Origin of the sequence: Corallococcus sp. CA053C (assembly GCF_003611675.1) — a bacterium.
GTDB lineage: Bacteria > Myxococcota > Myxococcia > Myxococcales > Myxococcaceae > Corallococcus.
Genome location: NZ_RAWA01000016.1, coordinates 1 through 57,671, shown reverse-complemented (window position 1 = coordinate 57,671; position 57,671 = coordinate 1). Strand labels below are relative to the sequence as shown.

The 57,671-nt window shown below is 69.6% G+C and carries 36 protein-coding genes and 1 tRNA gene (1 of these 37 running past the window's edge); 18 read left to right on the top strand and 19 right to left on the bottom strand.

What is annotated here, in order from left to right; genetic code table 11:
- Positions 1 to 940, bottom strand: partial view of a di-heme oxidoredictase family protein gene (locus tag D7V97_RS03840; RefSeq protein WP_120609212.1) — the 5' portion only. The gene continues 443 nt to the left of window position 1, outside the view; only the first 940 of its 1,383 coding nucleotides appear in the window; its start codon is at positions 938 to 940; its stop codon lies off the left edge, out of view.
- Between the two features lie 297 nt (positions 941 to 1,237).
- On the opposite strand from D7V97_RS03840, the gene D7V97_RS03835 reads away from it, so the two are divergent.
- The 3 genes from D7V97_RS03835 (at position 1,238) to D7V97_RS03825 (ending at position 5,842) form a co-directional block, all read left to right on the top strand.
- Positions 1,238 to 4,258 (top strand): DEAD/DEAH box helicase, encoded by a 3,021-nt coding sequence (locus D7V97_RS03835; RefSeq protein WP_120609211.1) that lies wholly within the window; start codon positions 1,238 to 1,240, stop codon positions 4,256 to 4,258.
- Positions 4,259 to 4,387: 129 nt separating this feature from the next.
- Positions 4,388 to 5,362 (top strand): NADP-dependent oxidoreductase, encoded by a 975-nt coding sequence (locus D7V97_RS03830; protein ID WP_199728692.1) that lies wholly within the window; start codon positions 4,388 to 4,390, stop codon positions 5,360 to 5,362.
- A 93-nt stretch (positions 5,363 to 5,455) separates the two neighbouring features.
- Positions 5,456 to 5,842: a hypothetical protein gene (locus tag D7V97_RS03825; RefSeq protein ID WP_147444676.1), complete on the top strand. Its 387-nt coding sequence runs from the start codon at positions 5,456 to 5,458 to the stop codon at positions 5,840 to 5,842.
- Positions 5,843 to 5,851: 9 nt separating this feature from the next.
- Here D7V97_RS03825 and D7V97_RS03820 read toward each other — a convergent pair whose 3' ends face one another.
- Complete coding sequence (locus D7V97_RS03820) at positions 5,852 to 6,157, bottom strand: hypothetical protein (RefSeq protein WP_120609209.1); 306 nt, start codon at positions 6,155 to 6,157, stop codon at positions 5,852 to 5,854.
- Positions 6,158 to 6,346: 189 nt separating this feature from the next.
- Here D7V97_RS03820 and D7V97_RS03815 point away from each other — a divergent pair, with 189 nt between their 5' ends.
- Positions 6,347 to 6,634, top strand: a complete 288-nt coding sequence (locus tag D7V97_RS03815; protein WP_120609208.1) for a hypothetical protein — start codon at positions 6,347 to 6,349, stop codon at positions 6,632 to 6,634.
- Positions 6,635 to 6,663: 29 nt separating this feature from the next.
- Here D7V97_RS03815 and D7V97_RS03810 read toward each other — a convergent pair.
- Positions 6,664 to 6,749, bottom strand: a tRNA-Leu gene (locus D7V97_RS03810).
- 335 nt (positions 6,750 to 7,084) lie between these two features.
- Between D7V97_RS03810 and ffh the strand changes: the two genes are divergently transcribed.
- Both ffh and D7V97_RS03800 read left to right on the top strand, forming a co-directional pair.
- The gene (ffh, locus tag D7V97_RS03805; RefSeq protein ID WP_120609207.1) at positions 7,085 to 8,719 is read left to right on the top strand and encodes a signal recognition particle protein; all 1,635 of its coding nucleotides are present in this window, start codon (positions 7,085 to 7,087) and stop codon (positions 8,717 to 8,719) included.
- A gap of 171 nt (positions 8,720 to 8,890) precedes the next feature.
- Positions 8,891 to 11,017 (top strand): Ig-like domain-containing protein, encoded by a 2,127-nt coding sequence (locus tag D7V97_RS03800; RefSeq protein ID WP_120609206.1) that lies wholly within the window; start codon positions 8,891 to 8,893, stop codon positions 11,015 to 11,017.
- Between the two features lie 74 nt (positions 11,018 to 11,091).
- Here D7V97_RS03800 and D7V97_RS03795 read toward each other — a convergent pair whose 3' ends face one another.
- The 12 genes from D7V97_RS03795 to D7V97_RS03740 form a co-directional block, all read right to left on the bottom strand.
- Positions 11,092 to 12,192: a TIGR04552 family protein gene (locus D7V97_RS03795; protein WP_199728691.1), complete on the bottom strand. Its 1,101-nt coding sequence runs from the start codon at positions 12,190 to 12,192 to the stop codon at positions 11,092 to 11,094.
- Between the two features lie 102 nt (positions 12,193 to 12,294).
- Positions 12,295 to 12,777 carry a toxin-antitoxin system YwqK family antitoxin gene (locus tag D7V97_RS03790; RefSeq protein WP_120609205.1) on the bottom strand — a complete coding sequence of 161 codons (483 nt, stop codon included), beginning with the start codon at positions 12,775 to 12,777 and terminating at the stop codon, positions 12,295 to 12,297.
- A 230-nt stretch (positions 12,778 to 13,007) separates the two neighbouring features.
- Entirely contained in the window at positions 13,008 to 13,898 is an 891-nt protein-coding gene (locus tag D7V97_RS03785) for a hypothetical protein (RefSeq protein ID WP_120609204.1), read from the bottom strand.
- A gap of 234 nt (positions 13,899 to 14,132) precedes the next feature.
- On the bottom strand, positions 14,133 to 16,238 hold the full coding sequence (gltJ, locus tag D7V97_RS03780; RefSeq protein ID WP_120609203.1) for an adventurous gliding motility protein GltJ: 2,106 nt from the start codon (positions 16,236 to 16,238) through the stop codon (positions 14,133 to 14,135).
- Positions 16,239 to 16,374: 136 nt separating this feature from the next.
- Positions 16,375 to 28,650: a tetratricopeptide repeat protein gene (locus D7V97_RS03775; RefSeq protein WP_120609202.1), complete on the bottom strand. Its 12,276-nt coding sequence runs from the start codon at positions 28,648 to 28,650 to the stop codon at positions 16,375 to 16,377.
- Between the two features lie 107 nt (positions 28,651 to 28,757).
- Positions 28,758 to 30,473 carry a lipopolysaccharide assembly protein LapB gene (locus D7V97_RS03770; RefSeq protein ID WP_120609217.1) on the bottom strand — a complete coding sequence of 572 codons (1,716 nt, stop codon included), beginning with the start codon at positions 30,471 to 30,473 and terminating at the stop codon, positions 28,758 to 28,760.
- Positions 30,440 to 30,655: a hypothetical protein gene (locus D7V97_RS46595; protein WP_158623260.1), complete on the bottom strand. Its 216-nt coding sequence runs from the start codon at positions 30,653 to 30,655 to the stop codon at positions 30,440 to 30,442. Before D7V97_RS46595 ends, D7V97_RS03770 begins: the two co-directional genes overlap by 34 nt.
- 34 nt (positions 30,656 to 30,689) lie before the next feature.
- Positions 30,690 to 31,331 (bottom strand): adventurous gliding motility protein CglE, encoded by a 642-nt coding sequence (gene cglE / locus D7V97_RS03760; RefSeq protein WP_120609201.1) that lies wholly within the window; start codon positions 31,329 to 31,331, stop codon positions 30,690 to 30,692.
- Between the two features lie 119 nt (positions 31,332 to 31,450).
- Positions 31,451 to 33,421: an adventurous gliding motility protein GltG gene (gene gltG / locus D7V97_RS03755; protein WP_120609200.1), complete on the bottom strand. Its 1,971-nt coding sequence runs from the start codon at positions 33,419 to 33,421 to the stop codon at positions 31,451 to 31,453.
- Between the two features lie 79 nt (positions 33,422 to 33,500).
- Positions 33,501 to 33,773, bottom strand: coding sequence for an adventurous gliding motility protein CglF (gene cglF / locus D7V97_RS03750; RefSeq protein WP_120609199.1), 273 nt, complete (start codon positions 33,771 to 33,773; stop codon positions 33,501 to 33,503).
- 137 nt (positions 33,774 to 33,910) lie between these two features.
- On the bottom strand, positions 33,911 to 35,365 hold the full coding sequence (gltE, locus tag D7V97_RS03745) for an adventurous gliding motility TPR repeat lipoprotein GltE (protein ID WP_120609198.1): 1,455 nt from the start codon (positions 35,363 to 35,365) through the stop codon (positions 33,911 to 33,913).
- The gene (locus D7V97_RS03740; protein ID WP_199728690.1) at positions 35,365 to 38,955 is read right to left on the bottom strand and encodes a tetratricopeptide repeat protein; all 3,591 of its coding nucleotides are present in this window, start codon (positions 38,953 to 38,955) and stop codon (positions 35,365 to 35,367) included. Before D7V97_RS03740 ends, gltE begins: the two co-directional genes overlap by 1 nt.
- Positions 38,956 to 39,259: 304 nt before the next feature.
- On the opposite strand from D7V97_RS03740, the gene D7V97_RS03735 reads away from it, so the two are divergent.
- Complete coding sequence (locus tag D7V97_RS03735) at positions 39,260 to 39,910, top strand: hypothetical protein (protein ID WP_120609196.1); 651 nt, start codon at positions 39,260 to 39,262, stop codon at positions 39,908 to 39,910.
- Positions 39,911 to 39,977: 67 nt separating this feature from the next.
- Positions 39,978 to 40,934, top strand: a complete 957-nt coding sequence (locus tag D7V97_RS03730) for an ATP-binding protein (protein WP_120609195.1) — start codon at positions 39,978 to 39,980, stop codon at positions 40,932 to 40,934.
- A gap of 18 nt (positions 40,935 to 40,952) precedes the next feature.
- Here the strand turns inward: D7V97_RS03730 and D7V97_RS03725 are convergent, their stop codons facing one another.
- Both D7V97_RS03725 and D7V97_RS03720 read right to left on the bottom strand, forming a co-directional pair.
- Positions 40,953 to 43,535, bottom strand: coding sequence for a N,N-dimethylformamidase beta subunit family domain-containing protein (locus D7V97_RS03725; RefSeq protein WP_120609194.1), 2,583 nt, complete (start codon positions 43,533 to 43,535; stop codon positions 40,953 to 40,955).
- Between the two features lie 166 nt (positions 43,536 to 43,701).
- Positions 43,702 to 44,895, bottom strand: coding sequence for an aspartate kinase (locus D7V97_RS03720; protein WP_120609193.1), 1,194 nt, complete (start codon positions 44,893 to 44,895; stop codon positions 43,702 to 43,704).
- A 42-nt stretch (positions 44,896 to 44,937) separates the two neighbouring features.
- Here D7V97_RS03720 and D7V97_RS03715 point away from each other — a divergent pair, with 42 nt between their 5' ends.
- The 4 genes from D7V97_RS03715 to D7V97_RS03700 are packed head-to-tail and all read left to right on the top strand — an operon-like array spanning position 44,938 to position 49,569.
- Positions 44,938 to 45,681 carry an ABC transporter ATP-binding protein gene (locus tag D7V97_RS03715; RefSeq protein ID WP_199728689.1) on the top strand — a complete coding sequence of 248 codons (744 nt, stop codon included), beginning with the start codon at positions 44,938 to 44,940 and terminating at the stop codon, positions 45,679 to 45,681.
- A 35-nt stretch (positions 45,682 to 45,716) separates the two neighbouring features.
- On the top strand, positions 45,717 to 46,520 hold the full coding sequence (locus tag D7V97_RS03710; protein ID WP_120609192.1) for an ABC transporter permease: 804 nt from the start codon (positions 45,717 to 45,719) through the stop codon (positions 46,518 to 46,520).
- 2 nt (positions 46,521 to 46,522) lie between these two features.
- Positions 46,523 to 48,091 (top strand): GldG family protein, encoded by a 1,569-nt coding sequence (locus tag D7V97_RS03705; protein ID WP_120609191.1) that lies wholly within the window; start codon positions 46,523 to 46,525, stop codon positions 48,089 to 48,091.
- On the top strand, positions 48,088 to 49,569 hold the full coding sequence (locus D7V97_RS03700) for a DUF4340 domain-containing protein (RefSeq protein ID WP_120609190.1): 1,482 nt from the start codon (positions 48,088 to 48,090) through the stop codon (positions 49,567 to 49,569). Before D7V97_RS03705 ends, D7V97_RS03700 begins: the two co-directional genes overlap by 4 nt.
- Before the next feature lie 7 nt (positions 49,570 to 49,576).
- Here D7V97_RS03700 and D7V97_RS03695 read toward each other — a convergent pair whose 3' ends face one another.
- Together D7V97_RS03695 and D7V97_RS03690 are read right to left on the bottom strand one after the other, a co-directional pair.
- Entirely contained in the window at positions 49,577 to 50,281 is a 705-nt protein-coding gene (locus D7V97_RS03695) for a metallophosphoesterase (protein ID WP_120609215.1), read from the bottom strand.
- Positions 50,265 to 51,122: a nucleotidyltransferase gene (locus D7V97_RS03690; protein ID WP_233582499.1), complete on the bottom strand. Its 858-nt coding sequence runs from the start codon at positions 51,120 to 51,122 to the stop codon at positions 50,265 to 50,267. The genes D7V97_RS03695 and D7V97_RS03690 overlap by 17 nt, the downstream gene beginning before the upstream one ends.
- Before the next feature lie 206 nt (positions 51,123 to 51,328).
- On the opposite strand from D7V97_RS03690, the gene D7V97_RS03685 reads away from it, so the two are divergent.
- From D7V97_RS03685 to D7V97_RS03660, 6 genes are all read left to right on the top strand, one after another.
- Positions 51,329 to 52,330 (top strand): hypothetical protein, encoded by a 1,002-nt coding sequence (locus D7V97_RS03685; protein WP_120609188.1) that lies wholly within the window; start codon positions 51,329 to 51,331, stop codon positions 52,328 to 52,330.
- Positions 52,331 to 52,357: 27 nt separating this feature from the next.
- Positions 52,358 to 52,900, top strand: coding sequence for an RNA polymerase sigma factor (locus D7V97_RS03680; RefSeq protein ID WP_233582498.1), 543 nt, complete (start codon positions 52,358 to 52,360; stop codon positions 52,898 to 52,900).
- Positions 52,897 to 53,688, top strand: a complete 792-nt coding sequence (locus tag D7V97_RS03675; protein ID WP_120609187.1) for a DUF4384 domain-containing protein — start codon at positions 52,897 to 52,899, stop codon at positions 53,686 to 53,688. The genes D7V97_RS03680 and D7V97_RS03675 overlap by 4 nt, the downstream gene beginning before the upstream one ends.
- 122 nt (positions 53,689 to 53,810) lie before the next feature.
- A complete protein-coding gene (locus D7V97_RS03670) occupies positions 53,811 to 55,355 on the top strand; it encodes a caspase family protein (RefSeq protein WP_120609213.1) in 1,545 nt (514 codons plus the stop codon).
- A gap of 11 nt (positions 55,356 to 55,366) precedes the next feature.
- Positions 55,367 to 56,326, top strand: coding sequence for a hypothetical protein (locus tag D7V97_RS03665; RefSeq protein WP_233582497.1), 960 nt, complete (start codon positions 55,367 to 55,369; stop codon positions 56,324 to 56,326).
- A 100-nt stretch (positions 56,327 to 56,426) separates the two neighbouring features.
- Positions 56,427 to 57,671, top strand: a 1,245-nt coding sequence (locus D7V97_RS03660; protein WP_233582496.1) for an MFS transporter, incomplete at its 3' end; no start/stop codon positions are given.

Below are 57,671 nucleotides of genomic sequence, written 5' to 3'. Positions count from 1 at the left end.
GCATGTAGATCATCAACTGTTCCAGGTCGTCCGGAGTCACCTCCGGCGCACCGGGAGCGTCCCGCCCCTGCTCAAGGGGATACAGGGTCGTGGTGAGCCCCATGTCCGCGAGGAGCGCATGCGCCACCTGCTGTCGCAGCGTGGGCTGGTTGGCCTTCCATCCGAAGCGGCCCAGCCGGGTGGCGCCGGTCTCCACGTCCAGCACCTGGTTGGCGCGGCCGGAGATGCCGTCGTGGTCGCGGTCCTCGGGGTCGGCCCGGGCGAGGATGGCCGCTTCGGGAAGGGCCTCCAGCAAGCCCAATCCAAAGTTCACGGGCGACACGCGAGCGGACACGGGGGCCCCGTCGCCCAGCGGGCCATGAACGAGCCCCTGGAACTGGTAGCGCGGACGCACGAGCGAGTACGGCTCGCCGGTGGCGAACGTGCCGCGCGTCTCCTCGAACTCAACGCGGACATGGCCCTCGGGCACGTGGCCCTCCAGGGCGTGCGCGTCGAGCTGGCCGCCGTACAACGGATGGGGACCCGCACCCTCGGGCGCGCTCAACTGGAACACCAGCGAGACGGGCGCTTCGGAAGGCGAGGCCGGCGGCTGACCCCGGCCGTCCTTCACGTGGCAGGTCATGCAGGAGGAGGCGCTGAAGAGCGGGCCCACGAGGACGGGGCCCCTGCCGGCCTCGCTCCAGTCGCGGTCGAAGACGCCCTTGCCGGCGTAGAAGTCCGGCCAGCGCGAGCGCGGCATGTTCATGGGCGCGCGCCCGAAGGCGTTGCGGCCCGGATCCGTCACGGTGGTGGCGCCGCCGGAGCGCTCCACGCCGGGAAGGACGACGGGAGGCAGTGCGCCCAGAAGGAGGGGCTCGGGACGGCGGATGACGGTGGCCCACGCGGCGCCGACGAGCAGCGCTCCGGCGGAGATGCCAGCGATGGACCAGGGCACGCGCATCCGGAAGCCTCCACGAAACCCGACCCAAGGACGGCGTGCTTCGTTCGCAACGGGGGAGCAGGAGCGCCTTGCACCTGCCACGCCACGCACCGCGCCAGCCCGGCTCCGCTCGGAGGCGCAGCGCCGGGTGACACGGCGATCCCGGCGGCTGTAGCGCGGTGGGTTACAGGGGAGCGCGGGGGTGTATCGGCCCGCGTTACAGCGGAGGGCTCCACGGACACTCCGGGTGCGGATGTCCTCCACTCCCGCCGTGATGTTGCGTGGAGTGCGACGGGGGACTAGGGAACCGGTCCTCGTATGTCGGCGCTCGCGGAACTGCTCGATGCCCTCCGGGAAGAGACCCGCCCGGAGACCTGGTCTGCCGGCATGGCGCTCGCTCGCGCGGGGGCCGTCTCGGTGCTCTCCGTGGGTGAGGAGGAGACCGTGGTGCGCGTGCGCGTGCCAGGTCGTCCCGCGCCCGTGAAGTCCGTGCTCTACCCGGAGGACGAAATCTGGGAGTGCGACTGTCGCGGCAAGCACGACCCCTGTGAGCACGTGATCGCGGCCGCCTTCTTCCTCCACCAGGCCGAAGGCCGCCGCGTGCCGCCGTCCCCGGCCCGCCCCGGCACCGCGCCCACGGCCGCACGCCCTGGCACCGCCCCCAATGCCGTGCGACCCGGCACCGCGCCGAAGCCGGAGCGCATGGTGTACCGCTTCAAGCGCGTGGACGGAGGCCTCCAGCTGGAGCGCCTGGTGGTGCGTCCGGACAACACCGCGCGCCTCCTGGCCCGCAGCCTGACGTCCCTCCTGAACAACCCCGTGGAAGCAGCGCGCATCCAGGTGGAGCCCTGCGACCTGCTCGCGGACAAGCTGCTGGCGCAGCCCACGAAGGGCGCGCTCCCCACGAGCCGGCTGGACGCCCTGCTGCACGTGCTGGAGAAGGCGCGCACGGTGCTCTTCGACGGAGTGTTGGTGTCCGTCTCGAACGAGCCCCTCCTCCCGCGCGTCACCGTGGAGGACCGGGGCGAGCAGACGGTGCTCAAGGTGGAGAAGGATCCGCGCATCACCGAGCTGGTCAGCCCCGGCGTCGCGCTGTGCGCGGGCACGCTCTGCCGGCTGGGCGAACAGACCCTCACCGGCGCGCGGCTGGAGAACCTGCCGCAGGAGCGGGTCTTCTCCGCGGATCAGCTGGCGGATCTGACGGGCAAGGTGTTGCCGGACTTCGCGCGGCGGATGCCGGTGGACGTGAAGAGCCGGCGGCTGCCACCCATCGACCGGACGCTCAAGCCGCGCATCTCGCTGGAGCTCGACAAGCTCGACGCGGGGCTCTCCGTGCTGCCCACGCTGGTGTACGGCTCACCGCCCACCGCGCGCATCGACAACGGGCGCATGGTGTACCTCCAGGGCGCCGCCCCCGTGCGCGACGAGGCCACCGAGACGAAGCTGATCCACCAGCTGCGGGACGAGCTGAACATGGCGCCGGGCCGGCGCGTGACGGTCCACGGCAAGGACGCGGTGCAGCTCGCGGACAAGCTGCGGCGCTGGAGGGGCGGCCTCACGGGCGACGCGGCGGGCGTGGTCAGCCCCGACGTGAAGCTGCGGCCCACGCTCACGCTGGACACGACCACCACCGAGGCCGGCGTGCCCCGCGTGGGCTTCTCGCTCGACTTCCAGGTCGAAGGCCTGGGGCCCGGCGTGACGCGCTCGGTGGACGCTGGCGCGGTGATGCGAGCCTGGGAAGAGGGCTTGGGGCTGGTGCCGCTGGAGGGCGGCGGATGGGCGCCGTTGCCCACGGGCTGGCTGAAGGCCCATGGGCAGCGCGTGACGGACCTGCTCGCCGCGCGCGAGACGGACGGGCGCATCGCCAACCACGCCATCCCCCAGCTCACCGGGCTGTGCGACGCGCTGGAGCACCCTGCCCCGCCCGGCCTGGAGCGACTCGCTCCGCTGGTGCAGGGCTTCGAGAAGCTCCCCGAGCCGCGCCTCCCCAAGGACCTCACCGCGACGCTGCGCCCCTACCAGCTGCAGGGCGTGAGCTGGCTCACCTTCCTGCGACAGGCGGGGCTGGGAGGCGTGCTCGCGGACGACATGGGCCTGGGCAAGACCCTGCAGACCCTCTGCACGGTGGGCCCTGGGACGCTCATCGTGGCGCCCACGAGCGTGCTCCCCAACTGGGAGGCGGAGGTGAAGCGCTTCCGCCCGTCGCTGAAGGTGGCCGTCTACCACGGCGTGGGCCGGACCCTGGACGAGACGGCCGACGTGACGCTCACCACGTACGCGCTCCTGCGCCTGGATGCGGCCATCCTGGGCGCGAAGACGTGGGACACGGTGGTGTTGGACGAAGCGCAGGCCATCAAGAACCCGGACAGCCAGGTCGCGCGAGCGGCCTACGAGCTGGACGCGGGCTTCCGGCTGGCGCTCAGCGGCACGCCCATCGAGAACCGGCTCGAGGAGCTGTGGAGCCTGATGCACTTCACCAACCGGGGGCTCCTGGGCGGACGCAAGGCCTTCGAGGAGCGCTGGTCGCGGCCGGTGTCGGAGAACCAGAAGGGAGCCGCCGAGCAGCTGCGCGCGAGGATTCGTCCCTTCGTGCTGCGCAGGCTCAAGCGCGACGTGGCGCCCGACCTGCCGCCGCGCACCGAGGCCGTGCGGCACGTCACGCTCACGGAGCAGGAGCGCGCCGTCTACGACGCGGTCCACGCCGCGACGCGCGAGGAGGTCGTGTCGCAGCTCGAGGAGGGCGGCAGCGTGCTGAAGGCGCTGGAGGCGCTGCTCAGGCTGCGGCAGGCGGCCTGCCATCCCGCGCTGGTGCCGGGGCAGCAGGCGAAGACGTCCTCGAAGGTGCAGGCGCTGGTGGAGGCGCTCGGCACGGCGGCGGACGACGGGCACAAGGCGCTCGTGTTCTCGCAGTGGACGTCGATGTTGGACCTCATCGAGCCCGCGCTGAAAGAAGCAGGCATCGGGTTCATCCGGTTGGATGGCGGCACGGCGAACCGGGGCGCGGTGGCCGCGTCCTTCCAGGACGAGAAGGGCCCGCCGGTGATGCTCATCTCGCTGAAGGCGGGAGCCACGGGGCTCAACCTCACGGCAGCGGATCACGTCTTCCTGGTGGACCCCTGGTGGAACCCGTCCGTGGAGGCGCAGGCCGCGGACCGCGCGCACCGCATCGGGCAGCAGCGACCGGTGATGGTGTACCGGATGGTGTCCCAGGGCACGGTGGAGGAGAAGATCCTCCTCCTCCAGGACAAGAAGCGCGCCCTCTTCGAAGCCGCGCTCGGAGGAGCCTCGGGAGGAGGCGCCGCGCTCACGCGCGCGGATCTCATGCAGCTGCTGAACTGAAGGCGAGCGGGGGCACGACCGCTCGGGCACGAGCGTGCGTTCAAGGTGCGAAGGAAGCAGCCCCTGACGCTCACGCGGGGAGTGCGCACCGTTTCGGGGAGTCTGGCTTTACCCGAAAGGAGTCACAGCATGCCCCCGTCCATTCCCGACACGATGAAGGCCGCGGCGCTCGACCATTTTGGCGGCCCCGAGGTCCTCGGCATCAAGACCGTGTCCGTTCCCACCTGCGGTGACGACGAGCTCCTCATCCGCGTCGCGGTCGCCGGAGTCGGCGCCTGGGATTTCATGGAGCGCGAAGGACAGATGGCCGAATTTGTCCCAGGAGGCCCGCGCTTCCCCTACATCCCCGGCACCGACGGCGCGGGAGAGGTGGTCGCGGTGGGCAAGGCCGTGCAGGGCTTCAAGGAGGGCGACCGCGTCTACGGCACCGCGTTCAACAGCAACAAGGGAGGCTTCTACGCGCAGTTCACCGTGGTGAAGGCGCGGCAGGCGGCACGGATTCCCAAGGGCCTGAAGATCGAGCAGGCAGCGGCCCTCGCGGCGGATGGCATCACCGCGCTGCAAGGCGTTGAAGAGCACCTCCAGCTCAAGGCAGGCCAACGCCTGCTCATCTTCGGCGCCAGCGGCGGCGTGGGACACCTCGCCCTACAGTTCGCCAAGAGACTGGGAGCCCAGGTGTTGGCGATCGCTTCGGGCGAGGACGGGGTGGAGCTGGCCCGTCGGCTCGGCGCGGACGCGGTCGTCGAGGGCCGCCAGGGAGACGTGGACAAGGCCTGCCGTGAGTTCGCGCCGGACGGCTTCGACGGCGCGTTGGTGCTGGCGAGCGGGGACACCTGCGAGGTCGCGCTCAAGCACGTCCGCCAGGGAGGGCGCATCGCGCACCCGAACGGCGTGGTGCCTCCTCCGAAGGGCTCCGGGAGCGTCAAGGTCATCGCCTACGATGGCATCGCCCATCCGCAAGCCCTGCAGCGGATCAACGAGCTCATCGAAGCGGGCCCCTTCCATCTGGAGATCGGTCACCTCTACGCGATGGAAGAGGCCGCCAAGGCGCAGCAGGAGGTGCGCAAGCACCACCTGGGCAAGTTCGCGATGCGGATCCACTGACGCCGCGAAGGCCCTCCCGGCCACAGCGGGCCGCTGAAGGTGACCTGGAAGGAAGAGAGGGGCTACTGGAGCCGGGAGGAGGTCGAGGCCGCCATGCGCCAGGGCAATCCAGACGTCAGGGCCGCCCTCGACCGGCTGCTGTTCTGCCGCAACAGCACCGGGCAGAACGAGATGTCGCTGCTGGGATACCTGGGGACGAAGGAGGCGGCGGAGACCGCGTATGCGATTGCGCAGCGTTGCCCTCACGCGCAGGCGACCGCCACCGCGGCGCTGGTGCGCTTGAAGGACCCGAGGGCTGCGAAGTTCCTACCCCAGGCGCTGGAACAATGGGGCCAGGACCAGGAGGCGCTGAAGCGAGCACTGCTGGACGCGTACACCCCGAAGCTGGGCCAGCAACTGCTCGCACTGGAGGCCAAGGGCCACGAGCAGGCCGGGAGCATGGTGAAGTTGCTGAAGGCCGCCGGGGTGATGAAGGAATAGCTCCGGCCGTCAGTGCGGTCCGGCGTCCTTCGCGGCGGGGGTCAGCATCCGGACCGCCACGGAGCGGCACTCGGCGCACGCCACCCCGGTGCGCTCCCAGTGCACCTGCGCCTCCAGCTCGCTGGAGTCCTCCGACCCGGCCTCCAGCCGCTGGACGAGCTCCGCGAGCGCATCGCCGCGTCCGCCCTCCGCCTCGCCAGCAGGGTCGAGCAGGTCCTGCTCCCCTTCGAGCACCAGGCTGAAGCGGTAGTACACCTCGTGGGCCGCCAGGACGCGCTGACACGCCGCACAGGTTCTTGGTTGCGGACCCGTCATACCGCCAAGCGTAGCCAGGAACGCCCACGCCCGCCCCCACAACCTTTGAGCGAGGCCCGGGAGGATTCGATGTGCAGTGCACTTGACACTCCTCACGTCGTCCCTAGCTTCCGGCACACGAAAACGAAGCGCCCTGACACCCCGAGTGCGCGGTCCTTTTCGCCTTCCCTCAAATCCTCTGGAGCAAGCATGACCAGGCATCTGAAGATGCTGTTCGTCGCGGCAATGGCAGTGACGGGAATGGTGGGCTGCGGCGTGGACGCCGCGATCGACTGTCACTCCATCTGCGACCGCTATGCCTCCTGCTACGACAGCAACTACGACACCTCCGCGTGCGAGAGCCGCTGCCGGGACAACGCGAACGACGATGACGACTACAAGCGAAAGGCAGACATGTGTGACGCCTGCCTCACGGACCGGGCCTGCACTTCGGCGACCTTCGCCTGCGGAACCGACTGCGCCGCCGTCGTCCCCTGAGTGACGCGGAGGGCAGGCGGGGGCGTGAATGCACGAGCCGGGGATCGAACCCGGACGACCCTTGCGAGTCAGCGGATTTTAAGTCCGCTGCGTCTGCCAGTTCCGCCACTCGTGCTCTCACCGCATCGACAAGCTACATCATCCCGCCTCATGGCGCGCACGGTGGGACGGCCGGTCCTCGTGACCCCACCCGCATGCGCATGAAGAGCGCGGGTTCGGACGTCCTCCCAGGGCGCAGGCCCCTGGCGAGGAACGGGCCCCAGCCCCCCGAACGGAGTGCCAGCCCCGCCGGACGGCCCGGAAACGGGGCGCTGGCGGGCCCTCCCGAGGGGCCTGGGGGCTTCCGAAGCCCTTGAATGGTGGGGGAAGTCCCTTGATTCCTCCACTGCTGGACGGCCGGGGCTTCCGAGAGCGTCGCATCCGGCGGGCCCCTGTTATAAAGCGCCCCCCATGCTTGAGACCGTCACCAAGGGCTTCCGGGCCGCCAAGAACCGCCTCGCCGGCAAGAGCGAACTCACCCCCGACCTGGTGGACGAGTCGCTGCGAGACATCCGGGTTTCGTTGTTGGAGGCGGACGTCGCCTTCGACGTGGTGAAGAAGTTCGTCGCCCGCGTCCGCGAGAAGGCCGTGGGCGAGGTGGTGCAGACCACCGTCACGGACGCAGGGGGCCAGAAGCGCCGCGTGAGCGCGATGGACCACTTCATCAAGATCTGCCACGACGAGCTGGAAGCCCTGATGGGCCCGGTGGACACGAGCCTCCACCTGAAGCCGAAGGGCCAGCTGTCCGGCATCATGATGGTGGGCCTCCAGGGCTCCGGTAAGACGACGACGACGGGCAAGCTCGCCAGCCGGCTCCTTCAGGAAGGGCGCAAGCCGTTGCTGGTCGCCGCGGACATCTACCGTCCGGCCGCCGTGGACCAGCTCAAGGTGCTGGGAGAGCGGCTGAAGGTCCCCGTGTACTTCGAGCCCGGCATCCAGCCGCCGGAGCTGGCGAAGCGGGGCTACGCGGCCGCGCGCGAGCAGAAGTGCGACGTGGTGCTCATCGACACCGCCGGTCGGCTCGCCATCGACGAGACGCTGATGACGGAGCTGGAGGCCATCAAGTCCAACGTGCAGCCGGACACCATCCTGTTGGTGTGCGACGCGATGATTGGCCAGGACTCGGTGCGCACGGCGGCCGAGTTCGACCGGCGCCTGACGCTGGACGGCTTCATCCTGACGAAGCTGGACGGTGACGCGCGTGGTGGCGCGGCGTTGTCCATCAAGGAAGTGACGGGCAAGCCCATCAAGTTCCTCGGCATGGGCGAGTCGATGGACAAGCTGGAGGAGTTCCGTCCGGAGGGCCTCGCGGGCCGCATCCTGGGCTTCGGCGACATCGTCGGCCTGATGAAGGACTTCGAGAAGGTCGTCGACGAGAAGAAGGCCGAGGACGACGCGCGCAAGCTGTTGTCCGGCCAGTTCTCGATGAAGGACTTCGTCGAGCAGATCCGCATGGTCCGCCGCATGGGGCCGCTGAAGGACCTGCTGGAGAAGTTCCCCCTCTTCGGAGACCTCACCGAGCACCTGAACCCGGACGAGAAAGAGCTCACGAAGATCGAGGCGATGTACGACTCGATGACGGCGAAGGAGCGCCTGCGTCCGGACCTCATCAACGCCAGCCGCATCAACCGCATCTCGAAGGGCAGCGGTCGCAAGCCGGAAGAGGTGCGCGAGCTCCTGCAGAAGTTCGGGATGATGCAGCAGGTGATGGGCACCATCGGGCAGAACCCGGGCCTGCTGGGCCGCATCCCCGGCTTCAAGCAGCTGGGGCAGCTGGGCCAGATGAAGAACATGGACCTGGGCAGCATGTTCGGGAAGGACCCGAAGATGCTGGAGAAGGCCATGGCGGGGATGGGAGGCATGCCCATGCAGCTGCCGCAGATCGCCCCGGGCTACACGCCCCCCATGGGCCAGGCCGCGATGGCCAAGGCCCGCCTGATGGGCTACGCGCCTCCGCCCGTGGGCAAGCCGGACGATCGCGACGCCATCAAGGAGCGGCGCAAGAAGGAGAAGGAGAACAAGAAGAAGAACCGCAAGAAGAAGTAGCCCGCGTCCAGCGGCACCCGAAGTCCCCCTGCCCGCGCGTCCCCACCTGGAAACCCTGGGGGCGGCGGGCAGCTGTGTATCCGAGGCCGGACGCCCATCCCGTCCGCCGGACGCCCATGGCAGTGTTCCCCGTCGGGACCGACCGGAACACCCCTTGCAGAAAGCCCCCCCATGCCCCACCTGAGACTCTTGTTGCTGTTGAGCTGCGTAGGTTTGAGCCACGCATGCATCGAAGTTCCGCCCATCGAAGACCCCGTGGGCGATTCTCAACCGGATCCCAATGCCGACTTCACGTTCACCGCGGTTCCCTCGAAGGAACAGGTGCTTCCCGGTGATGCACTCGATTGCGAGGTCCAGCTGATGTGGGCGGGGGCAACGGGTGGAGACGTGGCGATGAGCCTCGTCGGTCCGCCAGAAGGCATCCATCTCCAGCCGTTCACCCTCTCCTCGGGGAAGACACGTGCGACGCTGAGCATCAGCATCGGAGCGGCCACGACACCAGGGGCCTATTCCCTGACGCTCCAGGGCCAGAGTGGCGCGGTCACGAAGCAGGCCACGCTGGCGGTTACAGTTGGGAAGGCCGGCGATCTGGTCGTGAACTGGGTCGTCCCGACGCCCGGCAAGGCCTATACGAACGGACCGCTGCTCCTCCAATTCACCGTGGGAGGAGGTTCCGCCGAAGCAGTGGAGATTCTGAAAGACGCCAGTGTACTGGCGAAGCCAAGCGGGGCGCCCTACTCGTTCACCTGGGACACGACCCAGGAGGCGGAGGGCACCTATCAGGTGTCGATCCGAGCAACCCGAGGTGGAGCCACCTTCCTCAGCACGCCCCGGACGATCATCGTCGACCGCACGGCCCCCACCGTGAGTTCCTTCCTGCCCGCCAGGAACGCGGCAGCGGTCGGAGTGCACGAGCCCATCCAGGTCACGTTCAGTGAGCCCATGAACTCGCTTTCGGTGACTGACGAAATCGTGCGCCTCACGACGAGCGCAGGTGCCCCCATCTCGAAGGCCGTCAGCCTGTCCGTGGATGGAAAGACGCTGACGGTTGCGCCTCTCAATCCACTGGCGGCTCCCGATACGGTGTCCGTTGATCTCACGACTGCCGTGGGCATCATTACGGACCTGGCAGGCAACAGCGTGGGCGCCGCGCCGACGTGGACGTTCGCGGTGCCGACCTGGATTCCCCTGGGTGGAGCGCTTAGCGCACTCGACGGAAGGACCTCTGCAGAGAACGTCGTGCTCAAGATGGACCGAAATAACCAGCCTGTCGTTGCCTGGACTGAGTCGGATGGAACGACCAAGAATGTCTACGTCGCGCGCTGGACGGGAACCGCATGGAGCACGCTGGGGGGAGCCCTGAGTGGCATGAGCCCGGTGGGCACGGATGCAACCCGCCCGACGTTGCTCATTGACAATGCAAATCGGCCAGTCGTTGCATGGCAAGAACTCTCCGGGGATGGCGAGGTCCGAGATATTTTCTCCCGTAGATGGATTGGGCCATCCTGGGAAGCTCTTCCGGCCATTTCCGTCCCTCAGTCCGGTGGCTATGAATATCTGGGCAAGCCTGTCCTCACCCTTGATGAAACCGGCGCATTGCGTTTGTACGCAAACTTTCAAGACGAAGGCTTCGGGGAGATCAGGGCGTACCAATTGGCAGCCGGGAACCAGTCATGGACGGCTTCGGCATTGCCCATACCAAGCCAGTACGTTCGAGCCCAAGACCCATCCGCGGCCACTGCTGGGCCCAACGCATTCGTTGCCTACAGCATTTTTGACCTTTCTGGAACTGGTGATGGCACACGTGGCATTGCCATTGCCAAGAATGGCGCCCTTCCCTTGGGCAACCAACTTCTTGGAGCGGATGCCTCCAGCCCATCCGTTGCCATCGACAGCAATGGGAATCCCTGGGTCACCTGGATCGAGGTTCCTCAGGGCAATCCGCCGACAGAGGGTTCGGTCTATTGGGCCAGATGGGAGGGTAGCGCATGGAGCACTCCAGCAGCCGTCAGCTCAACAGCGACCGGCAACATGTTTCCCATGTTGAGCATGAGCACTGGTGCCCCGTATGTCCTCGCATGGAGCGGAATCATCAACTCAGAGAGGAGCATTTTTGTCAGTCGCTGGACATCTAACCAGTGGCAGACATTTGGCCAGCCTCTCCAGGCACTGACAGGCACAGGCACCCCCGCCTTCGCGCCATCAACCACACTGGATGCAGACGGCCAGCCGCTGATTGCATGGACGGAAGAGAACTCATTGGCCGCAAGTGTCTACGTTTTCCGCCTCAACCACTAGCGGCAACGATCATTTTACTGGACAGGACTGGCGACAGTAACAACGCCTGCGTTTTCAAGTCCTGTCCATGCGCATCAGCCCTGGCGCTTTGGTACGACGAGTCCTCGACTCAACCGGTTGAGGACCCTTCGCTTCTGTCGGCGCTTGTAGCTCTCATGAGCATTGTCCCCGAGCTCATTGCGGCGGGCCGTTTCCTCATCCGCGATCTGGAACTCTACCAATGCAAAGGTGACCCGTCCTCTTCGAGGGCGGGTGTCACTATCAGGAGGAGGAAGATACGGGTCCATTCGGAGGGGAAGGTCCACGACGAAATTGAGGACCTGATAGGAACTTCCCGAGAAGGCGTTCCCCGTACGGTCTTCACGATCCTCGAAGTCCCGGTCCAGGTGGAGTTGCGGGATGAACTGCTCGAAGTGGGGGTTCTCTGCGAGGAGCCCCTTGAACGGCAGAAGCGTGTTCTCCGTCTGGCCCGGAACGACGAAGTTGAAGGGAAACAGCCGCTGGGTCAGGAAGTAGAGGACCGGGAGCAAGTCGGCGCGGGTGCGGGTAATGACCCGGAACCGTGTGCGGTCATAAACCTGGGCTGCCACCGTCTCCTTCTTCGCGATCAGCTTCGTGATCAGGGAGTCACGCGTCTTGATGGAATGCGCGAACTCCACGACGGGAAGCCCCTGCTCCTGCATCTCCCTGGCAACGCCCAGCACCTTCTCCGTGACCATTTCCGCCAACTCGGCTTCGGAGGCAGCCAGACGGAAGAGTAGATCGCGTCCCTCGATGTGCTGGATGACGTGCATCACCTTCAGAACGATGCAGGCAATCCGCCGGTAGCGCGCCAGCCCCTTCGCCCCTGACGCGAAGAGGAAGAGATCATGGAGTTCGGCTGGCTGTGCCACGGCATCCGCGACCCTGTAGTCGAAGGTCTTCCGAAGGTACTCCACCGCATCCGCGAGCACCGTCCGGGCCCAGGCATCGTCATAGGGCCGCGACACGTCGAGTTGGCAAAGGCGCAGGAACTGGTCCACCTCATCCCGCGACTGGAAGTGCATGCGCCGCCAGTCGATGACGGACCCTCCTCGCAGGATGAGCCGGATGCGCTCAAGTTCACGCAACCCCATCTGCGGCACGGTGCAGACAGGGATGGCCGAGAGGACTGGAACGAGGGAGGGGGCCTTCACGCGACTGTTCCTAGCTGGCTGGAGCGCCAAGGGAAAGCCCCGCAATGCGAAGGGCCCCAGCCTGGAAGCAGGCAAGGGCCCTCGTTGCCGCATACACCTTGACTACTTGACCGCGACTTCCTTGCCGTTCTCGAAGCGGGCCTGATGGACGACCTTGCCATCCTCGCTCAGCTCCTGCACCAGGCCGTTCTTCAGCCCGTTCTGGTACTCCTCGATGAACTGGGGCTTCCCGCTGGCGAAGTAGAGAAACCGCTTGCCGTGGTAGTTGTTCTCACGGAACTCCGTCTTGCCGTACTCGTTGCCGGCCTCGTCGTAGAAGGACCAGGTTCCCGTCTTGAAGCCGTTCGAGTACTGCCCCACTGCCGCCTTCTTCCCATTGGCGTGGAACGAGCGGTAGGGACCGTGCGCGACGAAGCTGCTCCCAGCGAGTTCCTGCTTGCGGCAGAATAGACCATCCGCCTTTGAGCCAGCCTGCTTGGTTCCTTCGGGGCAGGTCAACTGGGCGGTTGCATCGCCACCGAAAGCGACAGGAGCTGCGAGAGCCAACCCCAGGGTGAACATCCGCATCAGCTTCTTTGACTGCATGAAGTCTCCTTTTTGAAGTCGCCGGTATGCCCGTGCGCGCACCCAATCAGACGAGGGTGCGCGAAATGAAATTCATCGTCCCGGCCAGCACCTGAGAAAACGGCACCGGCGCTGACAAGGTCCCCGCTCCAAGAAAAACGAAGAGCCCCGCCCCGGGATTCCTGGGCGGGGCTCCGAACGATTGCGTCTGACCTGGGCGAACCCGGGCCTAGCCGCTCATCATCCAATCGTTAGTAGCTGGACTGGAAGCAGTAGAAGTTGCCGCCCGTGAAGTAGTAGCCCAGGGAGGTGGTGGTGCTCGTCGAGGCCACGCAGAGGTTCGCGACGATGTCCGCGCGCTCACGGTTGGTTCCCGTGACCGTGTAGTTGCCCGCAGAAGAGCTGATTGAAGGAGCCTGCGCGGTGCCATTCACCAGGACGTAGAACAGCCCGTTCAGCTCGGCGGACGTGGCCGGGAAGGGGGAGCTCGAGTAGGCAGAGATCGTGATCTTCACGCGCTTCGGAGTGGAAGCACCGCAGAAGGCCGTGTCCGTGGTGGTGCTCGTGGTCGCAACCTTGAAGATGATCGGACCCGTGGTGCCCAGGGCCGCCTTGTTGGAGAAGTTGTTGTAGTTCTCGCAGGTCGGGGCCGGGGGAGCCGCACAGGTGCTGTTGTAGCAGGCCGAGCCGTACGCGCACGTCGCCTTGCCCTCGCCGGTGCAGGTCGTCGCGGCAGGCTTGCACTGACCGGAGGCCGTGTCGCAGGTGTTGCCGGAGCTGCAGTCGGCGTCCTTGGTGCAGCCCGTGGCGGTTCCGGGCTCCTCGCAGCGCTTGGACACCGTGCCGCAGACGAGGGACGTGGAGTCATCCTCGTTGCACAGCTGGTTGGTCTTGCACTGGCAGACCTTCGCCGTGTTGGTCGCACCCGCGAGCGGGGCGCACTCCTTCTCGGTGTCGGGGCAGTCCGACGCGCTCTCGCAGGTCTCCATGCACACGCTCGCCGCCGTGTTGCAGAAACCGGACGCGCAGTCGGTGTCGGACGAACACGTCTCCGCCGTCGTCGCGTCATCGCCACATGCCGTCAGGGCCAGGCTCATCGTGCTCACCGCGGCGAGCATCATCATCATCTTGCGAAGCTGCATTCGGAACTTCCTCCTGGAATGGATACGTCGACCGGAGCCTCCGGCCACAACTCCAGGCCCCGGGTTTGAAGTCGAGCGGGCTTTAGTCCCCTCGCTCCAGACGTGTCAACGAGTGTTGACCGACCTCTCAACGCAGCAGGCCGGAGGAAATTCACTGTTCACAAAAGCGCACAATCCTGGCGCACTTCGCAGCGACATCGCCGTCAGCCCTGACGGCAATGTCGCTGTTTGACTTCAGAACGTGAACGGGAAGTCGATGGGGTCACCCTGCTTCTGGTGCTTCGGGAAGGACCACCCCTTGATGATGCCGGTGATGCACGTCGCCATGTAGCTCGAGCGGAACTCGTCCGTGCGGCACGACACGCTGGTCGTCTTGCCACTCGTCTGGACCGTCCAGCGCATCACCAGCTTGCCGCTGAGCGACGGGTCCTTCTGTCGCTGCTCGTTCACGCACTTCATGATGGCCGGCTTGTTGTTCAGCACCACCTGCATGATGTCCGACTGCTGCAGGCGCTCCAGCGTGCCGCCTCCCGGCTCGGGCGGGACGTACACCGTCGACGTCTTGGTCGCGGGCTTCGTGGCGGCGGCGGGCTTCTTCGTGCCGAACAGCTCATCGAAGTCGTCGTCCCCTCCCCCGGAGTTCGACGAGGACGCCGCTGCGGTGGGCTTCGAGACCGTGATGGCTTCGTCGTCCTCGTGCGAGGAACCCCGGCTGCCACTGCTGCCAGAGCCCCCCGTACGACGCTGGGTGCGCGGCTCCAGCTTCGCCACCGCCGTCCCCATGTTGGGCGTCGTCGCCGGGGGCTGCACCACCGCGGGCGGAGGCGGCGTGACCACGGCCGGAGCCGCTGCCACGGCAGGCGCGGTCGCGGGAGGCGTTCCCGCAGCCACGGGCGTACCCGCCGCGGGGGCTCCCGCCACGGCGGCGGCCGGAGTTCCCGCCGCGACCGGCGCGGTCGCCGTCGGCGTGGCCGCGGGCTGCACCGCCGCGGGGGGCGGAGGCATGGGCGGCAGTTCGGGCTGGCGCGTCGGCGCGACAGCGACCTGGGTCGGAGGGTCCACGGGGCGCTCGGACGAATTGCCTCGCGCGACGTAGACGACCGCGGCCCCGGCGATCACGAGCACGCCCGCGGTCACCGCGACCAGCATCCCCGTGCGACCCTTGCCACCTCCCGTGGGCGCTGCCGCCGGCGGCGGATAGGCCGCGGGATAGCCCGGAGGCGGATAGCCCTGGGGCTGCTGCCCGTAGGGCATCTGCGCCTGCTGCTGCGGATAGGCCGGCTGCTGCGGCGCATACTGCTGCACGGGCTGCTGCGGATAGGCCGGCTGCTGCGGAGCGTAGGCCGCGGGCGCGGCCATCCCCGAAGCCGCGCCCATCATGGCCACGGGCATCGCCGGGGACGACTTCGGCTCCGGCGGAGGCATGGGCACGTCCAGGAGACGTGACTGCGACAACGGCTCGCGCTCCAGCGAAGGCGCGGGACGCGGAGGCGGCTTGGTGAGGGCGTCGTTCTCCTCCTTCACCAGCGAGGCCAGCACGCTCGCGGCCGAGGGCTTCCAGCCCACCGGCTCCTCGGGCGCGGCAGACGCGCCGCCCAGGCCCGGACGGGAGTTGCCCGCGCTGAAGGCGGACTCCACGGGGCCCGCGGGAATCGTCGGCGACGACGCAGTGACGGGCGCGGGGGCGACGATGACCGGCTTCGCGGGGCGCGGCGCCAGCACCGACGCCAGCTCCGCCGTCTCCGAGAGGGGAATCCAGTCGCCGAACCCCGAACGCCAGCAGAGGTTGTCCGGGCCCACCTCGCCCCGGTCCCAGGCGTCCTTCACCTTCTCCACGGACCAGGGACCCACCTGCTTCTCGTCGATGGCGACGTACCACTCGTGCGACGCGGCCTTCGCGTCGTCCATCGTGGACTCGGCGGCCTCGGCCTCGGCGAGCTTGCGCACCGTCTCGGCCTTCGCGGCCTTCACGGCCTCGGCTTCCGCGTCACGGGCCTGGATCTTCTGCGAGCCCGTGCTCAGGACCTGGTCGAAGACGGCGCCAATCTCGTCCTCTTCGACGTCGGTGAAGAGGCCGCCTTCAGGCGGTGTGCCCAGCGTGGCGGGCAGCCCCGTCCCGGACGACTCCACGATGCGCGGCGCATTGGAGTCCGGCGTGGCGCTCTTGGCTTCCGTGGACGCGGGGGTGTCCGCCCCTCCCTCCTTCGCCGCCGACGCTCCGGCGGGCCTCACCAGGATGGTGTGACCACACTTCTTGCAACGAAGCTTGACCCCCTTCGGGCCAACCTTGTCGTCGCTGATCATGTACTGGGCGCGGCAGCTGTCGCAGACGAAACGCATCGTTCCCGTAAGCCTCAGAAATGACGGGCGAAATCCCGTCCGAATCGTAGAAGTGGCAACAGGCGGAGATCAAGGACGCCTGCCTTGAACGCCCGCCTGCTTTCAACGCGTGAACCCTCGCGTCGGTCTGAGGGCCCTACTTTCGAGCCTGCACTTCCACGTGTGTGCCAACGGCCACACGCAGCTCGTGGAGGTCCTCGGAGGTCGCGAACACCAGCAACTCCCGCAGCTTGGTGCGGGACGCGACGCGGAACGACGACCCCGTCTCGCCCTGGACCATGCGGCGCACCGGCTCCAGCTCGCCCGCGGCGAAGAGGCCCGCTCGCGACGCGGTGAGCTCCGCCCCCTCCAGCCAGGTGCGCACATCCTGCGGCGTCGCGTTGGGCAGGTAGGCCCGCGCGACCTTCGCCAGGGCGGCCCGGTCGGGCTCGCTCAGGCTCTTCTGGAGCAGCTGCCGCTCGGCGTCCACCAGCCGCGGATCCACCGTGAAGCGCACGTTGCCCACCACCAGGCTGAGCGCCGCCTGCACCACGGCCTCCAGCCGCTCGGGCGCGACGCGCTGGCTGAACGCCAGCTCCGGACGGGCCAGGGCCAGCGTCCTGCCCAGGAGGTAGTACACCTCCTTCTGTCCCTGCTCCGCGAAGTACTTCCCACCCACACGCACGCACGCGGGATGCGTCTGGAGCAGGTCCACGTTCACGAGCGGCTCGGGGGCCGGTTCGTTGGAGCGCTTCGCCAGCCGCTCGCGCGTCGCCACGAGGAACGGCGAGTACAGCTCCACCGCCTCCATGCCGAAGAGCCGCGCGACGTAGCGGTAGTGGTTGACGTGGTACTCCTGCGCCGTCGCCACGTCGATGCGGTGGCGCTTGGGGACGAGCTGGTACTGCGGGAAGGGCACCGCGTACAGGTGTCCCGCCTTCTCGAAGAGCAGCCCCAGCAGCTCCGACAGCGGCCCGCGCACCTTCGGGTGGAAGAGCGCCGTCTGCCACAGCCGGTCCGTCAGCGGACGCTGGGCCAGCTCCTTCTTCTTCGCGTAGGGCCCCAGCTTGGTGAGGATCTCCTGCTCGTCCTCCCCGGCTTCGCCCAGGAGCCCGGACACCGCCTGGGCCGCGAGCCACGCGGCGTCGTAGTCCTTGCGCACCGCGGACAGCCGCACCAGGTGACCCACCACCTTGCGCGGGTTCTCTGTGTTCGGCAGCGCGCGGCGCAGCGCCACGATGGCCTCTTCCTCGCGGCCCGGCATCTGGCCCGCGACCTCCGCGAACGTCTCCTGGATGACCGGATCATCCGGCATGCCCTTCGCCGCGACGCCGTAGGCGGCCACCGCGCCCTCCGGGTGCTTGAGCACCTGGAGGTACAGGTCCCCCAACGCGCGCCACAGCGTCATGCGGGCCGGGTGCGTGTCCGGCGTCTTGGGCAGACGCGAGAGCATGCGCGTGTAGTTCTCCTCCAGCACCTTCCACTGGCGCGCGCCGCCGAGCAGCGCCTCCAGCGCGCTGAAGGCCTCCACGAAGCGGTGATCCAGGTCGAGCGCGGCGTTGAAGGCCTGCGTCGCGCCCTCCACGTCCTTCAGCTCGTCGCGGCGGATCTCGCCGAGCGCGAACCACACGCGCTTGGCCTTGTGCGGCTCCGACGTGAGCGCGGGCAGCGCCAGCATGCGGCCCAGCACGTCCGCGGCCTTCTGGCCCTGACGCGTCTCGCGCAGCAGCCGGTAGAGCGCGTCCATCACCTCCGGCGCCTCCGGCTGCGTCTTGAGGGCGCCGCTGAACGCGTCGATGGCCATGTACGGGTCGTGCAGCTCGTCGCGCGCGATGCGCCCCAGCTCCAGGTAGACCTTGACCTTCGCCTCGCCCTCCAGGCTGTTGACGAGTTCCTGGCGCAGCTCCGCGGACTTCTCGTAGCGGCCCGCCTTGTCCATCAGCGTCACCAGCGCGCGCAGCGTCGGCTCGTGCTGCGGGTCGATGGCGAGCGCCTTCTCGAAGTGGTTCTGCGCGCGGTCCGCCTGGCCGAGCGCGGCGTGCACGTCACCCAGCTGCCAGTAGACCTCCACGACCTCCAGGTCCGTCAGCTCCTCGCGGTGGTGGATGAGGATGGTCTGGAAGACCTTGAGCGCGTCCTCGTACCGCTTCGCCTGCACGAGCAGGTTGCCGTAGCCCTCGAGCGCCGGAAGGTACGTGGCATCCAGGCCGTAGGCCTTCTCGTACGAGCTGAGTGCCTTGTCGCGCCGGCCCAGCTTCTCCGTCACGTAGCCCAGCCGGTAGAGCTGGCGGCAGAGGTCCTGGGCGATGGCGGCGTCCTTCTCCGCCATGGCCTTCTCCGCCATCTTGCGCGTGACGATGTCGAGCATCCGCTCCGCCGACGACCAGTCCTCCCGCGCGATGTAGACGTCCGCCAGCGGGCGCGCCGCCTCCAGGCTGTCCGGGATGTGCTTGAGGGCCTCTTCCCAATAGTGGGTGGCCGTCTCGCGGTCCTCGCGCGTCTCCGCGTGGTAGCGCGCGACGTCTAGCAGGGCGCGGCCCTTGGCGGCCGGGTCCTCCGTCTGCTGCGCCTCCTGCAGCAGCGTCTGCTCGTAGCCGCCCCAGTCCTTCTCCTGCTCCTGGATGCCCTTGAGGGCGCGGATGGTGGGCAGGTGGCCCGGATCAATGGCGAGCGCCTGCTGGTACGCGGTGCGCGCGCTGGCCATGTCCGACAGCATGTCCTCGTTGATCTTCCCCAGCCGGTGCCACAGCTCCACCGCCACCGGGTCCGTGCCGACGACCTGCGCTTCCTTCTGCAGCATCTCCAGCGCGAAGGGCCAGTTGCCGCTGCGCTCGTAGAGGTTGCCCAGGGCGTGCAATGCCTGACGGGACTCGGGGTCCGTGGCGAGCGCCGCGTGGTAGCTGTTCACAGCGCGGTCCACCACCTTGAGCTGCTGGTACTGGACGTTGCCGATCTCCACGTACAGCTCCGCCTGCTCCTGCGGACTCGTGGCGAGCGCGAGCTGGCGCTCGTACGCGGAGATGAGGTCCTCCCACCGGCCCTGCGTGCGGCGCAGCCGGATGAGGGACTTGATGGCCGGCACGTTCTGCGGGTCGATGGAGAGCACGCCCTCCACGCACGCGTCGGCGTTGGCCGGGTTCTGGTACGTGTCCTCCCAGATGGTCGCGCTGCGGAAGAGGACGCGGACCTTCTCGCGGTAGTCCTGGCTCAGCTCCAGCATCCGCTCGTAGATGGCGAGCAGATCCGCCGGATGATCCAACCGGATGTGAAGCCGCTCCAACGACTCCAGCGCCTCGCGGTTGACCGGGTCGAACTCCAGCGCCATCCGGAACGCGGATACCGCGGACTCGTCGTCCTTGAGGTCGCGCTCGTAGACGGTCGCGACTTCCACCTGGATGCGCGCACGCTCCTCGGCGGAGGACGCGAGGTCTCGCGCCCGCAGCAGCGTCATGGCCACGTCGCGGTGGGCCCCGCCTCGCCGGTAGAGCTGCGTGAGGACGCCGAGCGTCTCCTGATCCGGCTCCAGCTCCAGCGCGCGCAGCAGGGCGCTGGCCGCCTCGGTGGGGTCCTCCAGCGTCTCGTCCCAGACGCGGGCGATCTCCTTGAGGATGCCCTTGCGCGCCTCGATGGAGCCCGCCGCCTCCAGCTTCTGCTCCAGCGCGACGACGTACTCGCGGTCCCGGCCGCGCCGCTGGAACACCGCCGCCAGCCCGTCCAGCGCGGTGGCGTTGGTGGGGTCGAACTCGAGGATCTTCCGGAACGCGGCCTCGGCCGCCTGCGGATCATCCAGGCGCGTGTCGTGGATGCGCGCGAGCGTGGCGTACAGCCGCTCGGCGAGCGGTCCGCGCGGCAGCTCGTCCGCGACCTCTTCGTAGACGGCCGCCAGCTCCTCGTGGCTGCCCGTCTCGTCCGCGAGGCGCTCCACCTCCTCGCGCAGCCCGTCCTCCGTCGCGTCCAGCTGCAGCGCGCGGCACAGGGCCAGGAACGCCACGTCCTTCTGGCCCAGGCGCTCTTCCTGCACGCGGGCGATCTCGCGAAGGGCCGCAAGCTTCTCCTCGTCGGTGACGAGGTTTGGCATGTAGCGGTCCATCACCGTCGCGTACGCACGCCAGTCGTTGTGCGTCCGGTACAGCGTGCACACGCGCTCGTAGGCGGTGCGGTTCGCCGGATCCAGCTCCAGCACCTTCTCCAGCGCGCCCGCGGAGAGCTCGGGCTTGCCGCCCTGCCCTTCCCACAGCTCCGCGACCGTGAAGTACGCGGCGATGGCCGGGTCGCGCTCATCGGTCTGCAGGTGCACCTGGACCTTGAGCTCCAGGGCTCGCACCGCGTCGTTCCACGCGCGCAGCGACACGGACAGCGCGTAGACGCGCTCCAGGTCGGAGACGATGTGCGGTTCGACTTCCAGCGCGCGGCGGGCCGCGTCCAGCGACTCCTCGCGCCGGCCCATGCCCGCGAGCACCTCGGCCAGCCGCAGGCGCAGCGCCTTCACACCCTCGCTGTTCTCCTGCAGCGGGACCAGGCGGCGCAGCACGCCCACCAGCTCCTCGCGCTGGCCCGTCTCGTCGTACAGCTCACGCAGCGTGTCCAGCACGCCGCGGTGGCGCGCGTCGCGGTCCAGCGCGGCCTTGAAGTACGGCACCGCCGCGTCCGGCTGCTTGAGCAACCGGTACACCACGCGGCCCAGCCGCTCGTTGAGGCGCACCACCTCGCGCGGGTCGAGCGTGAGGGCGAGCCGGCCTTCCAGCAGCTCGCGCAGGTCCTGCGGACGGTTGGCGCGCTCGTACAGCGACTCGAGCGCGGAGAAGACCTGCTCGTTGCGCGGGTTCTTCGTCAGCAGCTCGCGGTACAGGTCGATGGAGCGGCCCAGGTCCGACAGCCCTTCGGCCGACACCTGCGCCATCTTGCCGAGCACGCGGTCGCGCTCGCTGCCGACGACCTTGTCCGCCTGGAGCTTCAGGATGGCGTAGAGCTTCTCGGACGCACCCGCGCCCTCGTAGATGCCCTCCAGCAGTCGCGCCGAGGCGAGGTGTCCGGGCTCCAGCGCGAGGATGGCCTCGTAGGCGCTCGCCGCGCGGTCCGGGCTGTCCAGCCGCTCCTGGTAGAGCTGCCCCAGGCGGAAGAGGAAGCCCAGCTTGTCCGCGGTCGTGGTCGCGCCGGTCGCCAGCGCCTCCAGCACACCGGCCAGCTCCGGCCACGCCTCCAGGTGCAGGTAGAGGCGGTCCAGCGCGACGAGCGAGCGCTCCTGCACCGAGGCGTGCAACGTGCGCGCACGCTCGAAGTAGGACACCGCGCGGTCGGGATCGCGCAGCCGCGTCTCCAGCAACTGGCCCAGCTTGAGGCACACCTGGGCCGCGTCGGCGGCTTCGGCGATGCGCGGCAGGGCTTCTTCGTAGAGCACCACCAGCTCGTCGTAGCTGCCCGCGACGTCGGTGGCGTTCTCCAGGCGGCTGCGGACCTCCGCGTCGTTCGGGTCCTCCTTGAAGCCACGGTAGAGCGCGAGGAAGGCCAGCTCGCCTTCGCCCTGCGTCTCGCGCAGCGTGGCCAGCTCGCCGAGCAGCTGCTTGCGCTCGACCGAGTCCGGGGACACGCCCACGCGCGTTTCAATCAGCTGCGCCAGCCGCGCGACGTCACCACTCGCGCGGAAGGCGCGCAGCAGCGTCTCCACCGCGAGCAGGTTCTGGGGCTCACGCGCCACCAGCGCTTCCATGCGGGCCACCGCGCCCGGGTGGTTGGGCTGCACCGCCAGCACTTCGCTGTACAGCGCCAGCGCGCCCACCTTGTCGAGCAGCTTGGACTCGCGCACCGTCGCGAGGCGGAACTTCAGCTCCAGTCCCTCCTCCGTCGGCATCAGCGCGATGCGGCGCGCGAGGACGTCCGCGAGCTCCGGCCAGCGCTCCTGCTTCTGGCAGAGCGCTTCCATCCGCGCGAGCGCGGCGGCGTCATCCGGCTTGAGCTCCAGCAGGCGCCGGAACGTGGCCAGTGCGCCCAGCGTGTCCTTGAGCTGCTCCTCCTGCAACGCGCCAATCTGGAAGAGCACCGTGGCGCGACGCGCCGGCTCCTCCGACAGCGCGAGCTGACGGCGCAGCACTTCCAACAGCTCCGACGGACGGCCCTGCGACGCCACCAGGCGCGCCGTGCCATCCAGCGCCTCGTGGTCCGTGGGCTTGAGCTCCAGGACGCGCTTCCAGGACGCCAGCGCCTCGGCCGGCTCGCCCAGGTCCACCTGCAGCCTCGCGAGCGTGCGGTACAGCTCCGCGCGCGCGGCGTCACCGGCCTTGGGCGCGACCTCCATCAGCACCGCGCACAGCTCCTCCGGGGCCTCCGCCTTGTCCACCAGCGAGACGCACAGCTCCAGCGAGCGCGGATCCTCCGGCAGCTCGCGCAGCGCACGCGTGGCGGAGAGGAACGCCATCTCCGCGTTCTCCAGCGCGGTGGAGTAGATCTCCGAGATGCGGCGCAGGAGCGCGGCCCGCTCCTGTGGCACGGCCTCCGCGGAGGCGCGCGACTCCAGCATCTCCACCTGCTTCAGGTGGTTGCCCACCGACGCGAAGACAGGCTCCAGCGCGCTCGCCGCCGCGCCTCGCAGCGGGCTCTCCGAGCGCGCCAGCTCCTCCAGCGCGCCCACCGCACCCGGATGGCCGGCGCGCCGCGCGAGGACGGCCTGGTACAGCTCCAGCGCGCCGCGCGGATCATCCAGGCGCGAGACCTTCAGCCGGCCCAGGCGCACCCGCAGGTCGGACGCCTCTTCCTGCGCGTCGCGCGCATCCGCCATCTGGATCTCGCGCTCGACGTGCTGCGCGAGTTCCGCCCAACGCTCCATGTCCGCGAGCACGCGGCCCAGCAGCTTCAGCGCGTTGGCGTTCTCCGGACGGCGCTCCAGCACCTCACGGTACGCCTGCGCGGCGAGCGACTTGTCCGCCAGCGTCTCCTCGGCCAGGTGCGCCAGTTCGAAGAGCAGGTTCACCTGCGAGGCGGGGGTCGGCTCCGCGGCCACCTGCCGGCGCATGACGAGCGCCAGCTCCCGGTGCGCGCCCGTGCGGCGATGCACGCGGGCGATGGCCTCCAGCACCGTCTTGTTCATCGGGTCGCGCCGGCTCACCTGCTCCAGCGCGCGCACCGCCAGGTCGTAGCGCTTCAGGCGGTTGTCGTAGATGGCCGCGAGCCGCCGCCACAGGTCGCCCGCCAGGGGCTCCGCGGGGTCGCGCTCCAGCTGATCCTCGTAGGCCGCCGCCACCTCCTCGAAGGAGCCCGAGTCCGCCGCGAGCCGCTCCAGCTCGTCGCGCACGCTGGCTTCCGCCGGCAGCTCGTTGAAGGCGCGCAGGCGCGCGACGAAGGCGAGCGACGTCTGGCCCAGGCCCTCGCGCAGGATGGCGATCTCCTGCAGCCGCTCCAGGCGCTTCTCCGGCGGCACTCCGGGCAGGAGCACCTCCAGCACGTCCACCAGCTTCCGCGTGTCGTTGAGGCCGCGGTAGACGGGCTCCAGCAGGCGCGCCGCCTCCAGCCGGGGGCCGTCGTGCGCGAGCAGCCGCTCCAGACCCGCCACCACCTGACCGTCGCCGGGCGACAGCTCCAGCAGCCGGCGGTACACCGGCAGCGCCTCGGAGGGACCGACTTCCTTCTCCAGCAGCTGCGCGCGCCGCAGCAGGTACGCGCGACGCCCGGGTTCATCCGGCGCCAGCTCGGCGAGCTGATCCAACACGTCCGCCTGCTCCACGAAGCGGCGCGTCTTGGCGTACAGCTTGTCGAGCGCCAGCAGCCCTTCGGGCACCTTGCTCAGCGCGAGCGCGGAGCGCAGGGCCTCGATGGCCTTCGTGTCCTCGCCCGCGCTCGCGTAGGCCTCACCGGCCTTGAGCAGCAGGCCCAGCCGCGTCTCCGGGTCGGTGGCGAGCTGCGCCTGGCGGGCGTAGACCTCCGACAGGCTCTTCGCGTTCTGGCCCTTCTCGTACAGCCGCGACAGCGCCTCCAGCGCCTGACGGTCCTGCGGCGCGTCCGACAGGAGGTTCTTCCAGAGGCGCGTGGCCTCCTCGGGCTGATCCAGGCCCTCGCGCAGCTCCGCCGCGCGGCGCAGCATGTCCAGCGCCACCGGGTCGCCGGAGGTCAGGTCCACCGCGGCGCTCTCGTAGATCTCCGCCAGCACCTCGTGGCTGCCCGTCTCGCGCGCCAGCCGCTCCAGGTCCGGCCGCACGCCCTCGCGGTCCAGGCCGTTGGCGAACGCCTTCACCGCCGCCATGAACGCGAGCGACGGCTGCTGCATGTCGCGCTCGTAGATGCGGCGGATCTCCCCCGCGAGGATGATCTTCTCCACCGTGAGCGCGGACTCCATCCGCGTCTCGCGCAGCGCCACCCGGCGGGCGTGGTCGCCCACCTGCGCCAGCACCTTGTCCAGCACCTCCAGCGCCGCCCCGCTCGTGGGCACCGCCGCCTTCACCCAGGCCTCCAGCGCGGCGCGCGCGCCCGGATGCCCCGGGTCCTCGGTCAGGATGCGCTTGTAGAGCCCCAGCGCCGCGTTGGCGTCGTCCAGCTCCGTGCGCAGCAGCTCCGCCAGGCGGAAGGACACTTCGCGGCCCTGCGGGCTCTGGCCCTCCTGGTTGCGCCGCAGCGCGAGCGTCCACGCCAGGTCCTTGGAGCGGTCGAGGTCCGTGTAGAGCCGGTCCAACGCGGTGGCGGCCTCGCGCTGCGCGGGGTCGCGCTCCGCGATGGCGCGCCACGCGGCGGCGGCGCTCTCCTTGTCGGTGAGCTTCGTCTCATGCAGCAGCGCGGCCTCGCGCAGCGACACGAGCTGATCCGCCGGCTCCTGCGAGGCGGCCGCCAGCTTCTCCAGCACCTCCGCCAGCGCCGCCCACTCCTCGCCTGCGCGGTGCAACCGCTGCAGCGCCCGCAGGGTGTCGAGGTTGCCCGGCTCCAGCACCAGCAGCGCGCGCAGGGCATTCACCGCGCCCTGACGGTCATCGAGCTTCTTCTCCTGCACCTCCGCCAGTTCGCGCAGCAGCGCCGCGCGCGACGGGCCGACATCGCCCTCTTCCGTCAGCTCGACGAGGATCTCCGCGAAGCTGTCGAGCGAGTCCGCGTCCTCCGCGGCCTGACGCGCGGCGGCCCGCAGGCCCCCGTCCGCCGGGGCCATGCGCATCGCCCGTGCGAGCGACGCAAACGCCAGCTCCGGCTGCCGCAGGTGCGCCAGGTGCACCTGGGCCGCGGAGCGCAGCGCCTGCACCCGGCCGGCGTCGTCGCGCGCCACTTCCGAGAGCACGTCCAGCGTCGCCACCAGCTTGCGGTGCTCCTTGGTGCGCTCGTACGCGGGGATCAGCGCCCGCGCCGCCGCCTCGCGCGACGGGCCCGAGGCCAGCATCGCCTCCAGCGCCGCGAGCGCGTCCGGATCCGACGGGCGCTGACGGAGCAGGTCGCCGTAGCTCTGCACCGCCTCCGCGCTGCCGTCCTGCGAGCCCTGCAGCAGCTGCGCGCGACGCAGCTTCAGCCGCGACACGTGATCCGCGTCGCCGGCCGTCTCCGCGAGGCCAATCATCCGCGCCAGGGTGTCCCCCAGCTCGCGCTTCATGCCGGCCTTCTCATACAGCTCGGCGAGGCGCGGCAGGTGCCGGCCCTCCTCCGCGCCGTGGGTGATGGCGGACTGGAGCGCTTCGGCCGCCTCCAGGGGACGGCCCAGCTCGACGTTGAGCTCCACGAGGCGCAGCAACAGCTCCAGACGCTCCGGCCCGCGCGTGGCGTGGATGCGCTTGCGCAGCAGCGTCTCCGCGTCCGCCGAGCGGCCCGCGCGGCCGTACAACCGCACGAGGCGCTGGAGCACCTGCGGCGCCTCGGGCGCACGCGACAGCGCGGCCTCCAACGCGGTGATGGCCTCCGCGGCCATCCCACCCTCCTCCGCGAGCACCGACGCCTCGGAGAGCAGCTGCACCGCCAGGGCCGGATCCTCGGCCTCGGTGGCGAGCGTGCGCAGCACGCGGCCCAGCTCGGCGTGGGCGGACAGGTCGCGCGCCAGGCGTGCCGTCTCCGCGCGCCCCGCTTCGTCCCGGGGCTCCTCGCGCACCATGCGCAGCCGCGTGTCGAAGGCGGCGCGGCTGTCCGCGAGCTGCTTCTCGTGGATGCTGGCCAGCACCGTCAAGAGCCGCTTGCGCGTCGCCGCGTCCGTCGTGGAGTCCAGCTGCTGCTGGAGCGCGGCCACCTGCCGCTGATGATCTCCCGTGCGGCCGTAGTGGTTCGCCAGGGCCTCGGTCAGCGCGGAGGTGCGCACGCCACCCGCCGCCAGCCGCTCCAGGCCGCCCACCACCACGCCCGTGGACACGTTCTCCGCGAGCAGCCCCAGGAACAGGTCCGCTGCGTCCTCCTGCCGGTTCAGCCGCTCCGCGTACAGCTTCGCCTGCCGCGCGGTCCACTCGTTGCGCTCGAGCTGGGACTCGGCGAGCGTCGCGAGCTTCGCCGCCAGGGACGCGGCCTCCTCGAACTTCGACAGCGCCACGCACAGCGCCTGGAGGCGCTGCACCGCGCTCGCATCCTCGGGCGCGAGCTGCACCCACTGGCGCACGAGCGCTTCCAGCTCCTCCGGGGACGCGCCCGACGCCTCGCGCCTCGCGATGTCCGTCTCCAACCGCGTCTTCGGATCATCCGCCAGCGCCGCGGCCGCCTGCAGCGACTTCACGGCCTCGCTCGCCACCGAGTCTCCCGGCACGCGCGAGAGCACCTCGCGCCACGCGGCCTCCGCGCGCACGGGATCCGCCAGCGGGCCCTGGAGCAGCTGCGCCAGGTGCCGCCACAGCGCCACCGCCACCGCCGGAGGCGCCGCCGCCTGCGCCGCGCGCAGCAGGGCATGGGCCAGCGCCGGCTGCGCGTTGGCCTTCTCCGCGTGCTCCACCACCGTGTTGAGCAGGAGCGGCCGCCCCGGCTCCAGCTCCAGCGCGCGCGCCAGGACCTCGAAGGCGCCGCGCGCGTTCTCCTGCTCCTCGAACATCAGCGCCAGCGCCTCGCAGAACGCCACGCGCTCGGCGCGCGGACGCGGGGCGAGCATCGCCAGCTCCAGGAGCGGCAGCACCTGGTCCAGCTTCTCGTCCTCCGCCAACAGGCGCGACAGCTGGAAGGCCGCGAGCGCGTTGGTGGGTTCCAGCTTCAGCGCCGCCTCCAGGTGCTCGCGCGCCGCCTCCGGATCCTTCAACTGCTGCATGCACAGGTCCGCCAACCGCAGCCGCAGGCTCGCCTGCTGCGCGCGGTCCTTCACCGTGCCCAGGTAGCGCTCCAGCGTGGCCACCGCTTCCAGGTAGCGCTCCTGGCCCAGCATCAGCTCCGCCGCGAGGCTCGCCGCGTCCGCGCGCGAGGCATCCGCCGCCACGGCCTTCTCGAAAGCGGCCAGCGCCCCGGCCGCGTCGTTCATCCGCCCCAGCTTGAGCGTGCCCACGCGCAGCCACAGGTCCACCTGCGCCGTCCGGTCGCGCGCCTCGCCCGCCATCGCCTCCAACTGCGTGATGGCCGGCGCGTGGTCTCCCGCGCGCTCCGCCATCCGCTCGATGAGCGTGAGCGCTTCGGGCATGCCCGGCCACAACAGGAAGCAGCGGTCCAGCGCCTCCTTCACCTTGCCGGCGGCCGTCGGCTCGTACCAGGCGAACAGCTTCGCCACGAGCAGCGACAGGCGCGCAGCGCTCTTGCGGTCGCGCTCTTCCAGCGACATGCCGCGCAGCATGCGCACCTTGTCGCGCCACACCTGCTCGAACCGCTGCATCGCGCGGGTGGCCTTCTCCGCGCGCGCGTTCTGCGGATCCAGCTCCCGCGCCACGTCCAGCACCTGCTGCGCCAGCACGTGCTCGGTGGGGTCGTCCACCAACCGCTCCGCGAGCGCGGCGTACTCTTCCGCCATGCCCGCATCGCCCAGCGCCGCGCGCTCCCGCTGCAGCGCCTCGAAGGCCGGCTGGAAGCGCTCCTCGCTCAGCAACAACTGCCGCACGCGCCGGAACGTCGCGCGGTCCGGCTTCACCCTCGCCGCGCGCTGCAGGCACAGCACCGCGCGGTCGCGGCGGAAGAGCTTCTGCTCGTAGAGGTCCGCGGCCTTCAGGTAGTGGCCCGCGCTCTCCTCGCCCTGGGTGGCGGCGCCCAGCCGCTCCAGCACGTCCACCAGCGACGCCGAGTCCTGACGGATCTCATGCAGCCGCTTGAGCCCGCGCAACGCGGGCATCGGATCCTTCGCCACCAGCAGCGCGCGCTTGAGCAGATCCTCCGCGCGAGGCGCGTTGCGCTGCCGCTCGTGCGCGAGCTCCGCCGCACGGCACAAGAGTCGCGCCGCCTCTTCCGTGGGCACATCCCGCGAGCGTCCCTCGTACAGGCGGATCAGCTCCTCGACCCGGCCTGTTTTCTCCAGGGCCGCTTCGGTCTCGACGAAGGTGCGGTCATCGGTCACACGCAGCGTGGGACGCGCGGGGGTGGAAGGCAGTTCCATGATGCTCGGGGGCCAGGGGGGTGAATGAAACGAGGGCGCCAGCGGCCGGAGTGTACCGGCCGCGGGCGCCCCCGGGCAATCGCGCAAAACCCGTCAACCGATGGGATTTATTGGCTTTCTTGCTCGCCAGCCGAGGAAGCATTTTCCGCCGACGTCGCCGCGCCATCCGCGCCGTCCGCATCTTCACCGGCTTCCGACTTGTCGCCCGCCGCGCCCGGGGGAGGCGTCGCAGGAGCCTCGGGGAGGGCCTTCGCCCGCTCCAGGCCCGCGCTGTCGTTGAGCTGCGTGTACAGGGCGATGGCCTTCTCACGCTGCTGAAGCTCTTCCGCGAACTGCGCGGCGCGGGGCAGGTCCCCGAGCTTCTCGTACAGCGGCAGGGCCTTGTCCTTGCGGCCCGCCTGCGTCCACGTCTCCGCGGCGGCGGCCGTGTCACCCAGGAGCTCCAGCCACCGGGCACGGCCGGCGGGCTTCTGCTCCTGTTCGGCGCGGGCCAGCTCGCGCTGCGCGAGCTCCTTGGCCTCGTCCTCGAGGGTGAGCCGCTGCATGAAGTGGAACGCCTTGGGCGGCGGCAGGGGGCTCAGCACCTCCACCGCTTCGCGCCGCTGGCCCACGGCCACCAGCAGGGTCGCCGCGCCCAGCCGGTCGCCACGCTCCACCAGGGCCTTCACCTCCAGGCCCCGGATGCGGTTGGCGCTCGGCAGGTCCCGGGCGCGCTCGTACGCCTTGCGCGCCAGGGTCAGCTTGTTGGCGCGCTCGTACGCGAGGGCCGCCTGGTCGAACTGACGCGCGCGCTCGTACAGGCGGGCGACGTTCTCGAAGTCGGCCTTGGCGACGTAGTGCTCCATGAGGAGCTCGTACGCGCCCGCCTTCTCCAGCGTGGGGCCAATCTGATCCGGCGGCAGCGTGCCGACGAGGCGACGGGCCGCGTCGTTGTCCTGCCCGGCCAGCGCCGTGCGCAGCGCGCTCTTCAGGTCCCCGCCCGCCTCGAACAGGCGGGTGGCGTCCGCGAAGCCGTTGTTGCGCTCGTGGAGACGCGCGGCGTCGCGCGTGCGGCCCATGGCCTCCAGCTGCGTCGCCTGCTCCTTCCAGTCGCCCGTCAGCTCCGGCATCGGCGCGCGCTCGGGGCGCTCACCGCGGGGAGGACGGTCGGCGCGCTCCGGGCGCTCGGCCCGGGGCGGACGCTCGCGCCGCTCACCGGCGGCACCACGCTCCGGACGCTCTGTGCGCGGAGGACGGTCGGAACGCTCCCGGCGCTCGCCAGGGCCGCCCCGCTCCGGACGCTCGGACCGCTCGCGCGGCGCCTCGCTCCGGGCAGGCGCCTCGGGCTCCGGGGTCGGCTCGCGACCGCTGAGGGTGAAGGCCGCCTGGGAACGCTCGCGATCACCCGCGGCGCGCCAGACACGGCCCACCAGCGTCATCACGTCCAGCCAGGCCGCGTGCTTCGCCTTCGCGGGATCCTCGGCCGGAGCCGCGGGAGCCGCCTCGGCGGGCGTGCCACCCTCGGCCGGAGCAGCGCCCTCGCCTTCCGCGGCCGGAGCCTCGGAGGGAGCAGCGGACTCGGCGCCTTCCGTCGACGCCGACGCTTCCGGAGCCGCCGCGCCCGCTTCCGGCAGGGCCGGCTTGGGCTGACGCTGCACGCGCAGGAGCGTGGTGATGAGGCGCCCGCGCGTGTTGAGGTCCAGGTCGTCCAGCGACTTGAGGTTCATGGGCCGCAGCGAGCGGACGATGGCCTCCAGCGGACCCTTCTCCGCCGCGAAATCGTTCTTGGAGAGCGCCTTCTCCAGGACGCTCAGCTCGGCGATGACGCGCTGGCCCGGACCCACCGGACCGGCATCACGGTCGCGGCCTCGGCCTTCGCCCCGCCCGCGCCCTTCGCCACCACCACGGCCACCGCCTGGACCGCCTGGACCACCACCACGACCGCCGAATCCACCCGGCCCGTCACGGCGAGGCCCCTGACCCGGCGCGCCCCCACCTGGACCACGTCCACCCGGACGCGATCCACCGCTTCCATTCTCCTGAGCCACGTGAATCTCCCGCTAGAACGCGTAGCGAATGTTGGGCGCGACCGCGAACCCGAAGGCGCCCTTGGAGGCGAGGTAGTTCCCCGTGACCTCCAGCCCCACCGAGAAGTGGCGCAGCCGCGTGTAGTACTCCACTCCGGGCCCGGCAAACACAAGAATGTCGGAATCCGGGAGGAGCTTCTTGGGAGAGAACATCGCGTAGCCCACGCCGGCGCGGGCGTAGATCCACGTGCGCTTGACCTCCTGGCTGTCCGCGAAGCCCACCAGGCGGGCGCGCAGCACCGCGCCCGGCGTCATCATGGAGAAGTCACCGGAGGCCGCGCCCTGCGAGTCGCCGACGTACTCGGCGCCCGCGCGGTTCACCGAGCCCATGAAGAAGACGCCCAGCGACAGGCGCTCCCCCAGGTCGACGCCCAGCTCCACCTGGGCGAACTGGCCGGACGAGAAGGGCCGGGGGCCCGACGACGCGGGAGGGTTGGCGATCCACGAGGGGCCGCCGTACACCGCGAAGTACACACCGCGCTCGACCTCGTCGAAGGTCACCGCGGGCCGGTCCTGCATCGCGGGGGACCCGGCACTGGGAGTCTCCTGCGCGCCCGATACCCCGGGAAGGAGGAAGGTGGCGCACAGGACGAGAGGAGCAAGGACTTTCTGCATGGAAGGCAGCCTGGGGGGGCAGGACTCCCGCGGGGACGGGAGGAGGAAGTGAAGAAGCGGGCAGCCCTGTCGCCAGGGCCGCCCGCGAGGAACGGAAAGCTGCGGGATGCGAGTCTAGGTCAGTCGCCGGCCTGCTTGAAGATGAACGGGTAGGTGACGATCACGGAGCCGCCACCCTTGGGCTCCGGGAACTTCCAGGTGCGCACGCGGCCCGCGACGCAGGTCTCCAGGTCCGAGTTGCCCGCCGTGGACTGCGCGACGTTGGACGTGGCCACCGAGCCCGTGGCGCTGATGATGAACTTCACGGACACCTTGCCGCCCAGCTTGGGGAAGCGGTTGAGCAGGCTCTCGTAGCAGTAGCGGATCTGCCCGCGGTTGCGCTGGATGACCTGGCGGATGAGCTCCTTGTCCAGCGAACCCATGACCTCCGGATCCGAGGACGTGATGCCCACGTCCACGCTCTGCTTGCCGCCGAGCGTGCCCACGCCGGTGCCGTAGCTGCCGCTACCGCCGCCACGACCCTTGGTGCCGATGCCGCCGATGCCGATGCTGTCACCGGTGCCGCCGCCACCGCCGCCGCTGCCGCGCAGACCCAGGCCGCCGAAGCCGCCCGCGTCGCCCGCCTTGGCGCCGAACATGTTGCCCATGGCGCTCTTGAGCTCACCGCCGAGGCCGGACTTGCCGAAGATGGTGGAGATGCCGCCCTTGCCGCCGCCGAAGATCTTCGCGGTGAGGGCGCGCGCCTCGTCCTTCTTGTTCGGGTCGCCCTTGGGGGCGGTGCGGTTGTTGGCCTTGGGCGCGTCCTTCTTGCCCATCTGGCCTTCGTCGCCGCGGGACTTCTGGGCCATCTCGCCCGACTTCTTCTCCTTCTGCTGGTTCAGCTTCTCCAGGAACTTGTTCTTCTGGGTCTCCGGAGGCTTGATGATCAGCTTCGCGATGCGCGCGTCATTGCCCGCGAGCTCGTCCGCGTACTCATCCCCTTCCCCGCTGCTGTTCATCGAGTGGATGACGAACGCGGTGGCGATGAAGAACATCACCAGGAAGATGTTGAGCGCCGTGTAGTCGAGGTTCTCGCCCACGGGAACGACGACGCGCTTGGGCACCGGCTGGAACTGCGCCTCCAGCGTGACGCCGCCCAGGTCCACCCAGAAGAAGTCGTCGGCCTCCAGCGTGACGGCGTAGGACTCGCCCTCGTTGGACGCCTTGCCCGACTCGATGACGGCTTCCAGGTCCAACGTCTGGCCCTTGCGGGTGAGCTCGCCCTTCATCTTGCGCGCGAAGCGCACGGAGAAGGACTGGCCGTCGGTGCGCAGCACCTCGAAGGACGGGCCGCCCAGCTTCGCGTCGCCCATCACGAAGTCCACGCCCTTGGCGGAGCCGACCGTGAAGCCCTTCTTCTGGCCCGGAGCCACGAAGAACTCGCCCACGCGCTGATCACCCCAGAGCAGGCGCAGCGACACGCCCTGCGGCCCGCTGGACTTGGTGCGGCGCACGGTGCGGACACGCGGCGCGTCGTCGTCCTCGGCAGGGGCCTCCGGCGCCTGGTCGGCGGCGGGCACCACGGCGTGCTTCTGCGTGGGCGCGACCGAAGCATCCATCGCGGCGGGGGCTGGAGGACGGGGCGCGGCGACGGGCGCCGTCACAGGGGCGACAGCGACGGCGGCCGGGGCGGCCACGGCCTGCGCGATGGCGGCGGCGGAAGCGCCGGCCACGGGGGCCACGGTGGTGTTCTTGTCGGTGGGCGCGTCCGCCTGCGCGACGGCGGCAGCCAGGTTCACCGCGGCGACGGCGGCCGGGTTCTCCAGGCGGATGGTGGTGCCGCCCACGCGGACCTCGTCACCGAAGGAGACCTGCCCCTTGTTGACGCGCTTGCCGTTGACGTAGGTGCCTTCGACGCTGCCCATGTCGATGATGGACATGGAGCCGTCGCCCGCGACCTCGATGACGGAGTGGATGCGGCTGACCTTGTCGTCCTCCAGGCACAGGTGCGCGGAAGACAGACGACCAATCTTGATGATGTCGCGCTCGTAGTCCTTGGAGGCGACCAGCGTGTCGCCCTTGAAGACCTTGAGTGTCAGGGGTACGGCCATGAAGGGGGGCTCCCGGTTCGCTTACGCGCTCGTTGGACAACAGGGTCGGCGGAAGGTTCCCGCCGCAATTCGTGAGGATTTACAGCTCGCCCACGGACTGCATGACCTTGTCCTCGAAGTCCTCGCGGATCCGGATGAGGTTCGAGTGCTTCACCGACTTGCGCGCCTCGACGTACTCGCCATCCGGCTTCGTGAGGTCACCCTCGATGGTGTCGTCCTCGAAGTCGACGTTGGTCGTCTTCTGCATCCGGGCACCACCGCCCTCGCCACCGCCCTGCGACTTGCCGCCCTCGTCCTGGGCGAAGGCCGGAGCCACCGACAGCGTCACGCACAGCATCAGCCACTTCCGCATCCTGCCTCCACGTGGGGCCCCTTCCCGGGCCCACTTGTTCCACACGACACCCCCGCGGGGGGTGCCGGGGGCGTTCAAGGTTCGCATCATCCCGAGTCACACCGCCAGCGTGAAGCCACTGGCGGGCTTCTCCCACATCACAGCAGGTCGTCGGAGGGCTCGTCCGCGTCCGCCGGAGCTGCATTCTTCTGGGCAGGCGCGGCCGGAGGACCGCCCGCCGGGGTGGCCGCGGCCGGCTGCGCGCCGGTGGCGGCGGCCGGAGTGGCCTTGGGTGCGGTGCCGTCGCCGGACACGGGCGTCACGGCGGTGTTGGGCGCGGGAGGAGGCTGCTGGCCCTTCTGCTTCGCCTCTTCGGCCTTCATCGCGGCCTGCTGCTGGGACTGGAGCGCCTCCATCTGCTTGGCCTGCTCCTCGGCGGCCTTCGCCTCGCGCTTGGCCTGCACGATGCTCTCCGCTTCGCGCATCAGGCCGAAGACGGGGGACTCAGCGTTGAGCGCGACCTCGCCGCCCGCGAGGGCGACGTACTTGCGGTACAGCTCCACCGCGCGCTCCGGGGCGTCCTTCACCTTGTGCAGGATGATGCCGCGGTTGAGGTAGGTGGCGCCCAGCTCCGGGTTGAGCTTCTCCGCCTCGTCGTACTCCTGCATGGCCTTGTCGTACTGGCCCTGGCCCTTGAGCGCGATGCCCAGGTCCACGTGCGCGGCGGCGTTCTTGCCGTCGTTCTGAAGGATGCGGCGCAGGTGCTCCTCGGCGCCGGGGAAGTCCTCGGCGTCCAGCGCCAGCTGGGCCAGCGCCACGTGCGACGGCACGTAGTCCGCCTTCGCCTCGAGCGCGCTCTTGAACTGCACGCGCGCGCCCTCGTTGTCCCCTTCCTTCTGGAGGATGAGGCCCACGGCGTGGTGCAGCTCCGGATCCGCGCCGTCCAGCTTCACCGCGCGCAGCGCGACGAGCTTCGCCATGGCCAGCTGCTTGCGCTCCAGGTAGCTGCGGATCATCACCTTCAGGGCGTTGGTGTTCTGCGGATCGCGCATGAGCGCGGCGCGCGACAGCTCCATCGCCTTGTCGTGGTCGTTGTTCTGCCGGTAGATCTCCGCCAGGCGGGCACGCGAGCCGGCGTCGTCCGGGTAGCGGGCGAGCACGTCCTGGTAGAGCGCCACCGCGCCGGCCACGTCGCCGGAGTTCTGGCGCATGATGGCCAGGTTGTCCGACGCCTGCCGCAGCGACGGCTTCTTGGTGAGCGCCGCCTGGTAGTGGGCGCGCGCCTCGTCGGGCTTGCCCATGCGCTCGGCGATGACGCCCAGGTTGTACTCGGCCTCCGCGAGGTTCTGGTCCGCCTCCGCGGCGGCCTTGAACTTGCGCTCGAGCGACGGGTAGTCGAACGCCTTGGCCTTCTTCTGCGCGTCGAAGGACTTCACCGCGTCATCGAACAGCAGCATGGCGCGGTTGGAGATGGCCACCGGCCCGGTGGGCGCGGTGGTCGTAGGCTTCGTGACCACGGGCTTGGCCGCGGTCTGCGAACCGGTGCAACCGACGGCGCTGAGCGCCAGCGTGGCGAGGAGGAGGGCGGGACGGAACGGGTGCGTGCGGTTCATTAGAGGAAGTCCTCCGGCTCCTGATCATCAACGGTCTTCTTGGGCGCGCTGCCGTCCTTGGAGGCAGCGGGCTTGGCGATTTCGGACTCGGTCTGCTGGCGGAGCTGATCCGTCAGCGTCGACAGGTCCTCGTTGAGCGCCTCGCTCTTGGCCAGCTTCTCCTGCTCGGGCTTCGCCGTCGGGGGCGGGATGTCCTGCACGGCGGCGAGCAGGTCGCCACCCAGCACCAGCTCCTTGTTCTTCAGCGCGAGCTTCTCCTCCAGCACCTCCGGGTACCGGTCCGGGGCGTAGGTGGTGCGCAGGATCTTCAGGCTGCCCGCGGCGCAGTCGTTGAACACGCCCAGCTCGCGGCTCTTGGCGACCGCGCCGGAGAAGGCCTCCGTGGCCTTGTCCTTGAGCGGCTGCGCCTGGTTGGTGAACTCGTCGCGCAGCGCCTGCTGCGATTCTTCATCCAGGCCGCGCGGCATGGGCGCGTTCACCACGAGCTCCGCCATGTGGTCGTACGCCATGCCAATGCGCTGCAGCGCGCAGATGGCGGGCTCCGGGGCGCCCAGGGCCACTGTCTGCACGTACTTCTTCTGGACGACCTCCAGCGCGCGGCCCTTGTCGGCCAGCGAGCCCTTGAAGCGCTCCGGCGACGGCGGCACGCCCCAGTACAGCTTCAGGCGCTTGAACTCAACCCAGTCCGGCTCGATGGCGAGCAGGCTGGCCTGCGCGGCGGCGGCCAGCGCGGGCTTCTCCAGGGCCGTCTGCGCGCGGCGCGGCAGCTGGTCGAAGTACTCGTAGATGCGCTTGTTCATGCGCGACACGTCGCGCGTCTTCTTCATCTTCTCGTAGATGGCGACGATGCGGCCCTCGGCGTTGAGGAACTTGCTCGACGAGCGCTGGTTGTCACGCTCGTACTCCTCCAGCAGCTTGATGGCCTTCATGGACGCGCCCTGCTTCACGTGCAGGTCCACGATGGAGAGGAACACGCCTTCGGCATCCTTCGACTTCGGCCACAGCTCCAGGTAGTGCTCGCGGTTCTTCAGCGCGGCCTTCAGCTGGCCCAGGCCCTCGCGGTAGGTGGACGCGTTGAACAGGGCGATCTGCGCCTTGGACTCGTCCCACTTCTGCACCACCGCGGGCTTCGCGGGAGCGTCGTCGTTCGATGCCTTCGCGCGGGCCTTCGCCTTCGCGCGGGCCTTCGCCTTCGCGGCCGGAGCGCCGCCCTTCTCGCTCAGGTTGCGCTCGTAGCCGCGCACGTAGAGCTCGTAGGTGGTGGCCGCGTCCTCGAAGTCACCGATGGCCTCCAGCGCCTCCGCGTTCGCGTAGATGGAGTCCGGCACGTACTTGGACCGCGGGTACTCCGCGAACAGGCGCTTGCGGACCTCGATGGCCTTGTCCAGGCTCTTCGCCTTGTAATAGTCGACGGACGCGTTGTAGAGCGCCAGGTCCGCGATCTCCGTCTGCGGGAAGTCGTGGACGAAGTTCAGGTACGCCTCAGCCGCCTTGGAGAACTCCTTCTTCTCCTCCAGCTGGCTGACCAGCTTGAACGACGACTGCTCAATCAGCTTCGCCAGGTCGTCGCGGAACTTGCCCACGGCGAGCTTGTCGTTCGCGTAGAAGCGGCGCGCCCACTCGTTCACCTTCGCGAAGTCCTGCAGCAGGTTGTACGAGTCGAGGATGAGGTTGGCGGCGATCTCACCCGCGCGCTGGCCGTCCTCGAACTTGTACTCGGGGTAGCCCAACGCGATCTCGCTGAAGCGCAGCACCGCTTCGTCGAAGTGGTTGTGGCGGTAGTAGATGTTGGCCGCCTTGAAGGCGATCTCCACGCGCTTGTCACCCTTGGGGACGTACTTCAGGTAGCGCTCGCACGCGTCCAGCAGCGACTTCTTCAGCGTGGGGATGGCGATCTTCTTGGTGATGTCGGAGCCGGCCGACTCGCTCTTCGCCTCGCCGCGCGCTTCGGCCGACTTGACGACTTCGTCATAGGCGAGCACCGCGTTGTAGGAGGCGTTGGACAGCCACTTGCCCGGCTTGCCCGGCTTGGGCTTGCCCTTGTCGTCCTTGGCCTCCAGCACCTTGGCGTCCTGGAGGACGACGAGGGTGTAGTTGGCGGCGGCCTTGTCGAAGTTCTGCAGGTTGTCGTTGAGGAGCTCCGCCCAGAAGAAGCGCAGGTCGTACGCCTTGGGGTTCTCCGGGAAGAGCGTGAGGTAGTCGCTGTACACGGCGTCCGCGTACTTGAACGTCTCCTCGTTGCGCGTCTTCTTGCCCTCGTTGTGCCAGGTGACGGCGAGGTTGGAGAGCGTGCGCTCGGACAGCTCCTTCGCCTCCGCGAGCGCCTTCTTGTCCTTGTCGTCCTTGATGACGCCGGAGGACTCCACGTCCTTCATGATCTTCACGAGCCGGCGCACCTGGGCCACGGTGCGCTCCTTGTTGCCCATGCGAAGGATGCAGTCGACGATCTTCCCCTGGAAGCCGGGCGCCTCGGGCGACAGCGGCTTCTCCTTGATCAGGGCGTTGTACGTGATGGCCGCTTCGCGGTCCTTGCCGTCGCCGTAGTACAGGTTCGCGAGCTGCTTCATCATCGCGAAGCGGTCTTCCGGATTGGTGGCGACCTTGCCGAAGTCCGCGCGGGCCTGCGTCACGTCACCCTCGCGGGCGAAGGAGCGCACGTAGTCGGCGCGGGCTTCGCGCACGAGCGAACCCTTGGCCTTGGCCTTGCCGTCCTTCTCCACCGCGGCGGCGCCGGCCAGCTCACCGTAGAGGACGACGGTCTTGTACTTGTCCTTCGCGGACTCGTACTCGCCCATGTTGAAGTAGCACCAGCCCTGCTTGTAGAGGGCGAAGGCGTAGACCTGGTTCTCCGGGAACTCGGCGGCCTTCTTGTAGGCGGCGAGCGCCTTCTCCAGCTCCGGGCGCTTGCCCTTGGAGTTGTTGAAGTAGTACTCGCCGAAGGCGAAGTACGCGTCCGGGATGTACTTGGACTGCGGGTACTTTTCGATGAGGCGCTTGAACGCGACGAGCGCCTTCTTGTCCTGGCCGTCCTCCATCAGGTACTGGCCGAGGAAGAAGAGCACTTCGTCCGTGCGCTCGAACTTCGGGTACTCCTGGACGATCTTCGTGTACTGCTCGACGGCGTACTTGCCGTTCTCCTTCACCTTCGCCATCAACTCCGCCTTCTCCGCCTTGGCCTTCTGCTGGCCCGCGGCGTCGTTGCGGTTCATGGCGACGATGAGCTCATCGTCCTTGCGGTTGGCTTCGAAGAAGAAGAACTTCGACTCCTCCCAGTAGAGCTCACCCAGGCGGAACAACAGGCTGGGCGCCTCCTTCTGGTCGGGCGACAGGGAGATGATCTTGCGCAGCGATTCGATCTGTTCGCGGCGCTTGGAGGCGACCTGCACCTCCACGCCCAGGCGGAACTGATCATATTGCAGCGCGGGAGCGGCCTGCTGGGCTTCCTTCGGGCGCGTGATGTCGCCAGCGAGGGACTTGTCCACGGTGGTGGTGGACTTCTTGCCCAGATCAGCGTCGCGCAGTGCTTTCTTCTCCTGGGCCGAAGCCATGGAAGTCAGGAGAACGAGGCAAACGAGTAGCGAGCGGCGCATGGTCTTCCTAGGAGCGAGGGACCGGCATCCCCGATGGCCTGCCTGCTTGGCAAGTGTCCGGGAATCTTCGGGAATTTCCATGAGGGGACTCGCACTATGCGCGGTTTCCGCAAGGCGGGTCAACTTGGACGGACGGACGTTTGGTCCGTTGAATAGCAGGCGAGAAAACTTCAAATTCATTGTGCTCGGGAAGCGGCCAGGCGGGTCTGGCGCTGTGGCCGGAAGGTTGCGATGTCGGACCCAGCGGGTATGGAAAGCGGACGGTCGAACGACAGGCCGCTCAGCGTGGAGCCGTTCGCGGATCATGAGCCTTCTGCCGGAGAGTGCCAGCTTTGAAGAGCTGGTCCAGGACTACTTCCTCGCGGTGCGTGGCGCGGGGCTGATGTTGTCCGCGCTCGACACCCAGTTGGTGACGGCGTGGGCGCAGGAGGGAGTCCCCTTCGAGGTGGTGGCGCGCGGCATCTCCCGCTCGGCGGAGAAGGCGCTGTGGGACGCGCGGCCCGGAGAGCCGGTGCTGCGCTCGCTGCGCGCGTGTCGGCGTCAGGTGGAGACGGAGATCCGCAAGTACCGCGACCTGTCCGCGGGGCAGGGTGAAGAGGCCGCCCCCGCCGCGAAGAAGCGGCCGGCGCGCTCATGGGAAGAGGTGCGCCATGCGCGGCTGTGCGCGGCGCTCCAGGCCCTGACGGAGCGTGAGGCCGCGCTCGCGCCCCGGGTGCACCGACTGTTGGAGGCGGTCCTCGCGTGCGTGCCCCAGGAGCCCGCGGCGATGGATCAGCAGGAGTCGTGGGCGCTGCTCGCGCTCTTGCGCGCCCTGCCCTTCTCCGAGCGGCGCACGGTGTGGCGCGACGCACGCACGGGCGAGCAGCAGCTCATGACGGCGCGGGCGCGACGGGTGTCCCGGCGCTTCCGGTTGCAGGCCGCGGTGCGGCGGCGGCTGGACATGAAGGAGACCTGAGGGGTTGGGCCCCTGCCGCACGCCTGAACGAAAGTTCAGCAGGCTGACGGACAGGGGCGGCGGTGGTATGGCTGGGCGCCAGATGGCTGCCAAGGCGAACGGCGAGGCTTGCGGGGAGTGCAGCGGGCGGACGTACCTCATCGAGCGGCGCGGTGAGCTCGCGTCGGCGCGGGTGTGTCCCTGCTCGGAGAACTGCCCGGTGTGCGGCGGGCGCGGGCACATCCTCGTGGAGAAGGAAGGCACCTTCAGCAAGAAGGTGGGCGCGCGGATGTACGAGGTGCTGGAGCCGTGCATGTGCACGCTGCGGCGCAAGCGCGTGGCGCTCTACAACGACGTGCAGATGCCGGGCGTCATGGCGCACGCGTCGTTCGACAACTACCGCCCCTTCAACGAGGCGCAGGACCGGGGCCGCGGCGTGGCGATGCACTTCGCCCACCAGTACGTGAAGGCCGCCACCAACAAGGGCTACGTGCTGAGCGGCCCGGTGGGCACGGGCAAGACACACCTCTTGGCGGCGACGCTCGCGCACCTGGTGCTGGAGATGGGCGTGCGGGCCCGGTACGTGGAGATCTCCCTCCTGTACGCGACCATCCGGCGCGGGTTCCAGGACGGCAAGAGCGGCGGAGAGATCATCGGGCCGCTGTCGGAGGTGGAGGTGCTCGCCATCGACGAGCTGGGCAAGGGCCGCGGCAGCCCCTTCGAGATGGAGACGCTCGATGAGCTGATCGCCCGGCGCTACAACGCGGGCCGCACCACCCTGTTCGCGACGAACTATTCGCTGGAGCCGGAGCGCAAGGGCGCGCGCAGCACCGCGCCCACGGGCTACCGCGCCACCGACGACGCGCGCACGGCGATGAAGGACGCGGAGCTGCTGCGCGAGCGCGTGGGCGAGCGCATCTACAGCCGGCTGTGTGAGATGTGCAGCTTCGTGGAGCTGCCGCGCGACACCCCGGACCGGCGGCGCACGCGGCAGGAGATGGACGCGCCTCCGCCGATGGGCGGGATGCGCAACCCCGGGCGCTGATCCGCGCGGATCAGCGCCTCAGGGCGTGATGGCGCGCAGGAGCGAGTTGCCCGCGTCCGCCACGTACAGCGTGCCGTCCGGCCCCACCGCGAGCCCCGCGGGCAGCACCAACTGGGCATCCCTGCCCGGGCCATCCGCGTGGCCGTAGCGGCCGCTGCCCGCGAGCGTGGTCAGCTTCTCCGGCTCACCGGCCGCGTTGAACACGAGGCGGCGCACGCGGTAGTTGCCGGGGTCGGACACCGCGAGCGAACCGTCCGGCAGCAGCGCGAGGCCCAGGTAGGGCAGGAGCTGGGCGTCCTTCGGATCTCCGTCGCGGAAGCCGGGCGTGGAGCCCGTCATCACGGACGTGACGCCGTCGCGCACGCGCACCACCCGCGCCATGCCGCTCTCCACGACGTAGAGGGTGCCGTCCGCCGCCTGGACCGCCGCGGAGGGCCGGTAGAGCCAGTCCCCCTGGAGCGTCGTCACCGGGTTGCCGGGCGTCACCAGGTCGATGCGGCGGATGACGCTGTTGTTCATGTCCGCGACGAGCAGCCCCGTGCCATCCGGCGTGAAGGACAGCCCCGTGGGCTGGTTGAAGGCCGCCGCGAGGGCGGGCCCGTCCTGGTAGCCGAAGGTGGTGCCCGCGAACACGTCCGCCTTGCCGTCCGCGGAGATGCGACGGATGAGGGCGTTCTCCGTGTCGGACACGTAGATGTTGCCCAGCGCGTCCGCGGCGATGCCCATGGGGCCCGAGAGGTTGTTGAGCACCGTGCGGATCTTCCCGTCCGCCGACACGCGCTTGACGGCGTTGCCCAGCGCGTCCGCCACCGCCCAGCCGCCGTCCGGCAGCACCGCGACCGCGAGCGGCGCGCCCAGCGCGTCCGACGCCACCCGGCCGTCCGAGTGGCAGCGCCTGCCGGGCTCGCCCGCCACCGTGTGCACGGCCTGCGCGAACGGGCCCTGGGCCTGGGGCTGCGTGGGCGGCTGGAACTTCACCAGGTCGTCCGGCACCTTCCGGCCCAGCGCCTTGTAGAGCACGTTGGCAACGATGCGGCCCGCGCGGGCATCCGGCACGCGGTCCCCCACCCCGGCCAGCTTCTGCACGAAGTCGATGCCGCCCGAGGAGAACACGTACGCGTCGCCCTGCTTGCGCACCACCATGTGCGAGAAGCCGAAGCCGCCCTGGAGCGACAGCGAGGGGGACTCAGCGAGCACGTCCACACCCGAAGGCTGACGGCCGTTGCTCACCAGCTGATCCACTTCGTAGCCGTTGGCCATCCACAGCGTGTCGCCCTGCTTGAGCCCGGTGCCGGCGAAGGCCCAGTGGTCCGGCGCGGTGATGACCGTGGGGAAGGGCCACTGGTGCCAGCGCGCGGCGAACTGCACGCCCAGCAGCGCGTTCTCCGGGCGGGGCGCGGGCAGGTCGCGGAACTTCACCGTCCTGCGCTGATCCTTGTACGGATCCTCCGCGTGGCCCTTGTAGCAGGTGACGATCCGGCGCTCCCGGCCGTCCGCCGCGGGCTCGAGGCGCACCTGCCAGTAGGCGTTGTTCGCGCCCAGGTTCAGGAGCGACCGGCCCTCCGACAGCGCACGGTCCGCGTGGTCGCGCTGCTTCGACGACCAGTACTCGTCGTGCCCGGACATCACGAACACCTTCGCGCCGCGCAGGAAGTCGTAGCTCTGGTCCAGGTCCTCGTCCGTGAAGTAGCCCACGTCCAGGTCCTGCGACTCCAGCCACGTCACCAGGCTGAGGTCGTCCGTCATCAGGCCGCCGGTGCCCTGGGCCCGGTAGTAGGGCCGGTCATACGAGGACTGGAAGGCGCGGGTGACGCCGTGCGACTTCATCACGCCCTTCTGATCATCGTAGAGGCTGGTGCCGCCCCAGGTGTTGTACGCCGCCCAGGTGGCGGTGGGGATGAGCACCGCGACCTCGGAGCGCGGGTTGGCGTCGCGGACGAAGAAGGGCACGTAGCGCGACGGCTGATCCTCGCGCACGAGCTTCACCACGTACACGCCGCGGACCCAGTCCTTCCCGATGGGGATCTCCAGCGTGGGGGACCACCCGCAGGCGATGAGGCCCGTCGTCAGGTCCGCCGGGCAGTCCGCCTGCCGCGTGCCCTTCACCGGGCCGCCGCGCGCAAGCTCGCGGGCGCCCAGGCCGCCGTAGTAGCCCATGCGGTAGACGAACCACGTGAAGCTCTTCGCCTCCGACAGGGACACCGCCACGCGCAGCGACTCGCCCTGCGTCAACGTGGCCTGGAGCGGATAGCCCTCGATCTCACGCTGGTTGGCGTTCTTCGTGATGCGCCAGTTGGCGGTCCCCTTTCTCTGGTTCTCCTTGTGCACCGCGTCCGCGTCGCGCGCGGGCAGCGAGGTGCCTCCGTCCGGCAGCGTCTCGTCGGGGTCGTCCGGGATGCCCGCGTCGTATTCGGGCACGACGACGCCGCCGTCCGTGGCGGGGTTCACGCCCGCGTCATCGTTGTTCAGCGGGGGATCATCATGGCGATCGCCGGGAGGAGGCGTACCGGGGGCAGGACCCGAGTCCTTGCATCCCGCCGCGCCCGTCACCAGGAGCGCCAACACCGCTCCCAGTCCCAACCACCGACGACCCTGTCCCATTGACCCACCCTCCACCCCGGTGTTCAGGAGCGGAGGGTAGGCATGGACTCCTGGGAGGGAAGCACCCTGCCCCTCATGGGCACAAAAGTTCGACACTTCCACCGCGCGTCTGTCCACGCAGCCGCGCAAGTGGCCGGATCAGCGAACATCCGTGGGGCGCGGGCTGTCAGGTACCCAGCAGTTCCCGGTGCAGCCTCGCCGTCAGCGGCTTCAGGTGGGACTTGTCCACCAGCAGCGTCACCTGCAAGGGAGAGGTGCTCACGGCATGCACCCGGGCAGACAGGCCCTCGGCCGCCGCCAGGGCCTTTCGCAGGGGCACCCAGTCCGCGTTGAGGCCCACGCCAACGCAGGTGACGGTGCCCCAGCCGTCCCGCCACTCCACCGCCGGGCCGAAGCGCGTGGCCAGCTCCCGCTGGAGCGCCTCCGGGCCGTGCACGTCCGCGAGCGGCACCGCGAGGAACGTGCGCCCCGGTGCACCCGGCAGCCCGTCATGCGCGAGCGTGCGGCCGCGCACGGCGCGCGCGTCCAGGAACTCCAGCAGCTCTTCCAGGGCCACGTCAGGCCCGGCGACGAGCACCGCCATCTCCGCGTCGGCCGTCACGCCCTTGATGCGGCTGTCGGTGGGCACGGCCAGCTCCTGCACGGCGGTGCCAGTGCCCTGGCCGTGCGCGGTGCGCGCGAGGATGGTGATGCCGCGCGCCTTGGCCCACTCCACGGCCTGGGCGTTGAGCACCTTGGCGCCGGCGCTCGCCAGCTCCTGCATCTCGTCGTAGCTCAGGGCCTCCAGCTTGCGGGCGTCCGGCACCACGCGCGGATCCGCGCTGAAGACGCCGTCCACGTCTGAATAGATTTCACACGCCTCCGCCTCCAGCGCCGCCGCCAGTGCCACGGCGGTGGTGTCCGAGCCGCCGCGCCCCAGCGTCGTCACCTCCTTCTTGAAGGAGACACCCTGGTAGCCCGCGACGATGACGACCTTGCCGTTCGCCAGCTCCTCCTGGATGCGGTAGGGGCGCACCTCCACGATGCGCGCCTGCGCGTGCGCGTCGTTGGTGATGATGCCGCTCTGGCTGCCGGTGAAGCTGATGGCCGGCACGCCGTGCTCCTGGAGCGCCATGGACAAGAGCGCCATGGAGATGCGCTCGCCGCACGTCAGCAGCATGTCCAGCTCGCGCCTTGGCGGGTCCGCCGACACGCCCTTGGCGAGCGCCAGCAGCTCGTCCGTGGTGTCGCCCATGGCGCTGACCACCACCACCACCTGGTAGCCCGAGTCCCGCTTCTCCTTCACGCGACGGGCGACCTTGCCAAGCTTCTCCACGTCGGCGACCGATGAGCCGCCGTACTTCTGCACCACGATTGGCATCCGCGCCTCGCTTCCCGGGCAGTGTAAAGTCCGCCCCCGCGCATGCCAATCACCGAGAATCCCATCATCGAGGTGCGCAACCTCACCCGGCGCTACCGCGATCGCGTGGCCATCCACGACGTGTCCTTCACCGTGGGTGAGGGGGAGCTGCTCGGCTTCCTCGGGCCCAACGGCGCGGGCAAGTCCACCACGATGAAGATCCTCACCGGCTTCCTGCCGCCCTCCGGGGGCAGCGTGAAGGTGGCCGGCTTCGACGTGTCCACGCACCCGATGGAGGTCAAACGGCGCATCGGCTACCTGCCGGAGACGCCGCCGCTGTACCCGGAGCTGACGGTGCACGGCTACCTGACGTTCGTCGCCGCGCTCAAGCAGGTGCCCGGCCACGGCGTGAAGGCGGAGGTGGAGCGCGTGGCGGGGCTCACCGGCGTGAGCGACGTCATGGGGCGCGTCATCCAGAACCTGTCCAAGGGCTACCAGCAGCGCGTGGGCATCGCGCAGGCGCTGCTCGGCTCGCCGCCGGTGCTCATCCTCGACGAGCCCACGGAGGGGTTGGATCCCACGCAGCGCGCGGAGCTGCGCGCGTTGATCCGGAGCCTGGCGGGCAGGCACACGGTGCTCTTGTCCACGCACATCCTCCCGGAGGTCACCATGACGTGCGAGACGGTGCTCATCCTCCACCAGGGCCGCGTGGTGGCCCACGAAGCCATCGCCACGCTCGCGACGTCCCATGGCCAGGCGGAGCACGCCTCGCTGGAAGAAGTCTTCATCAAGCTGACCGCCGCCTGAGCGCCTCCCCTTCCCCCTTCGAGGATTCCCTCCGCATGCGCACCGCCCTGGCCATTGCCCGCAAGGAGCTGGCCGTCGCCTTCACCACCCCGTGGGCCTACGTCGTGTTCACGGCGATGGCGGCGCTCTCGTCGTTCTTCTTCGTCAGCCTGCTGGAGCAGTTCCAGCAGGTGCAGGCGCTGGCGCGGGAGCACGGCTGGAGCAAGCTGCCGGCGGACTCGGTCGTCTACCGCAACCTCACCGACGGCGTGGTGGTGCAGCTGTGGGGCGTGGTGCTGATCATCACGCTCTTCGTCGCGCCCTTCCTGTCCATGCGGCTGTTCGCGGAGGAGAAGCGGCAGAAGACGTTCGTGCTCCTGCTGACGACGCCGGTGCGGCCGGTGGACATCGTGCTGGGCAAGTACCTGGGAGGCCTGGGCCTCATCTTCGTCACGCTGGGACTGACGCTGGTGTTCCCGTTGATGCTGTCGGTGGTGGGCTCGAGCGCGTCCGGGCCCGCGTTGGAGTGGCCCACGGTGCTCCTGGGCTACGGGGCGGTGCTCCTCTGGGGCGCCACCTGCATGGCGGTGGGCCTGTTCATCTCCGCGCTGACGGAGAGCCAGATGCTGGCGGCCTTCCTCACCTTCACCGTGCTGCTGCCGTGGATGCTCCTGCGCGCCGTGGCCCAGTCCACGGAGGAGCCGCTGCGCTCGTTCTTGAGCTACCTGTCCTTCGACACCCAGTTGCAGGGGATGATCCAGGGCGTCCTGGAGGTGCAGGCGCTGGTTTTCTTCGCATCCGTCATCCTGTTCTCACTGCTGCTCACCCTCCGCGCGGTGGAAGCGCAGCGCTACGCGTGACCATGAGAGCGACCCACATCTCCCGTGTGCAAGGGGCCATCGGCCTCATGCTCCTGCTGTCCAGTCCCTTCACGCTGTTCCTCACGTCCGGCAGCGTGCCGCTCGCCGTGGGCAAGGCGGTGCTGGGCGCCGTGATGCTCGCGGACTACGTCGTCTCGCACCGTCGGGAGCTGGGGCGCGCGGGCTCGCGCCGCACGGGGCGGTTCCTCGCATCCACCGTGCTCACCACGCTGCTGGCGCTGGGCGTGCTGGTGGCCCTCAACGTCCTCGCGTTCCAGAAGAACCGGCGCTTCGACCTGACGCGGGAGCACATCTTCTCGCTCGCGCCGCAGACGCGCGAGACGCTCGCGGGCCTGAAGGAGCCGGCCCATGCGCTGGCGCTCATCCCGCCCACGCACCCGTCCTATGGCGAGCTGGAGGAGCTGTTCCGGCGCTACCACGAGGCGGCGCCCGAGACGTTCCACTACGCGTTCGCGGATCCGCACCGCGAGCCCGCCCTGGCCGCGAGGTACCAGCTCAAGGACGGCCAGACGCTGGTCGTCGTCTCGCGCGGCGACAGCGAGGATGCGCCCCACACCATCCTGCCCCTCCCCTTCGAACAGGAGCTGACCAACGCCCTGCTCCAGCTGGAAGCGGCGGGCACGCAGAAGGTGTACGTCCTTGAAGGGCATGGCGAGTGGCCGCTGGAGACGCCGAACGGTCCCCGGGGCCCGGGCGACGGGCTGTCGGAGCTGCGGCGGCAACTGCTGCGCGAGGGCTATCGCCCCGAGCCCCTCAACCTCCTGGGCCTCAAGGAGGTGCCTCGCGACGCGGGGCTGCTGATCATCGCGGGGGCGAAGGAGGACTACACGGCTCCGGAAGTGGCGGCCCTGCGCACCTACCTGGGCGAGGGCGGCCGGCTCCTGTACTTCACCGACGCGGGCACGACGGACGGGCTGGGCCTGTTCCTCGCGGACTACGGCGTGCAGGTGGACGACGGCGTGGTGGCGGACTCGCAGTTCAACGCGGGCAACCCGTTCGTCCTCGTGTCGAACTTCTTCGGCAAGCACGTCATCACCCGCCCCCTGCAGGAGCGCGCCTTCAACGTGCAGCTGCCCACCGTGCGCAGCCTCACGTTGTTCCGCGAGGGCTTCCTGCCCGGCGTGAAGGTGGAGCCCGTGCTGCTCACGTCGCCCTATGCCTGGGTGGAGACGCGGCCCCAGGAGGACACCACCCCGTCCGATGGCGAGAAGATGGGACAGCTCACGCTCGTGGCCGCCGCGTCGCGGGACACGCGCGGGGCGGACCACAGGCGCTTCGACGAGGCGCGGCTGGTGGTGATGGGGGACTCGGAGCTGCTGCTGGATCCGAACTGGGGCCATGAGCCCAACCGCAACCTGGTGATGAACGCCCTGGGCTGGGCGTCCCATCAGGCGGAGAAGATCACCCTGCGCCCGCCGAACCGCGAGACGTCCACGCTGGAGCTGGGGCGAGGGCAGATCCAGCTGCTGCGCTTCGTCGCCACCGACCTGCTTCCCCTGACGCTGCTGGGCGTGGGGCTCGCTGTCTGGCTGTCGCGGAGGGACCGGTGAGGACTTCTGGGTTCGTGGTGCTCGGGCTCGCGGTGCTGGGGCCGTGGGCGTGTTCTCGGGATGCGGAGAAGCCCCCCGCGCCTCCGAAGATCTTCGGAGCGGAGGCCGTGGAGCCGGCTCGTGGGGCCGCGCCCCAGGCGGCCCCCGTCTTCACGCACCTGACGGTGAAGGCTCGGGGCGCCACCACGGAGCTGGAGCGGACTCCCGAGGGCTGGCGGCTCACCGCCCCCGTGGAGGCGAAGGCGGATCCGTACGCGGTGGAGGCGCTGGTGCAGCAGCTCACCACGGCGAAGTTCAAGGCCACGGTGAACGCCTCGCCGTCGGACGCGGAGCTGAAGAAGTACGGCCTCACGTCGCCCACCTTCACCGTGACGGCGCGGGCCTATGTCCCGGACGCGAGCGGCGGCGGAGCGGAGGATCCGTCGCGGCAGCGCACCGTGACGCTGTCGGGTGGCGAGGAGAACCCCTTCGACGGATCCGTGTACGTGCGCCGCGAGGGAGACACGACCGTCTACGCGGCCGAGGGCGCCGTGCGGTGGGCGCTCGACAAGGGCCCGTTCGAGCTGCGCGCCAAGGAGTTCCTGGGGCCGCTGGACGCCGCGTCGCTCCAGTCCATCGAGGTGACGGCGAAGGCCCATGCGTACCAGTTGACGCGCGACGTGGATGGCAAGACGTGGCGGCTGGTGAAGCCGGAGCCGACGCGCGCGAACGCCAGCCGCGTGACGGACCTGATCACCGCGTTCGCAGGACAGCTGGCCCTGTCGTTCCCCGAGGACTCTCCCGCTCAGCGGAAGGCGCTCGGCCTGGAGGCGCCCGTCGTGGATGCGCGCTTCGTTCCTTCTTCCGGCGAGCCCATCCGCGTGCGGCTGTCCCAGGTGACTCGCGAGGGTGCATCGGTGGTCTACGCGCTGCGCGAGCAAGGCTCGCGCTCAACGCTGGCGGAGGTGGAGGAGCGCGCGCTGATGACGCTGGACGTCGGCGTGCCGGAGCTGAAGGACCGGCGCGTGCTTTCGTTCCCGCGCGACGCCGTGCGGCGGCTGGAGTTCCATCCTGGAGGCAAGACCGCGCCCGTGGTGGTGACGCGGGGTTCGGCCTCGGACGGCGGCACCGACGCGTGGCAGGTGGAGGGTCCCGACGGGGGACGCGCGCGGCACTTCCGCGTGGTGAAGCTCCTGGGCACGCTCGAAGCGCTGAAGGCCGCCGCGTTCGGTGAGGCGAATGTGAAGCGGTGGGAGCGCTACGGCATCGGCGACGCGTCCCGGAGCGTGGTGCTGCGCGACGCGGACGGGAAGGAGCTGGCGCGACTGTGGCTGGGCAACGCGGTGCCGGAGCAGGAGGAGCGGCTCTATGCGCGCGGCTCCGGGCCGGACCTGCTGGAGGTCTCCGCGAGCGCCGTGGAGGACCTGCCCACGAGCGCCGCGGACCTGAAGGACCCACCGCCCGGAGGTCCGGACGGCGGCGGGGCTTCTGCGCCCTGAAGCAGCGCTAGACTTCCATGAGTGCGAAGCGCTGCTCCGGCGTGAACTTGGTGAGCAGCGGCATCGCCACGTTGAACACGGGGATGCCGCTCTTGGTCTTGCCCTCGCGCGCACCGTGATGGGCGTGGCCGTGGAAGACGTAGGCCGCGCCGTAGTGGTCGATGGGCATCGACAGGCGGCTCGTGCCGAGGAAGGGACGGATCTCGATGTTCTCCCCCTCCAGCGTCTCCGGGATGGGGGCGTAGTGCATGATCACGACCTTCTTCTCCGTGTCCAGGTGGCTGAGCGCCGCCTCCAGCTTGAGCGACTCCTTGACGGCCTCCTGCACGAAGGACTTCGTCTCGCCCTCGCCGAAGGCCTGCAACGTCGCGTTGCCGAAGCCCCCTCCGAAGCCCTTCACGCCCGCGACGCCCAGCACCTTCTCGAAGATGAAGTGGTCCCCGTCGAGGATGTGGACGCCGACCTTGGACAGCTCCGCGCAGATGTCCTTCACCTGGCCGTGCTCATAGTCGTGGTTGCCCAGCACCGCGGCGCACGGGACGCGCAGCGCGGACAGCTCCTCCGCCAGCACCTTCCCCTCTTCCACCATGCCGCGATCCGTGAGGTCGCCGCACAGCAACAGCAGGTCCGCTGAAGCATTCACCTGCTTGACGAACTGACGGAAGCGGCCGTGCTGGTCGTCCCGACAGTGCAGGTCACCGACCGCTGCCAGCCGTATTTTCGAGCTCGGATCTCGGGCCACGCACGTCCCCCTCGGGTCGTTCTTGTTCGTCCCACGCCCTGCCGTCCCCAAACCCCCAGTGATGGATGTCCACGTGGTAGTTCACCTTGGACACCAGGTTGCCGCGGCACAGGCGCGCATCCCAGCTGCCGTCGCGCACCGTCTGCAGCGTGCGGCTCATCAGCTCCGTCATCACGTAGTTGGGCACGATGTCGCGCTCGCTGGGATAGGCGAAGCGGAACATCATCAGGTGGCTCAGCAGCACCTCCCAATAGCGGTCGAACCGCCGGAGGATGCGGTCCCAGTCCATCTCCCGCCCCGCCTTGAGGATGAGGTGGTTGATGTCCGCGCCGTCATAGCGTTCGCGCTCGGTGACGAAGGCCTTGGACCAGATCATCTCCTCGGCGGGCGCGATGAGGCACTCGTAGCCGAAGATGTTGGCCTTCTTGGCGTTCGTGAACCACTCGTCGTCCACGGTCGCCACGCCGTTGCCAGACGAGAAGATGAAGTCGACGAAGTAGTCGCCCTTGTAGGCCTTGTAGATCCACACCTCGTCGTGGTGTTCGGTGCGCCACCCGTCCTTCTCCAGGACCTCCAGCGCGCGGACGGCATCCGCCTTGCGCGGAAACAGGTCCAGGTCCTTGGTGTCACGGTAGATGCCCGTATAGGTGGCGTAGGCATAGGCCCCGCCCACCACGAATGGCACCCCGGCGTCATGGAGCAGGCCGACGGCCCTCGCGCGGGCGTTGATTTCGTCCGGCGCACGCTCCCGCTCGGCGAGCGCGGCGTCCGTACCCATGTCCCCGGGATGGTTCGGGTGTCGTTTTTCCATGGGGCAAAGGTAGGGATGCTCCATTTCGACCGTCTGGCAGGCGGGCGTGGGTGGCCGGAGGGCAGGCAGCCGAGTTCCAACCGGCTGGATTCATTGGAGGTTCCCATTTCAAGCGAGCCCTCTTTCTGTTTTCAGCCTGGCCGGTGTCCATAGGAGCGAATCCCTGCCGCACGGCCCGCACGACGGGCCCTGAAAGGACACCGACCATGCTGCGCAAGAGCCTGCTGTGTGCCGCCTCCCTGCTGTTCGCCGGTTGCGACAAGGCCGAGACGAACGATGCGGAGACGTTCCGGGACGGCCTGCCGTCGAAGGAGATGATGCAGGTGAAGGCGCCGAAGGAGAACGGCCAGGGGCTCACGGCGAGCGACCCGTCCGCGCTGTACGGCCAGGGCCAGAAGGCCGAGTACTACCAGGCGACGGTGGCGGCCACGGTCTCGGTGAACGGCGGCACGCTGTGGGTGCTGAGCCTCATCGAGTCGATCACGAAGTATCCGCCCACGACGCTGGAGGAGAACAAGGCGGTGTGGGGTCCGGGCACGGAGGCGCTGAGCCCCACGACGTGGCGGCTGACGGTGACGAAGTCCGGGGACGCGTCGTTCTCCTGGGTGCTGGAGGGCAAGGCGAAGGCGGACACGGACAGCGCGTTCAAGGCGGTGTTGTCCGGCACGCAGACGGTGGCGGTGGACGCGGAGGGCGAGCGCCAGAGGGGCTTCGGCTCCGGCGAGCTGTTCATCGACTGGGACGCGTCGCACAGCCTGCCCGATGGCGACGAGAACGTGGGCACGGTGGAGATCCGCTACGCGCGGCCGAGCGCCACGGCGGACGCCACGCTGGACGCGGACTTCCACCAGGTGCGTGACGACAACAACCCGCAGCAGCGCGTGGACGGCAAGTACCACTACAAGGCGACCGCGTCGGCGGGCGGCGAGTTCGACTTCGTGACGGACAAGGACATCGACAACAACGACCCGCTGCGCGCGAAGCTGGAGCGGCTGAGCATCAAGAGCCGCTGGACGGCGACGGGCGCGGGCCGCTCGGACATCCAGGTGTCCAAGGGCGACCTGGTGGGCGAGGCCACCCTGAGCGAGTGCTGGGACACGAACTTCCTGAGCACGTACTTCCGCGTCAGCCTGGACCCGCGCCTGGGCTACGGCGAGGCGGAGGCGGCCTGCGGCGGCTTCAGCACGGCGGTGTACTCGTCGCTGTGAGCCTGCTCGCGGTAGGCTGAGCCGCGCGTGACCGGACCGACCCCGCTGGCCCTGAAGGTGGTGCCTCCTCGAACCCCCGAGGACCGGCGGGTCGTCCTGCGCGACCTGTATGTGAAGTACGGCGGCAGCGTGCGGGAGCGCTGCCGCTACCTGCTGAAGGACGCGAGCCGGGCCGAGGACGCGATGCAGGACGTCTTCGCCCGCGCGCTGGTGCACGGGGATTCGTTCCGCGCGGAGGCGTCTCCGCTGACGTGGTTGATGAAGATCGCCACGCACCACTGCCTCAACCAGCTGCGCTCGGAAGGGGCGGCCTGGCGGAGGTGGTTCGCCCGGGACGAGGCGGCCCGTTCGGAGGGCCACGGTGGGGCGGAGGCGATGGAGACGCGGGACCTGGTGCGCAAGCTGCTGGCCCGGGTGGACGCGGAGACACAGGCGGCGGCCATCCACTACCACGTGGACGGGATGACGCTGGAAGAGGTGGCTGCGGTGCTGGGGCGTTCGGTGCCCACGGTGCGCAAGCGGTTGGAAGCCTTCGCGGAGCTGGGTGGAGAGGAGCTGAACGTCCGATGAGCGCGCACGAGTCGACCTGGACATTGCGCCGCCTGCACGTCGGCGAGCTGCCTGCCCTGGAAGCGGCGCGCGTCCGGGAGCATGCGGAGACGTGCGAGACGTGCGGCGCGCAGCTCCGGTCCTTCTCCGCGACGCAGGCCGCGTTCGAGGCGGAGGTCCCGTTCGAGCGCTTCGAGGCGGGCGTGGAGCGTGCCGTCGAGCGGCGGACGCGGGCAGCGAAGGAGCCGGTGACGCGTGCGCCGTGGGTACGGCCGCTGATGGCGGTGGCGGCGTCGGTGTTCGTGCTGGTGTTGGCGCGGCCGCTGCTGGAGCGCGACGACGCGGGGACGGTGCGGCCTCCGGTGACGGGCAACCGGATCAAGGGTGGAGCGGGCGCGGAGCTGCGCATCGGTGGGGGCGCGGAGCCGCAGCGCGTGGCGAGCGTGGATGCGCCGGAGGCCCTGCGGGCCGGTGAGCGCGTGCGGCTGGGCTACACGCCGGAGGCACATCGTTATGTGGCGGCGCTGTCGGTGGATGCGCAGGGCGAAGTGACACCGCTGTATCCGGAGTCGGGGGACAGCCTCGCGGTGGAGCCGGGCGCGGGGACGCACTGGCTGCCGGAGAGCGTGGAGTTCACCGGTGCGGGTGCTGAGCGCGTGGTGCTGGTGCTGACGGATGCGCCGGTGTCGATGGAGGCCCTGAGCGACGCGGCGCGGAAGTCCTTCACGGCGGCGGGGCGGGATGTCACGCGCATGGCCCCGCTGGACGTGGCGGGCGAGCAGACGCAGTGGATCCTGCTGAAGCCATGAGCGCTCGCGTTCCAGGCGGGAGGTGGACCGCGCTCGTGACGGGGCTTGTTCCGGCTCCGGTGCGAGGACTCGTCACGAAGCTTCGCGCGTCGCTGCCCGGGTTCGGGCTCGCGTTCGCGCTGATGTCCACCGCGGCGCAGGCGGACACGCTGCACCGCTTCGCGCTCATCGCCGGCAACGACACGGGCGGCGACGACACGCGCCCCTTGAGCTACGCGCGCGACGATGCGCGCAAGATGCACGACCTGCTCACCCGGCTGGGCGGCGTGGCTCCGTCCGACGCGAAGCTCCTCCTCGACGACGACGCGAAGGACTTCCTCACCGCGCTGTCGGACCTGGAGCAGCGGGCACGCGCGGCCCAGACTCGCGGGGAGCGCACGGCGCTGTTCGTCTACTACTCCGGCCACGCGAAGGACGGAGCGCTGCGGCTGGGTGACTCGCGGCTGGCCTTCGACGCGCTCAAGCGCCGACTGGCGGACGCGCCCGTGGACATCCGCATCGCCATCCTGGACTCGTGCCGCTCCGGCGCGCTCACCCGCACCAAGGGGGCCCGCAAGGCGCCCGCCTTCGACGTGGAGTCCGGCGCGGCGCGCGATGCCCGGGGCGTCGTCATCCTCACCTCCAGCGCGGCGGACGAGGACTCGCAGGAATCCGATGCACTGGGCGGCAGCTACTTCTCCCACCACCTGGCGAGCGGCCTGCTGGGCGACGCGGACCGCAGCGGCGACGGCCGCGTGACGCTCTTCGAGGCGTATTCACATGCCTACGCGCGCACCGTCGCCGACACCGCCGACAGCAGCGCGGGCCCGCAGCACCCCACGTTCAGCTACGACCTCGCGGGCAACGGCGACCTGGTCCTCACCGACCTGCGCGCGAGCGCCGAGGGGCTCGTGGTGCCCGGCGGTGCCCCCGCGGGCTCCTACTACTTCGTGGATCCGGGGGGCCTCGTGGTCGCGGAGCTGGACAAGACCGCGGACACGGAGCGGCGCGTGGCCCTGGCCCCTGGCACCTACCGCGTGAAGCGCCGCATGAGCGACCGGCTGCGCATCGGTGAAGTCGAGATTGCCCGGGGCCGGACCACCGTGCTGGAGGAGCCGCGCCTCAAGGACGCGCCCTTCTCCGACGACCCCGTGAAGGGCGCGGCTCGGGGCCGGGACACGTGGTGGGCCTTCGGCCTCACGGGCGGCTACCAGTCCTTCTTCGACGCGGCCACGCGCCAGTCCCTCTTCCTCTCCGTGCCCCTGTTCGGCGCGGAGGCCGAGCTGCACGACTACTTCCGCCGCGACTGGGTCTGGGGCTTCGACGCGGCCATGGGCGGAACCCGGGGCGTGCTCGCGCTGCCCACGCTCGCGGGGCCGACGTACCGGTACTCGGTGGTGAACCTGGGCACCAGCCTCACCACCGAGTGGCCCCTGGGCCGCGTCGCGCCGTTCGTGGGCGCTCGGCTGGCGTACCTCATCCTGGGCCGCCAGTTCGAGGACGCGGCGTTCCCGGATCAGCGCTTCGCCATGGTGTCCCCGGGCCTCGTAGCCGGCGCGCGGTTGCAGCTTTCGCGCAGCGTCCACCTCACCACGCGCGGCCGGTTGCAGTACCTCCAATACAACGTCGATGCGCAGCGCTCCCTGGGCTACTGGGAGCTGGCCGCGCTCCTCACCTACGCGCCATGAGAGAGCACGCGATGCGAAACCTGGCCCCCGCCCTGCTCTGCCTCCTCGCCGTCGCGTGCGGCGGCGACTTCTCCAACGACGACCTGGAGTTTCAGAACGCCCTGCCCCAGCGCCAGGACCTGGCCGCGAAGCTGCCGGACGCCGCGTCCCGCTCCGGCCAGGGGCTGCGCTCCCAGCAGGTCGGCCTTCAGGTGCTGGGGGGCACGTCGGAGCTGGCCCTGCAGGCCTACGCCGCGGGCACGCGGTTCAACGTCAGCGTGGACGCCCTGCTGTCCCTGCTGGAGCTGTTCCGCAACGCGCCGCCCACCACGCGCGAAACCGACCGGCGCATCTGGGGCCCCTACCCCGACAAGGACCATCCGGGCCACGAGGTGCGCTTCGTGATGGAGCGCCAGGGCGCCCAGTTCGCCTACCTCCTCCAGTACCGGCCGACGGGCACGCGCGAGGACGCGTGGTGGACCTACCTGCCCGGCACCTTCAAGGCGGACGGCGGCATCCGCAAGGGCGAGGGCACGCTCGCGCTGGACCTGAAGGAGGCCCGCGGGCACGGCTTCGACACGGGCGACGCGACCAGCCTGGACCGGCTGGACATCGGCTACCAGACCCGGGCGCTGCCCACGCGCGTGGAGCTGCTCTTCACGGGCGCGGGGGCCACGCTGCCCCTGACGCGCTATGCGTCGCGCCAGGTGCCGGAGGGGCTGGGAGAGATGGCGTTCCGCCTGCCGGGCCAGGACCTGGTCCCCGGCGGGCTCCTGGAGACGCTGGACATCCTGGCGCGCTGGACGCCAGACGGCCGGGGCGTGCTGGAGCTGAACATCCTGGAAGGCGACGCGAAGGGCGCGAAGTACACCGAGTGCTGGGACTCCCGGACGCGGATCACCTTCCTGCGCCGCAACTGGGACTTCATCAACCCCACCGAGGGCGACGCGGCCACCTGCCCGGACGTGTCCGCGCTGGTGCCGAAGCCGTAGCGACAGAACGCCCGCGCTGGTGCCCGGACAGCAGCCGGGCGGACATTCTTTGCCCCTCGGGAGGTGACGCGCGGGGCGGATTCTCTATGCTGGGGTCCGCTTGTCCGCGCCCTCCATGCCCAATCCCTCGCTTCTCACCGTCTTGAAGAGCCGGCGCATCTGGCTCCTGATGGCCGTCGGCTTCGCGTCCGGCCTCCCCCTGTGGCTGACCGGCGTCACGCTGTCCGCGTGGATGAAGAACGAGGGGGTGAACCTCAAGACCATCGGCATCTTCAGCCTCGTGGCGCTGCCCTACACCTTCAAGGTGCTGTGGGCGCCGCTGATGGACCGCTACACGCTGCCCTTCCTGGGCCGGCGGCGCGGGTGGATGCTGCTGACGCAGGTGCTGCTGATGGGCGCCATCTCCGCCATGGGGCTCGTCAACCCGAAGGACGCGCCCATCGCCATGGCGTGCATCGCGGTGGTGGTGACGTTCCTGTCCGCCAGCCAGGACATCGTCGCGGACGCGTGGCGCACGGACATCCTCCCGATGGAGGAGCGCGGGCTGGGCAATTCGATGTACGTCACCGGCTACCGGGTGGGCATGCTCGTCGCGGGCGGACTGGCGTTCATCCTGTCGGACATCCTGGGCTGGTCGCGGACGTACTACGTGATGGGCCTGCTCATGAGCGTGGGCGTGGTGGCCACGCTGCTGGCCCCGGAGCCGCAGAGCGTGAAGCCTCCGCGCAACCTGCTGGACGCGGTGGTGAAGCCCTTCGTGGACTACTTCCGCCGGGAGTACGCGCTGGGGGTGCTCGCGTTCCTGGTGCTCTACAAGCTGGGGGACGCCATCGCCGCCAGCATGGTGACGCCCTTCTACATCGAGCTCGGGTTCTCCAACACGGAGATTGGCGCGCTCAGCAAGACGCTGGGCATGCTGGCCACCATTGGCGGCGGCCTCCTGGGCGGCGTGCTGATGGTGAAGCTCAGCATGCGCCGCGCGCTGTTCATCTTCGGCGCCGCGCAGGGCCTCACCAACCTGGGCTTCCTGGCCCTGTCGCTCGTCGGCAAGAACGACCTGATGCTCGCGACCGCCATCGCCCTGGACAACGTGTGCACGGGCCTGGGCGTGATGGCGTTCGCGGCCTTCCTCATGTCGCTGTGCCACAAGAGCTTCAGCGCCACGCAGTACGCGCTCCTGTCCACGATGGGCACCATCGCCAACCGGCTCATCGGCTCCGTGTCCGGCTACCTGGCCACATGGATGGGTTGGCCCACGTTCTTCGCCTTCACCGCCGCGGCGGCCATCCCCGCGCTGGTGCTGCTCATGTTCCTGCCGGAGCACGCCGCCCGCCCCGTGGAGGAC

Coding starts and splice junctions, on each gene's coding strand:
- D7V97_RS03835 (WP_120609211.1), top strand. CDS start 1,238: ATGTCGGCGCTCGCGGAACTGCTCGATGCCCTCCGGGAAGAGACCCGC.
- D7V97_RS03830 (WP_199728692.1), top strand. CDS start 4,388: ATGCCCCCGTCCATTCCCGACACGATGAAGGCCGCGGCGCTCGACCAT.
- D7V97_RS03825 (WP_147444676.1), top strand. CDS start 5,456: ATGCGCCAGGGCAATCCAGACGTCAGGGCCGCCCTCGACCGGCTGCTG.
- D7V97_RS03820 (WP_120609209.1), bottom strand. CDS start 6,157: ATGACGGGTCCGCAACCAAGAACCTGTGCGGCGTGTCAGCGCGTCCTG.
- D7V97_RS03815 (WP_120609208.1), top strand. CDS start 6,347: ATGACCAGGCATCTGAAGATGCTGTTCGTCGCGGCAATGGCAGTGACG.
- ffh (WP_120609207.1), top strand. CDS start 7,085: ATGCTTGAGACCGTCACCAAGGGCTTCCGGGCCGCCAAGAACCGCCTC.
- D7V97_RS03800 (WP_120609206.1), top strand. CDS start 8,891: ATGCCCCACCTGAGACTCTTGTTGCTGTTGAGCTGCGTAGGTTTGAGC.
- D7V97_RS03790 (WP_120609205.1), bottom strand. CDS start 12,777: ATGCAGTCAAAGAAGCTGATGCGGATGTTCACCCTGGGGTTGGCTCTC.
- D7V97_RS03785 (WP_120609204.1), bottom strand. CDS start 13,898: ATGCAGCTTCGCAAGATGATGATGATGCTCGCCGCGGTGAGCACGATG.
- gltJ (WP_120609203.1), bottom strand. CDS start 16,238: ATGCGTTTCGTCTGCGACAGCTGCCGCGCCCAGTACATGATCAGCGAC.
- D7V97_RS03775 (WP_120609202.1), bottom strand. CDS start 28,650: ATGGAACTGCCTTCCACCCCCGCGCGTCCCACGCTGCGTGTGACCGAT.
- cglE (WP_120609201.1), bottom strand. CDS start 31,331: ATGCAGAAAGTCCTTGCTCCTCTCGTCCTGTGCGCCACCTTCCTCCTT.
- gltG (WP_120609200.1), bottom strand. CDS start 33,421: ATGGCCGTACCCCTGACACTCAAGGTCTTCAAGGGCGACACGCTGGTC.
- cglF (WP_120609199.1), bottom strand. CDS start 33,773: ATGCGGAAGTGGCTGATGCTGTGCGTGACGCTGTCGGTGGCTCCGGCC.
- gltE (WP_120609198.1), bottom strand. CDS start 35,365: ATGAACCGCACGCACCCGTTCCGTCCCGCCCTCCTCCTCGCCACGCTG.
- D7V97_RS03740 (WP_199728690.1), bottom strand. CDS start 38,955: ATGCGCCGCTCGCTACTCGTTTGCCTCGTTCTCCTGACTTCCATGGCT.
- D7V97_RS03735 (WP_120609196.1), top strand. CDS start 39,260: ATGAGCCTTCTGCCGGAGAGTGCCAGCTTTGAAGAGCTGGTCCAGGAC.
- D7V97_RS03730 (WP_120609195.1), top strand. CDS start 39,978: ATGGCTGGGCGCCAGATGGCTGCCAAGGCGAACGGCGAGGCTTGCGGG.
- D7V97_RS03725 (WP_120609194.1), bottom strand. CDS start 43,535: ATGGGACAGGGTCGTCGGTGGTTGGGACTGGGAGCGGTGTTGGCGCTC.
- D7V97_RS03720 (WP_120609193.1), bottom strand. CDS start 44,895: ATGCCAATCGTGGTGCAGAAGTACGGCGGCTCATCGGTCGCCGACGTG.
- D7V97_RS03715 (WP_199728689.1), top strand. CDS start 44,938: ATGCCAATCACCGAGAATCCCATCATCGAGGTGCGCAACCTCACCCGG.
- D7V97_RS03710 (WP_120609192.1), top strand. CDS start 45,717: ATGCGCACCGCCCTGGCCATTGCCCGCAAGGAGCTGGCCGTCGCCTTC.
- D7V97_RS03705 (WP_120609191.1), top strand. CDS start 46,523: ATGAGAGCGACCCACATCTCCCGTGTGCAAGGGGCCATCGGCCTCATG.
- D7V97_RS03690 (WP_233582499.1), bottom strand. CDS start 51,122: ATGGAAAAACGACACCCGAACCATCCCGGGGACATGGGTACGGACGCC.
- D7V97_RS03685 (WP_120609188.1), top strand. CDS start 51,329: ATGCTGCGCAAGAGCCTGCTGTGTGCCGCCTCCCTGCTGTTCGCCGGT.
- D7V97_RS03675 (WP_120609187.1), top strand. CDS start 52,897: ATGAGCGCGCACGAGTCGACCTGGACATTGCGCCGCCTGCACGTCGGC.
- D7V97_RS03670 (WP_120609213.1), top strand. CDS start 53,811: ATGTCCACCGCGGCGCAGGCGGACACGCTGCACCGCTTCGCGCTCATC.
- D7V97_RS03665 (WP_233582497.1), top strand. CDS start 55,367: ATGCGAAACCTGGCCCCCGCCCTGCTCTGCCTCCTCGCCGTCGCGTGC.